The following is a 57209-nucleotide window of genomic DNA, read 5'->3' as shown; positions in this document are numbered from 1 at the left end:
CGACTTCGGGACGGGTGCTGATGGACGGACAGCCGGTCGGCGGGCCGGGGCCGGATCGGGGCATGGTCTTCCAGTCGTACAGCCTGTTCCCCTGGATGACGGTGCGGGAAAACATCTGCTTCGGGCTGCGCGAGAAGGGGATGCCGAAGGCGGAGCAGGCGGAGATTTCCGGCTATTTCCTGGAGAAAGTGGGCTTGCGGCAGTTCGCCGACCACTACCCGAAGACGCTGTCGGGCGGTATGAAGCAGCGAACCGCTCTTGCGCGGGCGCTCGCCAACGATCCCAAGGTGCTGCTGCTGGACGAGCCGTTCGGCGCGCTGGACAACCAGACGCGGGCGCTGATGCAGGAATTGCTGCTGGGCATCTGGGAAGCCGACCGCAAGACCGTGCTGTTCGTCACGCACGACATCGACGAGGCGATCTTCCTGGCCAACCGCGTCGTCGTGATGACGGCCCGGCCGGGCCGGATCAAGTGCGACGTGGCGGTAGACCTGCCGCATCCGCGGACTTACACGGTCAAGACGACGCCGGAGTTCGCCGAGTACAAGGCGCGGTTGACGGAGGAGATCCGGGTGGAGACGATACGGGCGGATTCGATGGCGGCGGAGTGAGCTTGGCGGATGGCGTTATGATCTGCCAAGCGCTTCTTCGAGCAGCGGTTGGGGGCCTGGGGCGAACGGGTTGATGATGGTAACGCCACCCAACGTCCGTCCCGCCTGTCCGTCTTCCGACAGCAGCAGGCGGCAGCCGTGACGCTTCGCGGTCGCCCAGATCATTGCATCCCAGAACGACCATCCGTGATGGGTGACCGCGTCCATGGCGTCCGTCAAACACAAGTCATCGGCGGCTACGACAGGAAGCACATCGCGCCATTGCTGGACCAGACCGGCGGCACGAGCGGGCTCGATCCGCAGCTTCGCGCTGGTGAGAGTCCGGAACAACTCGGCGAGGGACTGGAGCGTCAGCACGCAGTCCCGGCCGCGTGCACGTTGGACCAAATCTACGGCCTGACGATGCCGTTCTCCCGCATCCTTATCGACCGCATAGACAAGGATATTGGTGTCGAGCGTGAATCGCATGGAACGGTCAGCGGTCGTACAAGGAGTCACGGTCGAACTTTGCTCCACCGAGATGCACACCTTCCTCAAGCGTCGTCAGCAAGCGATTCCATGCCGCTGCTCGCGCTTCATCGGCAGGGGGGCGTCCATAAGGAACGAGCTGCGCTACGGGGGCGCCGCGCCGGGTAATAATGACAGTTTCCCCCTCGACGGCATGGCCGAGAATTGTGGAAAACTGCCGATTTGCATCGGCTGCGGAAACTGTGCGGGGCATCCTGCTCACCTCTTGTAGTGATGGCACTACTGTGGCTCTTGGTTGGATATAAATCAAGTCAAAGTAGTGCTATCACTACTTTTTTGAAACGAGTGCCGGCGGAGTGGCATTTGCCCAGTTCGCAGCACTCGGCTTATGGTAATTCAGCTTGGGTTAAAATGGAGCAATCCGGAGTGCTTAGCGTGCGATCCACCATCCGGACTTTTCCGATAATCACCGCCACACTGCTGGCCATCTCTGGTAGCGCGTACGCTCAACTCGTCGGGCATGGCGGTATGGTCAAGGGGGTTGCGGTCTCGGCCGATGGGGCGCGGGTTGCCAGTGCGGGGTTCGACTACTCGGTCATGCTTTGGGATTTCAAGGCGGTGGCGGCAGTGGCTGCCCTGCATGGGCATGAGGCGGCGGTCAATGCTGTCGCGTTCACGCCGGACGGCTTGCGCGTCGTCAGCGGTGGCGATGACGGGAAAGTGCTGCTGTGGCGGCTGGGGCAGGGGGCGCCGGAGCGGGTGATGACCGGGCATCGCGGGCGGGTCGCCGGGGTGGCCGTGGCTTCGGATGGGAGGATGGTGGCTTCGGCGGCCTGGGACCGGACGGTCCGGTTGTGGGACTTGGAGACTGGCGAGCAGGTCGCGGAACTGACGGGGCACGCCGGCAATGTCAACGCGGTGGCGTTTACGCCGGACGGCGGCCAAGTGGTCAGTTCGGGGGAGGACGGGACCGTCCGGGTCTGGGACCGGAAGGACGGGCGGGAGGTCGCGGTCCTGGGCGGCGGCGGGCTGCCGGTCAATGCGCTGGCGCTGGCTCCTGATGGCAGGCACGTTGTCACGGGCGGGATCGACGGGCGGGTACGGGTCTGGGACTTGGAAGCGGGGGCAGAGGTTTCGCCGGCGCTGGAGGGCAGCGATCCGGCGCCGGTGCTCGGCGTCGCGGTGTCACCGGATGGAAATACCGTCGCCTCGGCGGGGGTGAATGGGGCGGTGACGCTGTGGGCGCTGGAGAGCGGACGTGTGCTTCACACGCTGGCGGGACATCGCGGACCGGTCTGGGGGCTGGCGTTCACGCCCGATAGCAAGCGGCTGCTGACGGCAGGGGGAGACGGCGCTATCCGGATCTGGGATACGGCGACCGGGGCCGAGGTCCGCACCGCAGAGGCGGCGCAGGTTGCCAATGCTTCCGACATGACGAAGGGAGAGCGCGGGGCGGAGCTGTTCCGGCGTTGCGGGGCCTGCCATACGGTCACGCCGGACGGCGGCAACAAGGCGGGGCCGACGCTTTACGGGCTATTCGGGCGGAAGATCGGGACCGTGCCGGGGTATCCGTACTCGGCGGCGCTCAGGGATGGCGACATCGTCTGGACGGCGGAGACGGTCGGCGAGCTGTTCCGGCTGGGGCCTGACGTCGTCACGCCGGGGACCAAGATGCCGGTCCAGACCATCGGCAACGATGCCGAGCGGGAAGAACTGATCCGCTGGCTCCAAAAAGTAACCGCGCCCCACTGAGTGGGACGCGGCACTTGAACGAACGTCGGGTAACCCGAGCTTAGCTGGCTTCGGCCTGCTTCGAGGCGCGCTTGCGCTCGTTGGGATCGAGGTGCTTCTTGCGGAGCCGGATCGACTTCGGTGTCACTTCCAGCAGCTCGTCGTCGGCGATGTAGGACATCGCCTTTTCCAGCGTCATCACGATCGGGTTGGTCAGGCGCACCGCTTCATCCTTGCCGGCGGCGCGGATGTTGGTGAGCTGCTTGCCCTTGAGGACGTTGACTTCCAGGTCGTTGCCGCGGGTGTGCTCACCGATGATCATGCCCTGATAGACCGGCACGCCGGGATCGATCATCATCGGGCCACGGTCTTCCAGGTTCCACAGCGCGTAGGCAACCGCCATGCCGTCGCCGTTGGAGATCAGGACGCCGGTGTGACGCGAGGCGATGGCGCCCTTGTACGGGGCGTAGCCGTGGAACAGGCGGTTCATCAGGCCGGTGCCGCGCGTATCGGTCATGAACTCGCTCTGGTAGCCGATCAGGCCACGCGACGGCACATGGAACACCAGGCGCGACTTGCCGGCACCCGACGGCTTCATCTCGATCAGGTCGCCCTTACGCTCGGAGACCTTCTGGACGACGCTGCCCGAGAACTCCTCGTCGACGTCGATAACGACTTCCTCGATCGGCTCCAGGCGCTGGCCGGTGACCGGGTCGTTCTGATACAGGACGCGCGGACGGGAGATCGACAGCTCGAACCCTTCGCGGCGCATCGTCTCGATCAGGATGCCGAGCTGAAGTTCGCCACGGCCGGCGACTTCGAACGCATCGGCGCCATCGGTCTCGGAGACCTTGAGGGCGACGTTGCCTTCGACTTCGCGGAACAGCCGGTCGCGGATCATGCGGCTGGTGACCTTGTCGCCTTCGCGGCCGGCCAGCGGGCTGTCGTTGACCGAGAAGGTCATCGCCAGCGTCGGCGGATCGATCGGCTGGGCCGGCAGGGCGGTATCGACGGCGGGGTCGCAGATGGTATCGGCGACGGTTGTTTTGGTCAGGCCCGCGATGGCGACGATGTCACCGGCCTGCGCCTCGTCGACGCCGACCCGCTCCAGGCCGCGGAAGGCCAGCAGCTTGGAAATGCGGCCCGTCTCGATCACCTTGCCGTCACGCGACAGCGACTTGATCTGCATGTTGGCGCGGGCGGTGCCGGTCTCGATCCGGCCGGTCAGGATGCGGCCCAGATAAGGGTTGGCTTCCAGCGTCGTCACCAGCATCGTGAAGTTCGCGTCGTCCTTGTTGGCGGCGACCTTCGGCGGCGGTACATGGCGGCGGACCAGCTCGAACAGCGGCTTCATGTCGACGCGTTCGGCTTCCAGGCTCTCCGCCGCCCAGCCGTTGCGGCCGGAAGCGAACAGGGTCGGGAAGTCGAGCTGCTCGTCGGTCGCTTCCAGCGACGCGAACAGGTCGAACACCTCGTCATGGACTTCGTGGGCGCGGGCGTCGGGACGATCGACCTTGTTGATCACGACGATGGGACGCAGACCGAGCTTGAGCGCCTTGCCGACCACGAACTTGGTCTGGGGCAGGGGGCCTTCGGCCGCATCGACCAGCACTACGACGCCGTCGACCATGCTCAGGATACGCTCGACCTCGCCGCCGAAATCGGCGTGGCCGGGGGTGTCCACGATGTTGATGCGGGTGCCGTCCCAAAGAACCGACGTGCACTTGGCGAGGATGGTGATGCCGCGCTCACGTTCCAGGTCGTTGCTGTCCATCGCCCGTTCGGCGACCTGCTGGTTTTCGCGAAAGGAACCGGACTGGCGAAGCAGCACGTCGACCAGTGTGGTCTTGCCATGGTCGACGTGTGCGATGATAGCGATATTCCGCAGATCCATACCGAACTTCTCTGATGTCCCGGGTTGAGCCGCGGCGTACCGCGGGCAAACAAAAACGCCCGGATAAACACGTTGATGATGAATCCACGATTCATCTCAGTGCCCGGGTCATGTTGCGGCGCAGTATACAGTTTGCGCCTCAAACTACAAGTGGAACCGGTGCGACAGGAACGCCCGGCGGGTATTCCCGTCAAGCATTGCCATTGCGTTCCGATCCGCTTAGCCCAAGTGGGGAGCAGGTTTCGGGTTTTCAAGTGAATGATGGCCGAAAGCCAGGGAACGGGGGTTGCCAGGGGGAACCTCGTCCGTCACCACTACGTTTGCCACGCACTGCCCGAACGGAGAAGACCCCTGACTTCCTGCCACCGCACCAGTTCATCCCGCCCGATCCGCTCGCGCGCCCATACCCGGGCCGGTTTCCGGGGGCGTCTTCGTCTTTCCTGCGGCGTGGCGGGGCTGGCGGCGCTGCTCGCCGTCGGTGGCATGGCCGCCTTGCCGGTTTCGGCGCAGCAGACGCCGTACGAGGTCACCCTGACGGGCGTGGAGGACACCTCGCTCCGCGACCTGCTCCAGGGGACGGCCACGCTGTTCCGCCTGAACGAGCAGCCGCCGCCAAGCCCGATCGGGCTGCGCCGGCGGGCCGATGCCGACCGGGAACGCCTGCTGACGGCGCTTCGCTCGGTCGGGTTCTACGACGGCAAGGTCGAGATCGTGGTCGATACCACGGTCGAGCCGGCCAAGGTCAACGTCGCGGTGGAGACCGGGCCGGCTTATACCTTCGACCGGATCACGGTGGCGGGGGCCGGCGGCGTGGCACTGGAGGGCGCCCCGATCACGGCGGCCGACCTTGGCATCCTGGTGGGGGAAACGGCATTGGCGGCCAAGGTGGTCGATGCCGAGAGCAGAGCCACCAACCGGCTTTCCGAACGGGGCTTCGCCTTCGCCCACATCGCCGAGCGCAAGGCCGTGGTGGATCACGAGACCCGGACAATGGACGTCACCTATATCATCGATCCGGGACCGCTGACCCGGTACGGCGACGTCTCGGTCCAGGGACTGGATCAGGTGACCGAGCAACTGGTGCGCAACCGCGTCCCCTGGAAGCCGGGGGAGGAGTATCGCCCGGAAGCGATCGAGGAGGCCCGGTCGTCGATCTCCGGCCTGGGCACCTTCTCGTCGGTGCGGGTCGGGCTGGACCGGGAACCGGGACCGGACGGCGTGACGCCGGTGACCATCACGGTCGCGGAAAGGCCGCGCCGGGCGATCGGCGCCGGGTTCAGCTATTCGACCGAAGACGGGTTCGGCACCAATGTCTACTGGCTGCACCGCAACCTGTTCGGCGGCGCCGAGCAGCTCAGGGTATCGGCCACCCTGGCGCGGATCGGCGAGAACGATCCGACGGATATCGAAGCAAGACTGAATACCAATTTCCGCAAGCCGGATTTCCTGACGCTCAACCAGTCGCTGATCCTGGATGCGACCCTGCTGCGCGAGCGGCCGGACGCCTATGACCGCGACGCCATCGTGCTGTCCGCCCTGCTGGAGCGGAAGCTGACCGATGGCTTGACGGTATCGGGCGGCGTGTCGCTGGAACAGTCCAGCGTCACCGACAACCTGGGCGGCACGATCGACAGCACGCTGTTCGGCGTTCCCCTGCATGTCAGCTACGACGGCACCAACGACCTGCTGAACCCGACCAGGGGGTTCCGCACCGACCTGCTGGTGACGCCCTATAAGCAGATCGGCGGCGAGGGGTCGATCTTCTCCATCGCCCGGCTGACCAACAGCGCCTATTACGATTTTGCCGGCGACGGGCGTTTCGTGGCGGCGGGGCGGTTCTCGCTGGGCAGCGTCTTCGGGTCGAGCACGGCGGCCATTCCGGCGGACAAGCGCTTCTATGCCGGCGGCGGCGGATCGATCCGGGGTTATGGGTACCAGGACGTCGGGCCGCTGGACTCGGAAGGCGAGCCGACCGGCGGACGCAGCCTGATCGAGGTCGGGGCGGAGATGCGGGTCAAGGTGACCGACACCATCGGCATCGTGCCCTTCATCGACGGCGGCAACGTCTATGATTCACCGACGCTCGACTTTTCGGAAGAGCTGCGCTGGGGCGCCGGTATCGGCGCACGGTATTACACGGCGTTCGGACCGCTGCGGGTCGACGTTGCGGTGCCGCTGAACAAGCGGCCGACCGACTCGAGCTGGCAGCTCTATATCAGCATCGGACAAGCGTTCTAGCCGTTCCTGACGGAGGTGTTGGGCCAGCAAGTCGGAACTTTCCGGTTCTGGTATCACTCCCCCGTCTGGAGCAGCGCGCCGCGCCGGCGGGCGACGTTGAAGAAGTGCAGGAAGACGCCGGCTGCGGCCGCCATGTAGGCGATGTTGAGGCCGGTCGCCCAGGCCAGGTGGTCCCAGCGGACGGCGTCCTCGAACATCAGCGCCCGCATGCCTTCGAAGACATGGGCGGAAGGCAGCGTCCAGGCCACCGCCTGGAGCCAGCCGGGCAGCACGGATACCGGGTAGTAGACGGCGCTGACGGGGGCGAGCAGGAAGACGGCGACCCAGGCGAGGCTTTCGGCGCCCAGGCCGTGCCGCAGGATCAGGGCAACGATCAGCAGGCCCAGCCACCAGCCCATGACGATCAGGTTGCCGAAGAAGGCCGCCAGCGGTAGCCCCATGTCGAAGATCGAATAGCCGAACACGGGGATTGCCAGCAGGGCCGCCGGGATCGTCCCCATCAGCGTCCGGATCAGGCTCATCGTCATCAGCGCCGTCACCCATTCGCCGGGCCGCAGCGGGCTGACGAACAGGTGGCCCAGGTTGCGCGACCACATCTCCTCCAGGAACGATACCGACACGCCGAGCTGGCCCCGGAACAGCACGTCCCACAGCAGCACCGCCGCGATCAGCACGCCGGCAGCCTGTGCGACCCAAGTGCTGTTGGTCGCCATGAACTGGCTGATGAAGCCCCACATGATCATCTGGACGGTCGGCCAGTACGCCAGTTCCAGGATTCGCGGCCAGGAGCCGCGCAGCAGATACCAGTAGCGCAGCACCATCGCCGCGATGCGGCGTACAGACGCACCCATCGTTCTCATTCCCAGTAAATCAGTCCGCCGCGTCGGCGACGCCGCCGGTCCGGCGTTCGCGCGCGATGTCCAGGAAGACATCCTCCATCGTGTCGCGGCCGTAACGTTCCAGCAACTCGGCCGGCGTGCCGCGATCGACGATGGAGCCCTTGCGCATCATCAGGACGAGGCTGCACAGCCGCTCGACCTCCAGCATGTTGTGGGACGCCAGCAGGATCGTGGCGCCGGTTTCCCGCCGGAAGGTCTCCAGGTATGTCCGGACCCAGTCCGCCGTATCGGGGTCGAGCGAGGCGGTCGGCTCGTCCAGCAGCAGCACGTCCGGCTTGTTGAGCAGCGCCTTGGCCAAGGCGACGCGGGTCTTCTGTCCGGCCGACAGCTTGCCGACGGGCTTCTTCAGGAACTGGGCGATGTCCAACGCCTCCGCGATCTCCGCGACGCGGCGCCGGACGCCCGCCAATCCGTAGAGATGGCCGTAGACGGTCAGGTTCTCCGCCACGGTCAGCCGGTGCGGCAGGTCGACATAGGGGGACGAGAAGTTCATCCGGGTCAGGACCCGGTGCCGGTGGCGCAGCATGTCGACGCCCAGGACCTCGATCGTGCCGGAAGTCGGCAGCAGCAAGCCCAGCAGCATGGAGATGGTCGTGGTCTTGCCGGCGCCGTTGCCGCCCAGCAGTCCGACCACCGTGCCCGCGGGCACGGCGAAGCTGATGGCGTCTACGGCGGTGGTGTCGTCGAACCGCTTGGTCAGGCCTTCGACTTTAATGACAGCTTGGGACATAAGCAGGCTATATGGCAGGTCCGCCCATCCCTGACCACCCCCGGGTCCAAGCCGTCCGCATGACCGAAACAGCATACCCTCCCCACGCCACTCCCATCGCCACCGCCATCGACGGCCGGGTGACGCTGCGCACTCTGATCCTGATCCGCTGGATCGCGGTGTTCGGCCAGCTGACCGCCGTGCTGTCCGTCCATTACGGCTTTGGCTTCAAGCTGCCGCTGGGACCGGCGCTGGCCGCGATGGGCGCCTCGGTGCTGCTGAACCTCGCGGCGCAGGCCCAGCGCGGTGCGCGGCCCCGGCTGGCGGACCGCGACGCCGCGCTGTACCTGGGATACGACACGCTGCAATTGACGCTGCTGCTCTACCTGACCGGCGGGCTGCAAAATCCCTTCGCGATCCTGATCCTGGCGCCGCTGACGGTCGCCGGTACCATTTTGTCGCGGGTCAGCGTGACGGCGCTGACGGTGCTGGCGCTGTGCTGCCTGACCGGGCTGGCGCTCTGGCAGTTCCCGCTGCCCTGGGCCAACGGCGCCGTGGGCCTGCCGCCGCTCTACCTGCTCGGCATCTGGCTGGCGCTGTCGCTCTCCGCGATCTTCATCACCGCCTATGTCTGGAGCGTGGCGCAGGAGGCGCGGTCGATCTCCGACGCGCTGTCCGCCAGCCAGATGGCGCTGGAGCGTGAGCAGCGGCTGTCGGCGCTGGGCGCGCTGGCGGCGGCCGCGGCCCATGAACTCGGCACGCCGCTGGGCACCATCCATCTCGTCGCCAAGGAACTGGCGAGCGAGATCCCGCCGGACAGTCCGCTGGCCGAGGACATAGCGCTGCTGCAAAGCCAGAGTCTGCGCTGCCGCGACATCCTGGCCGAGTTGTCCCGCAAGCCGGAGGCGGAGGGCGGCGAGCCGTTCGACCGCCTGACGGTCGCGGCGTTGATCGACGCCGCCGGCGCTCCCCATCGCCTGGGTCATATACAATTCGTCCTGGAGACCGACGCGGTCGCCGGACCCGCCGTGCCGATGATCCGGCGCAGCCCTGAAATCATCCACGGGCTCGGAAACCTGATCCAGAATGCCACCCAGTTCGCCCGGTCCCGCGTGACCGTCCGTGCCCGCTGGGACCTGGAATCACTGACGATTACGGTGACCGACGACGGTCCGGGCTTCCCGCAGAGCCTGCTGCACCGGATCGGCGAGCCGTACATATCGACGCGTGTCGAGGGCGGCCGGGCGGACGGACGGGCGCATATGGGGCTCGGCATCTTCATCGCGCAGACCCTGCTGGAACGGACCGGCGCGATGGTCGGGTTCGCCAATAGTCGTAGCGGCGGGGCGCAAGTTGTCGTACGGTGGATTCCACCGATTTTCGACACGAAAGGCTGAGGACGGGAACGCAGAATGACATCCGAGATCGGTCCGACAGGCGAGCCCGCCAAACTTACATTCTCCGGCGACGCTTCCCGCAGCCTACTGGTTGTCGATGACGACCCCCCATTCCGCAACCGTCTGGCGAGAGCGATGGAGAAGCGCGGCTTCGACGTCGTCGCGGTCGACAGCGTCGCGATGGGGATAGAGGTTGCCCAGGAATCCGCCCCCGTCTTCGCCGTGGTCGATCTGAGGCTGGGCGACGGCAGCGGGCTGGACGTGGTCGCCGCCTTGCGCGATGCCCGTCCCGACAGCAGGATCGTGGTGCTGACCGGGTACGGCAACATCGCGACTGCCGTCGCGGCGGTCAAGGCCGGCGCCGTCGATTACCTGCCCAAGCCGGCCGATGCCGACGCGGTGGAAGCGGCATTGCTTGCCGACGGCCGTCCGTTGCCGCCGCCGCCGGAAAACCCGATGTCGGCCGATCGAGTCCGCTGGGAACATATTCAGCGGGTGTTCGAGCAGTGCGACCGCAACGTGTCGGAGACCGCGCGCCGCTTGAAGATGCATCGTCGGACGCTCCAGCGCATCCTGAACAAGCACGCTCCGCGCGGCTGACTTCTTCCGGGGCTGGCTACTTCAGGATATGGGAACCAATTCAGGTTGGTTCGGGTTCTTGCCGATACGCAAACGCTTGCCGGTAAGAACCCCCTGTTGGAGTCCGCCATGACCAAGGACGAGATTGTCGATACCCTGAACGACCTGATCCAGATCACCGAGGACAGTCACGAAGGGTACCGCAAATCCGCCGAAGACGCCGAGGAACAGGATCTCAAGTCCCTGTTCAACGATCTGTCGGCCCAGCGCGGCGCCATGGTCCGGGACCTCCAGAAGCACGTTGCGGAACAGGGCGGGGCGCCGGAGGCGAGCGGCACCATCCTGGGCGGGGCACACCGCTTCTTCGTCGGCCTCAAGTCGTCCGTCATGGGACGCGACCGGACGGCGATCCTCCAGGAGATCGAACGGGGCGAAAGCGAAGCCGTCCGCCGTTACGAGCAGGCGCTCGACAAGGACTTGCCGACCCATCTCGCCGGCGTGATCAGCCAGCATCTCTCCCGGCTGAAGAGCGACCGCGACCGCGTCGCGGCGCTGAGCAAGGCATCCGCCTAGGTCCGGGCGGATAGCACCGCCTGCAACCATCCGAGCGTGGCCTTGTTGGAGTCCGAATACGCTCCTCCGGAAAAAGGACCACGCCGATGGCTACCAATGCCGAAATCGCCGCCAAGCTTCTGCGGGACGCCGCGACCTTCTTCCGCCATGTCGGCGAGCAGAACGATCCGATCAAGGACCAGATGGACAGCAATGCCCAAGCCTACGACACGATCGCCGAACTGGTCGAGACCGAACCGACAGCCGAGTTCGACCTGATCGACCAGCGTTAAGGCAGGCCTACTCTTTCCGCCGCTTCTCCACCTGCGCCAGCACGGCGCGCTTTTCAGCCGGGGATTTGCCGCTCCAATCGGTGATCTCGTCGATGGTACGCAGACATCCCCGGCAAAGTTTCGATGCCGGATCGATCACGCAGACACGCGTGCAGGGGGATGGCACGGTGTTGTTCTCCAGGTGCAACGTCAAGCCGGTGACCTCTGCGCCGCGGCGATCATCCGTTCGGCCAGCGCCAACCCGCTGAGATAGGCCCCTTCCACGCGGGCGCCGTTGCACCAGTCGCCGCAAGCGCCCAATCCGCGTTCCGGATCGAATAGGCATTCCTCGTCCAGGGCATGGAGCGGCAGGGAAAAACGCCAGCGGTGGGCCGCCAGATGCTCGGTCGGGACGGCGGCTGCCGTGCCGACGAGATCGCGTAGTGCCGCAGTCAGGGCTTCGATCACGGTATCCTGCTCGTCCTCGATATGCCTCTGCGACCATTCCGGCGATGCGTGAAGCACCCAGGCCTCGCCGTCGGGCCGGCAGGGTTTGGAACTGTCGCGCGCGATCCAGGACAGCGGCGATCCAGTGACGAAGGCGCCGTCGTAGCCGAGGTCCAGCCGCCGTTCGAACCGCGCCATCACCGTCCAGCATCCCGCCATGACGGCATCGGCGGCACGGGAGGCCAAATCGGGCGCCTCCGCCAACAAGGGCACCGCCTGAGGGCTGGGCACCGCGACCGCCACCATGTCGTAACTGCCGAGGTCGCCGCCGCGCTCGTCTTCCAGGCGCCAGCGCCGTCCGTCGGGCACCACGCTCGCGACCCGGACGCCGGCCTGCGGCTCGACCACGGTCGCTAGGGCGCGGGCCGGCGCGTTCATGCCGGGCATGCCGACGAATCGCTCGCCCGGCGACTCTTCCAGCGACAACTCCCCCTCCGATCCGGTCTTCCCGATGCGGACGATGCGGCCGTTCCAGAGGGCCACGATGCCGTCATGGACCCAGGCGTCGACACGATCCCGGAATCGCTGGTCTCGCGCGGTGAAATACTGCGCGCCGTGGTCGAACCGGAGGTCGTCGGCGCGTCGTGTCGAAAGCCGTCCACCCGGCCCGCGTCCCTTGTCGAAAACGGTGACGGACCATCCCTGCCGGATCAGCCGTTCGGCGCAGATCAGTCCGGACAGGCCGGCGCCGATGACGGCCGCGCGCGGGACCGCGCGGTGGCTTGGAAACTCGATGACCGCTGGATCGTTCATACCGGAAGCCTTTGCTTGGACGGCGGTTTGGGACGGCGTTCGATGTGGTCGGTGGCCGGCATGACAATAGAACACTGCGGCCAATCATCCAGGCCCAAAGAAACCTGATGCCATCCACGGCGATGCCGGTTAGATTAATTTTCTTATAATGCTAGTTAAATGCATGGTTACGCCAGTTGGTGCCGGATCAGTGAACAGCGATGGCATGTCGAACATAAGTACGAGCGAACAACCGGACCGAAGCGGCTTTCCAGGGGTCAATTATCCGGATCGGAAATCTACGGTGCCGGCACATCGCCAGCGGGGCCGGCAACGTGGCCGCACCGGTTGGGCCCGCCATACCACGCTCGCCGTTATCATCGTCGGCCTGATCGTTTCGGTGACGATTTTCTTCGCGGTTCGCGAGCAGACCATTGCCCATCTTGCCGACAACCTGGAAGTCCAGGCTGGACGAACGACCGAAACCATCCAGCGCCGCATCCGCACCGTCGAGGACGCCGTACGGGCGGTGAGCGGGCTGTTCGGCGCTTCCGGTGCCGTTACGCCGGAGAGATTTTCGGGCTTCATCGACCATATCCTATCCGAAGGGAAGGATGTCGACCTGCTGTTCTGGGCTCCGGTCCCGGCTGGCGGGGCAGCGGCTTCCTACACTGCCGGGTCGCGGGTGATGCCGGGACAACTGGCGGCGCTCGAAAGCTCGCCCGACTTGCGTGTCCTGATCGCAGCCGCGCAGACCGGGCGCCCGCTGGCGACGGCGGTGGTCGATGGCTCGTCCCTGGGCATGGCGGATGGCCGTGTCCTTGCCGTCGCGGTTCCGACACGGCAGAGCCGGGACGGAGCGGTCACGGGCGCCGCAGTAGGTCTCGCGGCTTTCGACACGCTGTTCCGCAGGCGATCCGGGGACGTTCCCGAAGCGGCTGCATCCAGCTTGAAAATCTATGACCCGCAGGCCCCCGACATCACCCTTTACGGCCTTGGCGCCGATCCGGCGACGCAACCGACCATGCTGGCCGGCCCTGTCATCTTCCATTCCAAGCTGGCGCTGGGTGACAGGGTCTGGATCGCCCAGTTTCAGGGTACGGTACTCAAGCTGCCGCCGCTGCTCGCCTTCGCGCCGGCAGGGACCCTGTTCGGCAGCCTCATCCTGACCGCCGTGCTGGCGGCCTATCTCAACACGACCCAGCGCCGCGCGCGCGATGTCCGTGCGCTGGCGTCCAGCCTGAAGCGCGCCAATCACGAACTCCAGCGCCGGATCGACGAGCATTACCGGACTGCGGCGGCACTGGGCGACAGCGAGCGCAAGTACCGCGACATCTACGAGAACGCGGTGGAAGGCATTTTCCAGACCTCGCCCGACGGCAGGATGCTGAGCGCCAACCCGGCTCTTGCCCGCATCTACGGCTACGAAACCCCGGAAGAGGTTCTGGAGGCGCTTCAGGACGTCAGCCGGCACCTTTACGTGGATCCGTCCAGCCGCGCGGAATTCGTTCGGCTGCTGGAACAGCAGGACATCATCTACAGCTTCGAGTCCGAGATCGTCCGTAAGGACGGACGGCGGATCTGGATCGACGAGACCGCACGCGCCGTGCGCGACGGCGCCGGCCGCCTGCTTTACTACGAAGGCAAAGTCGAGGACGTCACCGAGCGCAAGGCCGCCGAAGAAACCATGCGGCAGGCCAAGGAGCAGGCCGATCTTGCCAACCGGGCCAAGACCGAGTTCCTGGCCAATATGAGCCACGAGCTGCGGACGCCGCTGAACGCCGTCATCGGCTTTTCCGAAATCATCATGGAGGAGATGTTCGGTCCCGCCGGGCGCCCGGAATACGTCGAATACGCGCACGACATCCACGACAGCGGCCGCCTGCTGCTCGAACTTATCAACGATATCCTGGACATGTCGAAGATCGAAGCCGGCAAGAAGGAGTTGCAGGACAGCGTCATCGATATCGGCAGGGTGATGATGAGCAGCGTCCGCCTCGTCCATCCCCGTGCCCAGCTTGGCAACGTGACCATCGAGGTGGACCTGCCGCCCGACCTGCCGGCTGTCCGGGCGGAGGAATTGTCGATGAAGCAGATCATCACCAACCTGCTCACCAACGCCGTCAAGTTCACGCCGGAAGGCGGCAAGGTCCTGCTCTCGGCCAGGATCGAAACCGATGGCTGGATGACGATGACCGTGGTCGACACCGGCATCGGCATAGCGCCCGAAGACATGGACAAGGCGCTGGCTCCGTTCGGCCAGATCGAAAGCTCGCTGAGCAGCAAGACGCAGGGGACGGGATTGGGACTGCCGCTGGCTCAGGCGTTGGTACAACTGCATGGCGGCACCCTGGACCTGGAAAGCTCGCCGGGCTCCGGCACCACGGCGACCATCCGCCTGCCGGCGGACCGTGTCAGCCGCAACGTGGCCTGACGGTTGGACCGCTTAAAGCTGAACCAGCCCTCTCCGGACAAAAAAAGAGGCCGCCCAAACGGGCGGCCCGAAGTCTAGGGAGGAAACGCCCAAAGAGGCGTGTGCAGCATCGCTGCTGCACTGCAACATATAATGTACGATCCAGTACAAGGCAAGTCCGAATTGCACCGAGGGTCTAGTTAATTCGTACCATGCCTTCCGGCGCAATCGATATCAGGCGGCCTTGGAGAACTGATCGTTGGCAGGCGTGCTGCCGAAAACCGGAGTAGCAGTGGCTGAAACGCCCGTGGCGCCTGAGTTTTGGCCGGATGCCTTCTCGCCGGACGACAGCCGCTTTGCGATGACCGTGCTGATGATGGTGTGGGCGACCGCGATCAGGGCGAGGATGGCGACGGCTTCGAAGGTGGTTCCTGTCAGCATGGTATCGGCTCCGGTTGAGATGTCAGCGTCTTGCGTTGCACCAAATATGCTGCGAGTGCGTGCTGATGTCAAATATTGTATGTCGTATTTTGTATACCAGATTTGGAAGCCAGCATTGCGATTTCGAGATAGCTCGCTGATGAGGTTGTAAAGTTAAAATTCAGCATGCGTTTCGGCCGCAAGACCGGCTTCGGCGTCCCAGAACATCGCCTCGATCTTATGGCCATCGGGATCGCGTACGAAGCAGCCATAATAGGCCGGACCGTAATGCGGCCTTGGCCCCGGCTTTCCCTCGTCGATGGCGCCGGCTTCCAGCGCCGCGGCGTGGAAGGCGTTGACGACCTCGGCCGAGTCGGCGAGGAAGCTGATGTGGACGCCGTTGCCGATGGTGGCGGGGTGCCCGTCGACGGGGACCTGGACCCAGAACTCCGGATATTCCTTGCCATAGGCGACGGCGCCAGGGTGTTCGGCGATGCGGCGGCAGCCAAGGGCGGGCATCACCTTGTCGTAGAAAGCGGCGGCACGGGCGAAGTCGTTCGTACCGATCGAGACATGCGACAGAATGCTCTTGTTTGTTTCGCTCATTCGAGCCTCCCTGGATTGACGTGTGGTCGGTGGACTACCCCGAAAGGGCTTGTTCCTGAATGGCATGAGATTACCATGGCGTATGCGCCAGGCTGGAGAGCGGTGATGAATGAATACGTGACGGCCATGCTCGATTTGCTGATTGGCCTAGTCTCCGAGGTTCCACTTAGTCACCGCTTGTTCAAGGGCGCTCCGGATGTTCCTCCGAAGTCCGCGAATGCCAAATGGGATTCAAACGCTCAAGGAGAGCGGATTGCCAGCATCGAGGGGCGACTTAACGAGCAATCCCGCATCCTGGAAGCCTTGATTCACACCCGATCCGTCGCCTGAAATGCCCAGTGAACCGGCAGGGCCAAGCGCCCGGATCGATGCGGCTGCGAGCAGAGTCTCGGAGCAATCCAAGCGGGTCGCCGCGATCCGGGCGGCGCTTCGCCGTATGCTTGACGATGAGTCAAAGGCCGAACAGATCGCCCGCGCTTTCAAGGGACTTCTGAAGCGCTGAAACGGCCGGTCACACCGCCCGCAGCCGCTCCAATGCCCACGACGCCGCGTCACGCACCAAATCCGACTCGTCCGCCGTCAGCCGTTCCACCACGCCGATCTGCGCCTGATCGCCGCTGTTTCCCAACGCCGTCAGAACGTTGCGGACGAAGCGGTCGCGTCCGATCCGCTTGATCGGCGAGCCGGAGAACACCTGCCGGAAGCCTGCGTCGTCCAGTTGCGCCAGATCGGCCAGCCGGGGCGCCGTCAGCTCGGCGCGGGGGAGGAACGCCGCTTCGCGGGTGCGCTTGGCGAACTTGTTCCAGGGGCAGGCGGCAAGGCAGTCGTCGCAGCCATAGATGCGGTTGCCCATCAGCGGGCGAAGGTCTTCGGGGATGGGACCCTTGTGCTCGATCGTCAGGTACGAGATGCAGCGGCGCGCATCCAGCCGGTAGGGCTCGGGGAATGCCGCCGTCGGGCAGGCGTCCTGGCAGCGGCGGCACGAGCCGCACAGGTCGGCGCCAGGGGAATCGGGCGGCAGTTCCAGGGCGGTATAGACCTCCCCCAGGAACAGCCATGAGCCATGCTCGCGCGACACCAAGTTGGTGTGCTTGCCCTGCCAGCCCAGCCCGGCCTGCTCCGCCAGAGGCTTTTCCATCACCGGGGCCGTATCGACGAAGACCTTGACGTCCGTTGCGAAACTACGGTGGACCCATTGGGCCAACTGCTTCAGCCGGCTCTTGACCACGTCGTGGTAGTCGCGGCCCCGCGCATAGACGGAGACGATGCCCCGGTCCGGATGCTCCAGCAGGCTCCTCGGGTCCTCGTGCGGCGCGTAGGACATGCCGAGCGCGATAACAGTCCGCGCCTCCGGCCAAAGCACCTGGGGATCGCCCCGGCGGTCGGCCTTTTCGAGCATCCAGCCCATGTCGCCGTGGAGGCCTTGGGCCAGGAAGTCGCCCAGCCGCTCTCTCGCCTCGTCGCCGAGGGAGGCCGGCGCGAAGCCCACGGCGTCGAAGCCGAGTGCCAGCGCCCGGTCCCGGATCTGCTCCCGCTTGTCAGCCGCGTCCACGATAAGGGGCCACCCCCTGGTCGGGTACCCAGACGCCGTCCGGCGCCGGGCCGGTCTGGTAGAACACGTCGATCGGAATGCCGCCGCGCGGATACCAGTAGCCGCCGATGCGCAGCCAGACCGGCTTCAACTCGTCCACGAGGCGCTTGGCGATGCTGACGGTGCAGGCTTCGTGGAAGGCGCCGTGGTTGCGGAACGACGTCAGGTACAGTTTCAGCGACTTGCTCTCGACCAGCCAGTCGCCGGGGACGTAGTCAATCACCAAATGCGCGAAGTCCGGCTGGCCGGTGATCGGGCAGAGCGACGTGAATTCGGGTGCGGCGAAGCGCACCAGATAGCCGGTACCCGGATGCGGGTTCGGCACCCGCTCAAGCACTGCTTCTTCGGGCGAGGCGGGTTGGGCGGTGTTGCCGCCCAGTTGGGTCAATCCGTCATAGATCGACTGGGACACTGTGGATCTCCTCATCGGCCGCTCCACCGGCCTTGGCATCGGGTTCGGTTGCGGCGGCTTCGGCTTCAGCTTCGGCGGCGGGCGTCCCGGCCAGCGGATCGGGGGTGGCGGGGATGTCGCCGAGCAGCAATTGCGCTTCCAGCTCCGCCGCGCGTTCCTCGAAGCAGCCCTGAGCGATGGCGCGGCGCAGGTCCGCCATCAGGTCCTGGTAGTAGCTCAGGTTGTGCCACGTCAGCAGCATGGGGCCGAGCATCTCGCCCGCCTTGAACAGGTGATGCAGATAGCCCCTGCTGTAGCTGCGGCAAGCCGGGCAGCCGCATTTTTCGTCCAGCGGCCGGTCGTCATGGGCGTGGCGGGCGTTGCGGATGTTCAGGACGCCGCGCCGGACGAAGGCCTGGCCGGTGCGGCCCGATCGCGTCGGCATCACGCAGTCGAACATGTCGATGCCGCGCCGGACCGCGCCGATGATGTCGCTGGGCTTGCCGACACCCATCAGGTAGCGCGGCCGGTCCTTGGGCAGCAGGGGAGTCGTCACGTCCAGCGTGTCGAACATCATCTGCTGGCCTTCGCCGACCGCCAGCCCGCCGACGGCATAGCCGTCAAAGCCGATATCGGTCAGCGCCTTGACCGACTCAGCCCGCAGATCGGCATAGACGCTGCCTTGGACGATGCCGAACAGCCCGTAGCCGGGGCGCTCGACGAAGGCATCGCGTGAGCGCTGCGCCCAGCGCATGCTCAGCTTCATGCTCTTCTCCGCGACCTCGTGGGTGGCGGGGAAGGCGGTGCATTCGTCCAGGCACATCGTCACGTTGCTGTCGAGCAGATGCTGGATCTGCATCGACCGCTCGGGCGTCAGGTGGTGGCGCTTGCCGTCCAGATGAGATTTGAAGGTGACGCCGTCCTCGCTCATCTTCCGCAGGTCGGACAGCGACATCACTTGGAACCCGCCGCTGTCGGTCAGGATCGGGCCGTGCCAGTTCATGAAGCGGTGCAGGCCGCCGAGCTGGGCGACCCGCTCGGCGGTCGGGCGCAGCATCAGGTGATAGGTATTGCCAAGGATGATCTGGGCGCCCGTGGTTTTGACCGACCCGGGCATCATGCCCTTGACGGTTCCGGCTGTTCCGACCGGCATGAAGGCCGGCGTTTCCACCGTGCCGTGGGCGGTGGTCAGCGTGCCGCGCCGCGCCATGCCGTCGGTCGCGTGCACGTCGAAACCCAAGCCCCGAAAACCTGCACCACTGAAGCCCGAACCCGTCGCCGTCATGGCGCTCTCCCGATCAATGAAGTGTCGCCATAGGAATAGAACCTGTAGCCCGACGATATGGCGTGGGCATAGGCGGCCCGCATGCGCTCCATCCCGGCGAAGGCCGAGACCAGCATGAACAGGGTCGAGCGCGGCAGGTGGAAGTTGGTCAGCAGCAGGTCCACTGCCTTGAAGCGAAAACCCGGCGTGATGAAGATGTCGGTATCGCCGCTGAACGGCCCGATCGTGCCATCGTCCGCCGCCGCCGTTTCCAGCAGGCGCAGCGACGTGGTGCCGATCGAGACGATCCTGCCGCCGGCCCGCCGCGTGTCCCGGATCGCCCGCGCGGTATCTTCGGAAATCTCGCCCCATTCCGCATGCATGCGGTGGTCGCGGATATCGTCTACCTTGACCGGCAGGAAGGTGCCGGCCCCGACATGCAGCGTCACCGGCACGCGCCGGATGCCGCGTTCATCGAGCCGGGTCAGCAGTTCCGGCGTGAAGTGGAGACCGGCCGTGGGAGCGGCGACAGCACCCTCGCGGGCGGCGAAGACGGTCTGGTAGTCGTCGGCGTCCTTGGCCGAGGCGCCGTCAGGGCGGTGGATGTACGGCGGCAGCGGCATGACGCCATGGCGGTGCAGCGCCGCCATCAGGTCGGCGCCCGCGACCGAGAAGCGGAGCGCTATGTCGCCGGTCTCCCGCTTCTCCATCACTTCGGCCGACAGGTCCGATGCGAAGACGATGGTGTCGCCGACCCGCAGCCGCTTGCCCGGCTTGGCGAAGACGTGCCAGGTATCGGCGCCCTCGCGCTTGTGGAGGGTGGCTTCCACCCTGACCTCCCCCCGCTTGCCGGTCAGGCGGGCGGGGATGACGCGGGTGTCGTTGTAGACCAGGAGGTCGCCGGGCATCAGCAGGCCGGGCAGGTCGCGGACATGGCGGTCCGCCAGGGCGCCGCACTGAACTTCCAGCAGGCGCGCGGCGTCGCGCGGCCGTGCCGGTTCATCGGCGATCAGCTCGGGCGGCAGCTCGAAATCGAAATCAGCGGTTCTCATGAGGAGCGCCGATATAGTCCATCCCGGCGCCTTGGGAAAGGCGAATGACTCAGCGCAGACGCACGGGCATGTTGCTGGTCAGCGCCAAGCTCTCCGGCGATACCGCCCCAAGGCTGCCGTTGGGCATCGGCGTCAGGATCGTGTAGTGCCGCGCCTTGCCCTGTTCGATCCGGACGGCCACGTCTTCCAGCCCATCTCCGGAAAAGCTGCCGGACGCCAGGATCGTCATCGACCAGTTGCCGTCCGGGACGGAGATCCGAAGCCGCTTCTCATCGACGGTGAAACGATTGCGCGCGAACCTCGCCCTCGGCCGGTCGGACACTGGGAACGGGCGCAGGCTGTCGTCCAGCGTCGTGGCGTCCAGCCGCTCCGCCACGGTGCGCGCCAGCTGGGACAGAGGGGCCAGATACGTCGCCGGCTCCCGCGCCTGCCGGAGCACGAACAGCAGCGGGCAATTGCCATAGGCGCTGTGCGCGTCGGTCGGATCGGCGACCAGCGAGCGAACCCCCTGGTCCAGAAGCTTGAGATAGTCGGCGCAATTGGTGACCGTCCGCGTTCCCTGCGGCGTCGTGGTGGTGAAGACGGTACGCATCTCCCTCACGGCGTCGGGGTAGTTCGCGACGGCGCCGCGCAGGTCTGGATCGAAGATCGACGTATTGGGCAACGGCACACGCGGCGGCGCCAGACTGGCGATGGCGAAGTTCACCCCGACCGCCAGGGTGAGGCCCAGCGCCGCTATTCCCGCCAGAAATGTGAAGGTCTTCCGCTCGGAGGACCCGTCAGGCGCATCCATCGATATCCCACCGCCACAGCCTCAATCAAACGGCATAATCGCACAGGAAGGCCTCATCTTGCACAAATTTTCTTCGTCCTCGATCGGATAAATCAGTGACAGTTTGATAATTGGGCGACGTGGCCGATCAATCGCCTTCGCATGCCGACGAAATAGCCGCTAGACTGTTGTCGTCTTCAAGCCGTCCTGTCCCGCTGTTCCGGAAGATCCCATGACGTTCCACTCTCTCTACCGTCACGGTTTTGCGCGGGTCGCCTCCTGCACCATGCGGTGCGGCATCGCCGACCCCGCCGCCAATGCCGAGTCCGTGCTGCGCGTCGCCAAGACCTGCGATGAGCGGTCCGCAGCCTTGGCGATCTTCCCCGAACTGGCGGTTTCCGGCTATGCGATCGACGACCTGCTGCTCCAGGACCCGCTGCTGGATGCGGTGGAGCAAGCCCTGAACGTGATCGCCGAAGGCTCGGCCAAGCTGATGCCGCTGCTTCTGGTCGGAGCGCCGCTTCGCCATGTCAGCGGCAGGATCTATAACTGCGCGGTAGCGATCCACCGGGGCCGCATCCTGGGGGCGGTGCCCAAGATCCACCTGCCGAACTACCGGGAGTTCTACGAGAAGCGTCACTTCGCCTCGGGCGCTGGGACCGAGGGCGGCGAGATCCGGATCTGCGGCCAGACCGTGCCGTTCGGTCCCGACCTGATGTTCACGGCAGAGGATCTCCCCGACTTCGTCGTCCACGCCGAAGTCTGCGAGGACTTCTGGGTGCCGATTCCGCCAAGCTCCCAGGCGGCGCTGGCCGGCGCCACCGTGCTCGCCAACCTGTCGGCCAGCAACATCACCATCGCGAAGGCCGACACCCGCCGGCTGCTGTGCAAGAGCCAGTCGGGCCGCTGCATCGCGGCGTATCTGTACTCGGCCTCCGGGGCTGGCGAGTCCACCACTGATCTGGCCTGGGACGGCCAGACCTCGATCGCCGAGAACGGCGAGATCCTGACGGAAACCGCCCGCTTCCCGGAAGGCGACCAGATCGCGGTCGCCGACATCGACTTGGACTTGCTGCGCCAGGAGCGGATGCGGATGGGCAGTTTCGACGACAACCGCCGCTGGCGGGGGGTGTCGACGGACGCCTACCGGCACGTCTCGTTCAAGCTCGATCCGCCGATGACCGATATCGGGCTGGAGCGCAAGGTCGAGCGCTTCCCCTTCGTCCCGGCCGACCCGGCGCGGCTGGAGCAGGACTGCTTCGAGGCCTACAACATCCAAGTGGCGGGACTGGTCCAGCGCCTGAGCGCCACGCATACCGAGAAGGCCGTCATCGGCGTGTCCGGCGGCCTGGATTCGACCCATGCGCTGATCGTGACGGCCCGCGCGATGGACAGGCTGGGTCTGCCGCGCACCAACATCCTGGCCTATACGATGCCGGGCTTTGCGACCAGCGACCACACCAAGGGCAACGCCGTCCGGCTGATGGAGTCGCTGGGCGTCACATGGCGCGAGCTGGATATCCGGCCCGCCGCCCGCCAGATGCTTTCCGACATGAACCACCCCTTCGGCAAGGGCGAGCCGGTCTACGACGTGACGTTCGAGAACGTTCAGGCGGGCTTGCGCACCGACTACCTGTTCCGCCTTGCCAACCAGAACGGCGGCATCGTCATCGGGACCGGCGACCTGTCGGAACTGGGACTGGGCTGGTGTACCTACGGCGTCGGCGACCAGATGGCGCACTACAATGTCAATTCCGGCGTGCCCAAGACGCTGATCCAGCACCTGATCCGCTGGGTGATCTCGTCCGGCCAGTTCGAGCGGGATGTCGGCGTGACCCTGGATGCGATCCTGGGCACAGAGATTTCACCCGAGCTGGTCCCGGTCGCCCCCGGCGAAACGCCGCAGAGCACCGAGGCCAAGGTCGGCCCCTACGAGCTTCAGGACTTCAACCTGTTCTACACGCTGCGCTACGGCTTCCGACCGTCGAAGATCGCCTTCCTGGCGCTTCACGCCTGGAGCGACACCGAGCACGGCGACTGGCCCCCCGGCTTTCCGCCGGAACGCCGGCGGGCCTACGAACTGCCGCAGATCCGCCACTGGCTCGGCCTGTTCATCGGCCGTTTCTTCGGTTTCAGCCAGTTCAAGCGCTCCGCCATGCCGAACGGCCCGAAAGTCAGCGGCGGCGGCTCCCTGTCGCCGCGCGGCGACTGGCGGGCACCGTCGGACGGGACGGCGCGGACGTGGCTGGACGAGCTGGAGCGGAACGTGCCGAAGGAGTGATACCAACGGCTTTGAAGATTGACCGGTGAGTTCCGGATTGTTGGGCCACGGCCCAACCTACAAGGGCCGGAGTCCGTAGGTTGGACCGTGGCCCAACAATCCTGCGCATGGGTCAACTTCGAATGCCGATGGTATGAGGAGTGTAGGAAAAAGCCTGTTTTGTACTCGAATGTCATCATTCGACATGACCGCCCGGCGGATGGTCATCACAGCGGTTCAGGTTTTTTCGCCGAAAAGGTCACTATCGGTCACTATGGGTCACTATCGCTGCTCCCGGCGGCGGCTGGAATAGTGACCACCGTCGGGAGGGTCAGGCGCGCTTGGCTCAGGCGAAAAGGATGGCCGTGCCGGGGCGGGTCATCATTTCCATGAGGTCGCGTTCGATGGAATGCTTGCCTTCGAGCAGACGGCGGCGCCGGCTGCCGAGGGTGTCGAGGCCGGTCCGGGCGTACCATTCCTTCTGAACGGTCCGCCGGGCTTGCCACGCTTCCATCCTGACCTTGTGCCGCCGGCGCGCCTCCTCGCACCGGTCGGGGTCGGACCCCGACACCCGGTGGAAGTACCGGATGAAGTCGTCCTCGGACGGCCGGCAGGGCATGCTTGAGGGCAGCCCGAGCGCGTCCAGTTCCGCCCGTGTCCATATTCCGGCCAGCGGGACACGCACCTGCCGTCGGAAGCGCCGGGCCGGAAGGCGGCCGGGATCGACAGAAGCGTTTCGGCATGCTCGGCTTCCACGTCGCGGAGCCGGATGCAGGTGTCGCGGTAGCGCTTCAACAGAGCCAGAAGGCTCGCTGAAACGGTGCCGGGCGGGACGGGGGAGGTCCCCGCCGCTGCCGTGGTGACGGGAAGCGCCACGGCGGCGGTGAACAAGAACCGGCGCGAAATCGCGCCGGGTATGGTAAGCCTTCGCTCAGCCATTGATGCACCTTTGTAAAGTGGAGTTGCATTGGTGGTCAGGCCGGGTCGGGGAATTCGCAGTTCCCTGCTCCGGCCGCCCGCGCGGTTGCGGAGGGCGGGACGACACTGGACTGAATACGCCAGCAGGTCAAGAAAGATGGACGTGGCGGGAGTGGGGTCTCGTTGCCGCACACGTCGGGCGCGTGGAGCGGGCGTGCTTTGGTTCTGATTCACGATGTCATAGAACCCGGCGCTTCGCCTGGGTATCGTGTATCAGATGGGCGTCAGGAATTCAATCCTTGACGGATGTTTCCCGCTGGGGGCGGAGAATTTGGCCGCTCATGCCGAGCTTCGGGGTGATGTGCATCGCAGACGCGGCTGGAAACCGCGTCCACAGTTGCCGTCGGCGACGCAAGCTCATCCTCTGGAACTCGACAGGAGACGAGCAGTTTTGATGAGCCCGCATTCGATGGCGGAGAAACGTAGACGCGGCTTCCAGCCGCGTTAACTCAGCCATCCCCCGGCTTTGAGGGAGACACCAACGTATCGCGATGGAGGGTGCGCGTATCCGCGCACAACGCGGCTGGAAGCCGCGTCTACATCGTCGACAACTCATCATCATCTCCGTGCAGAGCCGCTTGCCGTTCGAACTCGTCAAGGAGCGTTACAACGTACGCCGCACTCTCGGCATCAGAGTGTTCGGCAACGATGGCGGAGAACTTGTTGGAACCCAATTCCTGCCGTTGGTGGGAAAGCCAATGGAGATCGATGCGGACTTCAGGCTCTTTCATCTGCAAATGAAGTCCCAGGGACTGGAGGCTGAATGGAACCGCATTGCTCGCCTGCCCTCGTTCCGTGTGGAGATTTCCGATCTGACCGAGTGTCATGGCCATGCCGGCACGGTTACCGAGTTGCTCCTCGATCGCCAGTGACTGCCGGTACCAGTCCAGAGCCGCCTCGTAGTCGTCTTTGCCCTGCGCGATCATGCCAAGCTGATGATATGAGGAGGCCATGCCGGCGCGGTTACCAAGCTGCTCGTTGATTGCCAGCGCCTGCCGGTACCAGTCCAGAGCCGCCTCGCAGTCGCCTCGGACCTGCGCGATCATGCCAAGCTGGTGATATGAGGAGGCCATGTCGGCGCGGTTACCGAGCTGCTCGTTGATCGCCAGCGCCTGCCGGTACCAGTCCAGAGCCGCCTCGTAGTCGCTTTGGAGTTGCGCGACATTGCCGAGCTGGTGATATGAGGAGGCCATGCCGGCGCGGTTACCGAGCTGCTCCTTGATCGCCAGCGCCTGCCGGTACCAGTCCAGAGCCGCCTTGTAGTCGCCTCGGACCTGCACGACCGCACCCATGTTGTGATATGAGGAGGCCATGCCGGTGCGGTTACCGAGTTGCTCCTCGATCGCCAACGACTGCCGGTACCAGTCCAGAGCCGCCTCGTAGTCGCCTTGGAGTTGCGCGACCATGCCAAGCTGGTGATATGAGTAGGCCATGCCGGCGCGGTTACCGAGCTGCTCGCTGATCGCCAGCGACTGTCGGTACCAGTCCAGCGCCGCCCCGTAGTCGCCTTGGCGCTGCGCGACCATGCCCAAGTGGTGAAAGGCAGCGGCGGCCTCCTTTGAGCCGACCGGCATCCAAGAGAGCGTCTCACGAAGCAACCGGACTTCCCACTCCCAGGCGCCCCAGGTGTCAAGCTGAAGGATGACTTCACTGCTAATGGCATGCACGGCTTCGATGTCGCCCAGCTCTTGCAGATGATGGCGCGCCTCCAGGAGGTCGGCGATGTCCCGCTCACGGGACTGCGGCGTGTTGGTGACACGCCAGCGCCAATAGGCGGCGGCGGACTGGTGGGCGTCCGACCGCTCGTTGATATTCGCGCGCTTCTCCAGAGCGGCGGCTGTCCAGCGGTGTACTAGGAACATCCGCTCGTCCGTGTCGGCGAAGCAGACGGGGGCCAGCAGCGACAGGTCGAGCAGGCGCTGCTTCGCCAAAGCAAAACCTGCGGGCATCGCCACCGGCGGCTCACGCTCTACCGCAAGGTCCCGCTGGAACTGCTCCAGTTCGCCATCCGGCCAAACGACATCCGGCCAGTCGGCCGCCGGGTTCTTCTTCCGCGCCTCCTTCCAACGGTCTTCGGCCGCCTGCAATCGTGTCGCCCGTTCTGGGTCGGGTGCCCGCTCCACCGGGTCACCGACCGCCCAGACCAGTCCGAGTTCGTCAACGGCCACGCGGTAGACTGCTGCGCCGATCAGAAGCCGGCGGGCGAGCGGGTCATCGGCAAGCTGCGCCAGGAGCTGGTCCAGCAGGACGTCGTCGGCGGCGAGCATCACGGTATCCGCGAGTGCTGCGTCCAGTCCGCCGGTCGTGTCGGAATACCAGCGGGCGGGGTCGGCGATGCCTTTCGCCTTTAACTGCTTACGCAGTTTGGCCTGGACGTCCGGGAAGCGGGCCTTGCCGCCGCGCAGCAGCGCGTCGAGATATTCCAGCGCGCGGGGATGGCCGCCGACGCTCTCATAGGCGTGCCGCTGGTCGTCCGCCGACAGGGCCTTCAACCCGTCGAGTCGCCAGAACAGCTTGCGGGTTTCCGCCCAGGACAGAGGGCCGAGATGGAACTTGGTCAGCTGTTCAAGCGGGTCGTCGGGCAGTTCGAAGGTGTGGCGGCTGGTGAAGACCAGCCGGCTCAGGTGCGGCGTTTGGAGCCAGCGGGCCAGCAATTCCGCCGCTTCGTCCGGCACCGCGCGGCCGGTCAGATTGTCTTCGAAGTTGTCGAACAGGAAGGCGACCGGGAGACGGGACAGAAGGCTATTGGACAGGTAATCGAAACGGTCACGCCAGGAGTGCTGGGGATCGCGGAGAACGCCGGCAAGACGGCGCAGGGTGCCCGACTCGTTCTCTCCCTGGTCAAGGCCGATCTGGAACAGGCGCTGGCCGATGGCTCCCAGCACCCGGTCGGGGTCCGTCTCGCCCTTCAGCGAGATCAGCAGGAAACCGTCTGAGGTGGCGAGCCGGTGGAGGATGTGCGCCGCCAGCGTGCTTTTGCCGACGCCGCCGATGCCATGGATCAGCACCCCGGCGTCGTCGGGATCGCGCAGCGCCCGCAGGATCAGCCGCTGCTCGCACCGGCGGCCGACCATGTCGCCGATCCGGCGGACCACGACGCCGGGATCTAAGGTCGGGGGCGGGACTTCCTCCAGCGTCTCGGGCTTCGCGGCGGGGTCGAACAGGGCCGTGGGCGATACGGCGCAGAAGAAGGCCGCCGTCGGCCATTCCGGCGGCGGCTGGGAGGCGATGGCGGTGATCCGCTTCCGCTCGATGGTGCGGCGGGCATGGCCGAGCGCCGCCAGCGGGCGAGGGTCCTCCCAGGTGGACAGCGCCTGATAAACTTCGCCCATCAGGTCAGTGGCGTAGTGGTCGCCGACGGACGCCTGCATGGCGATGACGGCGGGCACGCCGTGTTGGACCAGCATGCGGGCAAGGCCGGGCAACTCGGCGGAGTCGGCATCGTCCTTCGGTTTGCCGTCCTGCCCGGTCGAGCAGCCGGCCAGCACGACCAGCGGGGCCGCCCGTTCGGCCGGGATCGCCTCCTCGCACAGGCGTTGCGCCGTCACCCGGTCTTCCGCGCCGTCGGGAGTTTCCAGGATCAGGGTGCCGGGCGCCGCATGGCAGGAGATGTGCAGGACGTGAAAGTGGCCGGTGGTCAGGGCGTCGTGGATGGCGGCGATGCTGCCGTGCTCCAGGATGTGGACGGCAGCGTTACCGGCCCGGTGCGGCTTGTCCGTGGCATCCAGGATGCGCTGAAGCTCCGCTTCCATGTCCAGCAACTCGCCGCGCGCGTTTTGCGCGTCCGGGCTGCCGATGGCGACCAGGATGCGCAAGGGACCGGGAATGGTGATGGCGGGGGCCGGTCCTTGCGTGTCGATCCGACGGAACAGTTCGACATGGCGATTCAGCGCCAGGACGGTGCTGCCGAGCCGCAGGGTTTCCCAGGGGAGTCCGGCCAGGGGCTCGGCGATGTCGAGGCCGAGTTGCAGGGTGCCGTTCAGCCGCTCCGCCTCGGCGATGGCCTGGATCAGCGCCGCCGTCACGGCGGGCGGCAGGAAGCTGTCGGCCAGCTTGCCGCCGATCTCATAGAGGACCGACTCCAGCCCGTCGCGGCCGGCTGAAGCGCCTGCCGCGTCGCGTTGGGGACCCCAGTGGGTCTGGGCGCGCTTCAGCCGCCACAGGAGATCGTCGAAGTCGAAACCGGCAGCTGGCGGCGGGTCGGAAATGTCGATGCCGTCGCCGGACAGGATCGTCCGCTGCGGCGTGATCGAAAGCCGGAGGGGGTTGGTGCCGGCGACCTTGTAGCCGCCGCCGGGCGGCAGGATTGCGGGAGGGCCGGGGCGCTCGCCCTTGAGGGCACGGACAAGCTTGTCGAATGCGGTCTGGTAGCCGGGACCCTCGGCGTTGCGGAAATCCGCATACAGGCGGGTCGCCAGGAGGGGCGGCATTTCCGCGTCTTTGAGCAGCACGGGAATCAGGAGCTGGCCGCGCATGATGGCGCGATCCATCAGCGCCGCGTATTCGTTCTGGACATAGGGCCGCGTCAGCGATGTCGGCGAGACGACGAGGATGCCGTTGCGGCTGTTGAGGATGCCGTGGTCGATCTTGTGGACGACCACGTCGCCGAGGCCGATGTCCCACTGGTCGTAGAAGACCTTCAGGCCCGCGCGGTGCAGGTTCTCGGCGAGGGTCTTGACCCATTCGCCATCGGCATGCGCGTAGGAGATGAAAACGTCCCGGCTGTCGCCGCTCCGTTGATCGCCGGTCAAGATCATTCCTCTCGTTATACCGTCGGATTACCCTATTCGTATGATATCAGGCTACCATAGGTAATAGTGCAATCTGCAAGCGGCATCGCGAGGGGCGGCGGCCTTCGAGGTGGTGGCTGGCGGGCGGTCGATCCAGCAGCCGCCCCGGCACCTGGACACGGTCTGCCGGAACGTTCCGAAGGGGTGAGGGGGAGTAGTGGCGGGCCGTTTTGCCACATTGAACGCATGGGTATGACTTGCAATGTTGTGCCGGCGAAGATGTAGGGATTTGGAAGTTGCTGGCAGTTCCAGGAAAACCTTAAGTTTTTCCATCGAATTTTGGATGCAACAAATACATGTGATTCGCTGGATATTCACTTGTGGGCACTCCTGTTTTGGGAGCAGACCCTTGGTAGACGGACTTTTACAGTGACGCAGTATTTTTCACGGTTCGGCCCGTTAGGCGATGCTGTCACCTTGGAGGCAGCCTGTTATGACGTTCATATACGCCCTAACAAGCGAGGACCCGAAGTCCCTTCCGTTTTCGAAATCCAGGGTGCGATTACAAATCCCATAGCCGTGCTTCAGTCCAAGAAAGATCCTGATTCATTCTTTTACATTGCGCCTGCGGGTGAATTGAAAGGACGGATGTGGTATACGCTTGTACTGGCTCGCCGCGATCGTCTTGACACCGCTTTCGTATCGACAGCCTTCAATGCGGAGCGGTATGCTGGCAAAGGCGACGTTATCTGGCCGCAGGGGAAGTAAGATGGATAATGTAAATAGCAGTTTTATCCATAAGGTTGCTGCCTGCGCCCCTTATCTGTCCCCCGTGACGTCCGCTTCCCTGGCGACGAGCTACGATGAGCATGGAGACGTGCTCTATATCGATCTTGCTCCCGGTGCGACCGCGATGAGTTCACAGTTGGACGAGGAAGAGATTTTCGTCTTCCGGCCCTCGGAGGATTCAGAGGCTGTCCGTTTTGCGGTGCCGTTTTTCCGGAGCTATTGGCGGAACAAGGGGAGTGAGTTGCTCGATCATCTCGCGCGGTATGCTCCCGGACACCAGAAAGCCATGGCATCCGGCTTGGCCGGCCTTGGAATAGCAGGCGCGTCTAAGTCGGCTGCCGCTTCGCTTTAGGCCGAGTTACTGATCAAGTCCCCAGGCGTGGTGTAGGAGCGCCTGGGGATTCGATCACATTGTATGCTAGTCAACCTCCGCCTGATGCGGTACGAAGGCCCGATTGAAGATCGTGCCTGTGTTTTGACCCGCCTGCAATTTGCCCGCCTGTAAGTTGCCCGCCTGTAAGTTGATCGAGAATTATGCTGACGGAAACTGGCGTGACCGGGGAAACCGCTATAGAACAAGGCATCGGCCCCAGTGCCCGCCTCGCCGTGCTCATAGATGCCGAGAATGTCAGCGTGGACCTTTGGCCATAGATCCACCGGCTTCTCAGGCTGCTTGGCGAACCAATCGTCATGCGTGCCTATACCTGCGCTAAACCCGGCAGATGGCAGGCGATTTCCGGGATCGAGGTCATCGATGGCGGAAAGGATGTCACGGGACCGAACGCGGCCGATTTTCTCTTGGCGTTCGATGCGGGCCGGCTGAGGGCTACCAGTGACGCCGACCAGTATGTGATCGTCAGCGGCGATGACGGATTTGCCCCATTGATCAAAGCGCTGCAACTTTCCGGTAAACCGACCAGCATCATCGTTCCAACATGCGGGTCCATCGGTGACAGAAAGTCCGTCAAGGTCGCGGATGTGACGATGCTTGTTCCTCAATACCGGATCGCCGCAGAGCCGAACAATGCTTCCCAGCCCGCCGCAGAGCCTGCTGCCCAGTCCAATGCAAAACCCTCGAACGGCGGCATTGATGATCGTAAGGACCGCCTTACGCTCAGTCAAAAGACAGCCATTCGCAACGCTGTCGAGGATCTGGGTGAATCACCGGATGGCTGGGTCTTGTTGAATGAAGTCGGGCAGGATCTTGCGGCGAAGAAGGCGGTAAAACTGCCGGGGAAATTATCTACTTCACTTGCGTCTCTCGATTTCATCGAGATTCGAGATCTTAAAACGCCACGGTGTTCTGTCCGATTGCGACGGGTTTGACGCACCCGGCCGCGCCGAGGTCTTTACCCATCGGCAAATCCTCCCGCTGCTCATCACCAGGAATCTACGTGCGTGACATCGCTGATGGCGGAGTAGCCGAGGCGACTACCGCCGCCTCATCCTTCGAAGCAAAGGCGCTTCTCGAATCGGAACATTCCGTCGTCTCCCGGCAAATCCGGCTCGGCCGGGCGGTTCGGGTCCGGGTGGCCGGCGTGGTAGTACTGCACGATATGGAAGCCGCAAACGTTGACGTAAAAGTGGATGTTGCGCTTCTCGAAGTAGGGCGTGTGGGTCGTCCAGACTATTGTGTCCGGGTAATGCGCCTCGATGGCTTTCCAAGCCCTGCGGCCGATCCCGCGGCCGAATTCGCCAACATGCACGTAAAAGAAGTCGAGGGTGTTGTGCCGCGTCTCCCTATCGATCGAGACGACGGCGCCGCCGACCCAACGCCCGTCCTCGAGGATACGGTGGACCACGGCGTTCGGCGCGGTGAACGACGCGGCCACGTCCTCGTCGGGCGGGATCGGTCCGTTGTCAACCGATCCGAACGTTTCCACCACTGCGGTCGAGAAGGCGTCCTGAAGATCCTTGCGGAAGCGCGGCAGGTCGGCCTCCGTCGCGATGTCGAGGGTGATGCGGCCGGGCGCGGGTAGGGTCGTCATAGGAAGTTGGTCACCAGATCGCCACGCCTCATGGCTCATCGCCCAAGTCCTGGATGTCCTCCAGAAAGTTCATGGTCTCCGCAGCATCGGGACATGCCGCGACTGCACGGGATTGCCGTAGCACCTCTTCCTTGAAGTCGGGGGAACGAACGTCGGGAACCCAGATCTGAATCGGCCTCAACCCCATCGCCCTGAGCTGTGCCCGATGAGTTCGAACACGGTGGCGGACTGAAGAAGACATGACAAATCTCCGAATTCTTTACATGTGGCATAGCCGCGTCAAACCGGTAAGTCTATAGGCACCCGTTCCCCGACCTTCCCAAGGGGGCGAGGGGGAAGTCCGGTTGGTGACCGGCAACCGGTTTGTCACCGGTACAATCCGATATCGTGACAATTGCAGCAGCAACAGCCATGATCCGATTACCATATCGGAATCACAGGGGACTGCCGTGAGCTTCATGATGAAAAAACGCCGAATGGCTGTTGGGGCCGTGCTGGGGGCGCTCGTACTGAGCGCCGGGGTCGCATTGGCGCAGGCGCCGGCTTTCTTCCGGATCGGCACGGGCGGTACGGCCGGGACCTACTATCCCGTGGGCGGCCTGATCGCCAACACGATTTCCGCCACCGGCGGCGGAGTGCCGGGGCTGGTGGCGACAGCGGTGTCGTCCAACGGCTCGGTCGCGAACATCAGCGCCGTCAACGGCGGCTCGCTCGAGTCGGGCTTCTCGCAGTCGGACGTGGCCTACTGGGCCTATACCGGCACCGGCCTGTTCGAGGGCAAGGGCAAAATCGAGAACCTGCGCGCTATCGCGACGCTCTATCCCGAAACGATCCATCTGGTCGCAACGAAGAATTCCGGCATCAAGTCGGTCGCCGACCTCAAGGGCAAGCGGGTTTCGCTGGATGAGCCGGGATCGGGCACGCTGGTCGATGCGCGTATCGTGCTGTCGGCCTACGGATTGACCGAGAAGGACGTCAAGGCCGAATACCTGAAGCCGGGTCCAGCGGGTGACCGCCTGCGCGACGGAGCGCTCGACGCCTATTTCTTCGTCGGCGGCTATCCGACCGGCGCGATTTCGGAACTGGCGACTTCCAGCGGTATCACGCTGGTCCCGATCGGCGGTCCGGAAGCCGAGAAGATGCTGGCCGATTACCAGTTCTTCTCCAAGGACACGGTCCCGGCCGGGACCTACAAGGACGTGCCGGAAACGCAGACGATCTCGGTCAACGCCCAGTGGGTGACCAGCGCCAAGCAGTCGGACGACCTTGTCTACAACATCGTCAAGGCGCTCTGGAGCGACAACTCCCGCACCGTCCTGGACGCCGGCCATGCCAAGGGCAAGCTGATCACCGTGCAGAACGCGACCAAGGGCATCGGCATTCCGCTGCATCCGGGTGCTGAGAAGTTCTACCGCGAGAAGGGCGTGCTTCAGTAAGGCTTCCGTTATTCCGTCATACCCGGACTTGATCTCAAAGGTGCTGACTTAGGCGCTAATTTAGGCTGTCTCTTTCGCCTTTCCGTCATACCAAGACTTGATCTTTGTATCTCCTTTCAGGAGCGCAGCGGTTGACATCCAGGCTTCAGGTTGAAGTCGTCACGTTAGCTTTCGCTGGGAGATGCCAAGATCAAGTCTTGGCATGACGGCAGAGTGGAGGAGAATACCCGCGAAGCGTTTAAGAACGTTTTGAGTCAGCGCCTAGGGACTTGATCCGGGTATGACGGCATTAAGGGAAATACTCTTTATTTGCGCCTATGCTCCCAGGAGCGGGCGTCTTCCATGATAAGAACCTGGAATGCCGATGACCGACCCATCGCGCGCAGAACCGACTCTGCCGAAATCCACCCTGGAACTCGACCCCGAGAAGGCCAAGGAACTCGAAGAGAAGTTTGACTCCGAGATCCGGTTCCGCCCGCTGGCTCCCGCCGCCGGGTGGATCGTCGGCGGCTTGCTGGTCGTGCTGTCGCTGTTCCACTACTATACGGCCGGCTTCGGCCTGCTGTCGGAGATGGTCCATCGCGGCATCCATCTGTCCTTCGTGCTGGGCCTCGTCTTCCTGGTCTTTCCCTTCACCAAGCGCGGCTATGACCAGCCGGCGCAAAGCAGTCTGCTGCGCCCGCTCGGTATCTCGCTGCTGGACTGGGCGCTGGCGATCGGCGCTGTCGTGTCGGTGCTGCACGTCCCGCTGATCCCGCTGGACGATCTGGCGTTCCGCGTCGGCAATCCGACCACATCAGATGTCGTACTCGGCGGCATCCTGATCTTCGTTCTGCTGGAGGCGACCCGGCGCTCGGTGGGATGGCCGCTGCCGGTGATCGCCTTGATCTTCATGGGCTATGCGATCTGGGGGCCCTCGATGCCGGGCATCCTGATCCATCCCGGCGCCAGCTTCCCGCAGCTTGTCGATCATCTATACCTGACGACGCAGGGGATTTATGGCATCGCTCTGGGCGTCGTCGCGACATATGTCTTTCACTTCGTGCTGTTCGGCGTCTTCGCAACGCGGATCGGGCTGGGACAGCTTTTCCTGGACTGCGCCGCCTGGGTCGCGGGACGCTTCGCCGGCGGGCCGGCCAAGGTGTCGATCTTCGGGTCGGCGCTGTTCGGTATGATCTCCGGGTCGTCGGTCGCCAATACGGTGACGGTCGGGTCCCTGACCATCCCGGCGATGATCCGGCTCGGCTACAAGCCGCACTTCGCGGCGGCGGTGGAGGCGACCGCTTCGACCGGCGGCCAGATCACGCCGCCGATCATGGGAGCCGCCGCCTTCCTGATGATCGAGTTCCTGGGGCTGCCCTATACGACGATCATCCTGGCGGCCATCGTGCCCGCCTTCATGCACTTCTTCGGCGTGCTGATGCAGGTCCATTTCGAGGCGAAGCGGACTGGATTGCGCGGATTGCGGCCGGACGAGATGCCGGATTTGAAGGCCGCCTTCAAGCGCGACTGGCCGACCGTCATCCCGCTGGTCGTCCTGATCGGCATCCTGCTGGCCGGCTACACGCCCTATATGGCGGCGTTCTGGGGCATTACGCTGTGCATCCTGGTCGGGCTGTTCAATCCCGGCAACCGGATGAGCGTCGGCCAGATCGTCGGCGACCTGCGTGACGGCGCCAAGTACGCGCTGGCGGTCGGTGCCGCCGCTGCGACGGTCGGCATCGTCGTCGGCGTGGTGACGCTGACGGGCGTCGGCTTCAAGATCTCGTTCATCGTGACCTCGACCGCCGCCGACATGGCGACCTGGGTCGGGGCCTTCCTGCCGGCGGGCTGGACGGCGCCCCAAACGCTGACGCTGCTGTTCACGCTGATCATGACCGGCATCGTTTGCATCCTGATGGGCTGCGGCATCCCGACCACGGCCAACTACATCATCATGGCGACGATCGCGGCCCCGACTCTGGGCTTGCTGGGGGTGGCGCCGATCGTGGCGCACTTCTTCGTCTTCTATTACGGCGTGCTGGCTGACATCACGCCGCCGGTGGCGCTGGCGGCCTATGCCGCCGCCGGCATGGCCGGGTCCGATCCGTTCAAGACTGGCAACACGGCGTTCCGGCTGGGACTGGGCAAGGTTCTGGTGCCGTTCGTGTTCGTCTTCTCGCCGTCGCTGCTGCTGGTGGCGCCGGGATTCACCTGGCCGGACTTCATCATCGCGTTCGTCGGCTGCATCATCGGCATCACGTGCCTGAGCGCCGCCCTGTCCGGCTATATGCTTGCCGTCGCGAAGAAGTGGGAGCGTCTGGTGCTGGGCTTCGCCGCGATCCTGCTGGTGGCGCCGGAAATCTACTCGTCGCTGCTGGGGCTGGCGCTGATCGTCCCGGTGGTGATCCGGCAATTGGCGGCCCGGAAGTCGGCGTTGTCGGCGGCCTAGATCTATCCGCAAAAGCGATGTCTGCGCAGGCCGGCGTTCCATCATCGAGGTGCGAACGCCGGCCCGAGGGGTGAGGCGTCAGATGACGCCCATCACCAGCAGCACGATTATGACGATTACAGGCACGCCCATCATCCAAAGCAATCCACCCTTAAACACGACGTCCTCCATCCGTAATTTTGAGGTAACGCGACCCCCTGTCGTTAGATAACCCTCGATAGTGGAAAAAGTTACGCGGCCTCGTCAGCTCTCGGCCTCCATCAGGGCGGCCTCCTGCCGCTCCAGCTCCTCCGCCCGCTCCGGCGTCAGGCCGAAGCGGGCCGCGACGTCGGGAGCGTAGCGCAGCATGTCCGGCCGCAGCCGGACCAGCGCCAGGTCCTTTGACTTCGCCTCCAGCATGATGTCGAACTCCAGCCCCTCCGCCGTCCGCATGAACGTGGCGAATTCGAACGGGTTGCAGAAATCGGCGTGCCCGGTCCAGACCGGGGCGACGTTGGCGAGGGTACTCTTGCGCGTCTTCTTATCGGTGCGCTTGACCTGACGCAGTTCCGTTCGCGGCGAGGAGAAGTGGATCTTGGGCCTGACGCCGTCCGGCCATGTCCGCAGGATCGTCTGCAAGGTCTCGCGCATGTCCAGGCCTTCCGGGTTCAGGCACCAGAAATGCTGGTAGTCGAAAATCAGCCGCACGCCGGTCTGTTCGTGAATCCACAGCACGTCGGCGGCGCTGAAGCGCAGATCGTCGTGTTCCAGCACCAGCCGGCGGCGGACATGTTCCGGCAGGATCTTCCAGGTCTCGACCCAGCGGGCGGCGCTGCTTTGACGGTCGCCATAGGTGCCGCCGACATGGATCACTAGGACGGCTTCCGGCCCCAGCTCCATCAGGTCAAGCATCTCCGCCTGGGACGACAGGTCCCAGATGCTCTTACGGATCAGCTCGGGGTCGGGGCTGTTGAGCACGACGAACTGCGAGGGGTGGAACGACATCCGGATATCGAGCCGCTTCGCCTTGTCGCCGATGGCCTTGAGTTCGGCAGCCGACTCCTGGACCATGCCGTGGAACTGCGGCATGTCCGGGTGCGTGGCGTAAGGGGCGAGATCCGACGACAGCCGGTACATCCGGATGTCCTGGCTGTCGAGATAGTCGAGGATGCCGTCGACATATTCCAGCGACACCTTCAGGTGCGGATCGCTGGCCCAGCGGCGGGCATCGTTGCTCTTCAGGTCCGGCTGGCCCATCACCTTGACGGCGAAACCAAGCCGCATCGGGCGGGCGTTCATCGCGTGTCTGTCCATCGGTTCGAGAGAAATACGTTCGGCATCAACAGCCGATGGCCGGTTTCATCCCTTGTCCTTGCTGTCGTCCGAGGCGTTGGCCGGATTGGCCGCAACGGCGGGGGAGGGCATGAACACCGGTTCCGGGTCCTCCTCCCCGGCGGCGGAGAGGGAGCCGTCCTCCTCCACCGCGATCTCCTCGAGCGCCTGATACCAGTGCTGCTGCTCCCGGCCCTCGGGCCGTCCCTCGCGTTCCCAGATCTCCTGAGCGCGCTGCTTTACCCGTTCCTCCCGCTCCATCGCCTTGTTCCCTTCGGCCGTGTTTGTCCTGTGCCGAAGTAACGGCTCCGGCTACTTCCGGGTTGCCGCCGCCCCAGCCGGTATTGCGGGTTCCTTGCGCGGCAGGAACTAAGTACGTTTGTAACGGTTGCCATTCGCCGCCTCGTTTTCAGCACCCCGCATCCAGCGAATGGCCTTCAGTTCATGCTTGTCTACGGCGATCAGTCCCGGACCGAAAATGCTCGCGATGTTGTCGAGCGCTTGGACGAAACGCTGCGGCGGCTTGGGCGGATGCCGGCGGGGATCGAGCGGCATGCCGTCCTAGTGGCGGCATTGATAGATGCGGGTGAGTTGACCCAGGGCGTGGCGGACGCGCAGTTCGCGGACCTGGGGCATGACGCCCGGTCGGACCTGACCGATGCGCTGATGGCGCTGCTGATCGGCATCGCGTGCTGCGTTCGCCAGTCGTGGCGCACCGGCTTCCATCAATTGGGCGGCTTGCCGGAAGCGGAACTTCGTTCCGTGGGAGCGGGGCCGCTGCCGGACGCGATCACCACCAAGACGGCGGAAGGGTTTTCGCTCTACGGCCTGTACCCGGAAACCTACCTGGAGGCCGCCGGCGCAGTGCATGCAGCGGAGCGGCCGACCCAGGTGATCGGCCTGCGCAGCGTCGGAGCGCCGTTGGCGGCCGCCGTGGCCGCCGGCTTGGGGCTTCGGAACGCCGTGACCCTGCGTCCGACCGGCCATCCGTTCAACCGGGAAATCAGGCTGTCCGATGGTCTGTCCGCCGAGATCCTGGCCGGCAAGGATGCCCGCTACGCCGTGGTGGACGAAGGTCCTGGGCTGTCCGGCAGTTCGTTCGGCGCGGTTGCGGACTTCCTGGAGGACGCCGGAGTCGCTCCCGACCGCATCCACTTCTTCCCCAGCCACGCAGGCATGCCGGGAGGCTGCTCCAGCGAGCGCCACTGGCTGCGCTGGCAGAAGGCCCACCGTCCTGTCGTGGATATCGGCGACATGCTGATCCATAAGCCGAAACGGCCCGAACACCGGCTGGAAACCTGGGCCGCCGAACTGGCCGGCCCGCCCACCGGCGACATGATGGAAATCTCCGGCGGCTGGTGGCGGGCGCTCCGCTATTCCCGGGAAGCCGAGTGGCCGCCGGTCAAGCCGCAACTGGAGCGCCGCAAGTTCCTGCTGCCTGCCGCCGGCGGTACGTGGCTGCTGAAGTTCGTCGGACTGGGCAGCATGGGGGAGCGTAAACTGTCGCGCGCCCGGTCTCTCCACGCCGCCGGCTTCACGCCGGAGGTGGCGGGCTTCCGCCATGGTTTCCTGGTCGAGCGCTGGATCGATGGCGCCGTGTCTCTTGACCAGCGGTTCGGCGAACGCGACAGGGTGGTGGAGCAGGCCGGCCGCTACCTGGGCTTCCGCGCTCGTCATTTCGAGGCAGGGGCGGGGCAGGGCGCATCGCTGACGGCGCTTGCCGAAATGGCGCGGTTCAACACGGCACAGACGTTGGGGGAGGAAGCGGCACGCGACTTGGACCGTCTGGTACAGGATGCCGGCCTGCTGGAGGACGCCGTCAGGCGAGTCGAGACCGACAACCGCCTCCACGCCTGGGAATGGCTGCATGCACCCGACGGGCGTCTGCTGAAGACCGATGCGCTCGACCATCACGCCGGCCATGACCTGATCGCCTGCCAAGACATCGCGTGGGACATCGCAGGCGCCGCCGTCGAGTTTGACCTGTCCGAGTCGGAGTGCCTGCGGCTGTGCCGGATCGTCGCTGGGCAGTCCGGACATCCCGTGAACCCCGACCTGCTGGCCCTGCTGACGCCCTGCTATCTGGCTTTCCAGATGGCCGACCATGCCATGGCCGTCAACACGGTCGCACCCGAAAGCGCGGATGCCAAGCGGCTGCGGGCGGCCACGGACCGCTACGTCAGGCGGCTGGAACGGATCATCGCCGCCGGCCGCCGCGACCGCTCGCCGATGGACACCTGCATCGCCGCGGCCTAGGTTAGTCGCGTAATCCCGACGCCATCAGGCCCGTATTCATGTCCGACGCTGAAATGAGCCGCTTCACCCGACCGCGCAAGCTGGGGGAGCGAGAGACCATCCGTTCGCTGCTGCCCTATCTTTGGCCACGGAACGAGATGGAGCTTCGTGTCCGGGTCGTCGCCGCCATCGTCTGCCTGTTCATCGCCAAGATCGCCAACGTCTACGTGCCCGTGCTCTACAAGCACGCGATCGACGCGCTGGGCACGACGGCGGGAACGATCGCGGTGCTGCCGGTCGGCATGATCCTGGCCTATGGCTTGGCCAGAGTCCTGTCGCTGGCCTTCGGCGAGTTGCGCGACGCGATTTTCGCCAAGGTGGCCCAGCGCTCGATCCGGGCGGTGGCGCTCAACGTCTTCCGGCACCTGCACGCGCTGTCGCTGCGCTTCCATCTGGAACGCCAGACCGGCGGATTGTCGCGCTCGGTCGAGCGCGGGACCAAGGCGATCCAGACGCTGCTGTCCTTCATGCTGTTCAACATCCTGCCGACGCTGCTGGAGATCCTGCTGGTCTGCGCGATCCTGTGGGGGATGTTCAACATCTGGTTCGCACTGGCGACCTTCACCACGGTCGTCCTGTATATCGCCTATACCCTGGTCATCACCGAGTGGCGGACGAAGTTCCGCCGCGAGATGAACGAGATGGACAACCAGGCCAACACCAAGGCGATCGACAGCCTGCTCAACTACGAGACCGTCAAATACTTCGGCAACGAGGAGCACGAGGCCCGGCGCTACGACAACGCCCTCAGCTTCTACGAAAAGGCGGCGGTGCGCAGCCAGACCAGCCTGTCGCTGCTGAACATCGGACAGGCCGCGATCATTTCCATCGGCCTGACCGTCGTGATGTACATGGCGGCGCGCGGCATCATGAACGGCACCATGACCATCGGCGACTTCGTGCTGGTCAACACCTACCTGCTCCAGCTTTACCAGCCGCTCAACTTCTTCGGCTTCGTCTACCGCGAGATCAAGCAGGGTCTTGCCGATATGGAGAAAATGTTCGAATTGCTGGAGATCGACCGCGAGATCGCCGACGCTCCCGGTGCCAAGGCGCTGGACGTGGCGGGCGCCACGGTGACCTTCAGGGATGTAGAGTTCGGCTACGATCCGCGCCGGCCGATCCTGAAGGGCGTGTCCTTCACGGTCCCCGCCGGGCGCACGGTCGCCATCGTCGGCCCCAGCGGGGCCGGTAAATCGACCATCAGCCGGTTGTTGTTCCGCTTCTACGATCCTAACTCGGGCGGCATCCTGATCGACGGCCAGGACATCTCGACCATCACGCAGTCGTCGCTGCGCGCCGCCATCGGTATCGTCCCGCAGGACACCGTCCTGTTCAACGACACGATCTTCTACAACATCGCCTATGGCCGTCCCGGCGCCTCGGTCGAGGAAGTCGAGCGGGCGGCGAAGCTGGCCCATATCCACGACTTCGTCCTGCGCCTGCCCGACGGCTACAAATCGATGGTCGGCGAGCGCGGCCTGAAGCTGTCGGGGGGAGAGAAGCAGCGCGTCGCCATCGCGCGCACCATCCTGAAGCAGCCCGACATCCTGCTGTTCGACGAGGCGACATCCGCGCTGGATACCCATACCGAGCGCGAGATCCAGGCGAACCTGCGGGAAGTCAGCCGGGGCCGCACGACGCTGGTGATCGCGCACCGGCTGTCCACCGTGATCGACGCTGACGAGATCATCGTCCTGGAAGACGGCAGCATTGTCGAGCGCGGACGGCACGCCGAGTTGCTGGCCCAGCGGGGCGCCTATGCCGCGATGTGGACCCGCCAGCAGGAGGCGGCCGGCGAAAAGGCGGTAGCGGATCTGCCCGTATCGTATTCGAAACCCGTTATCAGCCATGGTTGATGCCATGACCAGAGATCTTGCCGTCAAAGACGTTACCGAGCGCCTGCGGATCGCCACGTGGCCTGTCCACGAGCGGCTTCACCTGCACCCGGTCCTCCGCCCGCTGACTGCCCGCCAGCCGACCGCCGAAGGGTATCTCGGCGCGGTTCGTGCCCTGTACGGCTTCGTGGCGCCGATGGAGCAGCGGTTGGGCGAGGAGGCTGCGGGACGCGCCGCCCGCACGCCGCTTTTGCTGGCCGATATCGGAGCGTTGGATACGGCGGCAGCGGGCGTAGAACCGCCGCTGGCGGCGGACCTGCCGGAGTTGCCGACGGCGGCGGCCAGGATCGGCGCCCGCTGGGTGCTGGATGGCTCGGCCCATGGTGGCCGGGCGATGCTGCCGCATCTCCAGCGCACGCTCGCGGTCGGCCCGGACCAAGGTGCCTCGTATTTCGCCTCGGCCGGGATCGACCTGAAGGCGGAGCGGCAGTCGCTCCGCGATATGATCGAGCGTGACATCCTGACTGAAGCAGACCGCGCCGCCGCGACCGAGGCGGCAGCTGCCGCCTTCTCCGCGCTGGAACGCTGGCTGGACCATCTCGCCGCACCTTCGCCCGCACCGGCGTCTTGAGCCTCGGGCGGTCCGACTGTAGGTTCATCGCACCATGACAGTCACTCCGCACTCTGGCAGCCAACCTTCCGGCAGCCGCCGCCCCGCCGCTTCTCCCGCCGAAACCGCCGAGGCGATCCGCCGGGGTGACCGCCGCGCGCTTGCCCGCGCCATCACCCTGATCGAATCGACCCGCGCCGACCACCGTGCCATGGCGGAAGAACTGCTGGCGGAACTGCTGCCTCATACCGGCAACTCGATCCGGATCGGGATTTCCGGCGTGCCCGGCGTCGGCAAATCGACCTTCATCGAAGCCTTCGGCCTCCACGTGATCGGGCAGGGGCACAAGGTCGCGGTGCTGGCGGTCGATCCGTCTTCGCAGCGGACGGGCGGCTCGATTCTGGGCGACAAGACCCGGATGGAGGAACTGACCCGCAACACCTCGGCCTTCATCCGCCCCTCTCCCAGCGGCGGCACGCTGGGCGGCGTCGCCCGCCGCACGCGCGAGGCGATGCTGGCCTGCGAGGCGGCAGGCTATGACGTCGTGATCGTGGAAACCGTCGGCGTCGGCCAGTCGGAAACCGCCGTGTCCGACATGGTCGATCTGTTCATGCTGCTGCTGTTGCCGGGCGGCGGCGACGAGCTTCAGGGCATCAAGAAGGGCATCGTCGAACTGGCCGACCTGATCGTCGTCAACAAGGCCGACGGCGCCCTGGTCAATGCCGCCCGCCACGCCGTCGCCGAGTACCGCCACGCGCTGGCGCTGCTGCGCTCACCGTCCAAGGACTGGAAGGTTCCGGTCCTGACCTGCTCCGCCGCGACCAGGATTGGCGTTCCGGAGGTTTGGGAAACCATCGGCAAGTACCGGTCTACGCTGTCGGCGACCGGTGCGCTCGACGTTCGCCGCGCCGAACAGGCGCGGGCCTGGATGTGGAGCGAGATCGCCGAGACCCTGACCGACGCCTTCCGCCACCACCCCGCCGTTCGCGCCGACCTCGCCACCGCCGAATACGCCGTCACCCATGCCGAGACGACGCCGACGGTGGCGGCCCGAGCACTGCTGGAGAAGTTCCTGGGCCGATCCCGGTAGGGACCGGCCGCCGTCCCGTTTTCGGAATTGCTTAGACGATCGTCCGAGGGTTGACCGGCACCGACACCAGCCGCGACGTATCGGCGAAGTTCGCCACGTCGTCCAGCGCCGCCTTGCCCTCGGGCGAGCCGAAGCCCGCCTTCATGGCGTCTTCGCTGTCGAAGGTCAGTTGGGCGATGCCGTCAACCGGCAGATTGCCCTCCGCGTCCGGCTGGCCGTGAAGCTGCACATAGCCCTTCAGCCCTGGAATCTTCGCCGCGATCGGGCCGTGAACGTCATGCCAATAGGTCTGATATTCCTGGGTCGAGGTTCCGGGCTTCCGGTACAGCAGCAGCGCCAAAGTGAACATGCGTCGATCCTCCCGATTTGGTTTTTGTTGGAACCACGGTGACCGCCCTCCGAAATCCTGTCAACTTGAACTAAAGCAGCATCGCCACTGTCGTTGATGGTCGTCAGGCTCTCACCAAACCTCAGTCCGCAGCGCCCCCGGCATATGCCGGTTGCCGCTGGCTTCGAAATGCGGCAGCCCCTTGCGCTCGCCGGCCTCGTAGTCGGCGAGAGCGGCCATCGCCCACTTTGACAGCATCAGGATGGCGCCCAAGTTGACCAGTGCCATCAGACCCATCGCAACGTCGGCCATCGCCCAGACCGTCGGAAGTTCCCCGACCGAACCGCCGAACACCGCCAGCACCGCGACGATCCGGAAGACGTTCAGCACCTTCACCCTGGCACCGAGGAAGGTCATGTTGCCGTCGGCGTAGGCGTAGTTGCCGATGATCGAGGAGAAGGCGAAGAGGAAGATCACGCAGGTCATGAACAGCCCGCCCACGGCACCGAACTCCGACGCGATCACCGACTGGGTCAGGCTGGCGCCCGCCATCTCGGTGGCTCCGGTCGGGTCGTACTGGTCGGATAGCAGGATGATGAAGGCCGTGGCCGAGCAGATCACGATGGTATCGACGAAGACGCCCAGCGCCTGGATGAAGCCCTGGGTCGCCGGGTGGATCGTCGTCGCCGTCGCCGCCATGTTGGGGGCGCTGCCCATGCCCGCCTCGTTGGAGAACAATCCCCGCTTGGCCCCGTTCAGCAGCGCCGCCGACAGCCCGCCGAAGGCGCCGGCCGCCGCCTGATCCAGGCCGAAGGCGGAACGGATGATCAGCATGAAGACGTCGGGTATCCGGTCGATGTGGATCGCCACGATCACCAGCGCCAGCAAGATGTACATCGCCGCCATGATCGGCATCATCCATTCCGCCACCCGCGCTACCGAACGGATGCCGCCGAAGAAGATCGGCGCGCAGATCAGCGCCAGCACGATGCCGGTGACGAAGGTCGGAACGCCGAAGCTCTCGCCCAGCACGTCGGCGATGGTATTGGCCTGGACCGCGTTGAAGGCCAGCCCGAAGGTGAAGATCAGCAGCACCGCGAACACGATGCCCCAGCCGCGCGAGCCCAGCCCGCGCTGGATGTAGTAGGCCGGCCCGCCCCGGAACGTGCCGTCCGGCTGCGGCACCTTATACAACTGCGCTAAGGTCGCTTCGACGAAGGCCGTCGCCATGCCGACCAGGGCCACGCACCACATCCAGAACACGGCACCCGGCCCGCCGAGCGTCAGCGCTATGGCGACGCCCGCGATGTTGCCGGTACCGACCCGGCTCGCCATGCTGACGCAGAAGGCCTGGAAAGGAGAGATGCCGCCTCCTTCGCAGTGCCGCGATCCCGCCATCACCCCGAACAGATGGGGAAATCGCCTGAACTGAACGAACTTCGTCCTGATCGTGAAATAGATGCCCGTGCCGATCAGCACATAGATCAGCAGATACTCCCAAATTACCGTGTTTAAAAAACTCAATACGCTATCGAGGATTTCCATAGAGCACCTTTCGCGGCTTTGGCGGGGGCTTGTTCTTGTGGAGAGAACACATCAATGGGCAAAAGGTTGTATGTCTGCCCGCATAGGCCAACCACCCCCTTTTTGCGATTCCCCCGCGTGTTGTTCTTGCCGTCCGGTCGCTTGCTCGGGCACAAATCTGATGATCAGCCGGCACTGCATTGGGGGACGAAGGATAATGGCGTTGAAGACAGTTTTGCTCGGATCGGCGATCGCCGCTTTTCTGGGCGCGTTCACCGCGACCGCCGCCGGTGCGGCCGGCGCGGATTACCAGCTCCGCATCCTCCATGTGAACGACGTTCATGCCCGCTACGACCAGATCACGGCGACCGGCGGATTCTGCACGCCCAAGGACGAGGCCGAGAAGAAGTGCATCGGCGGTGCTGCGCGGCTCCAGACCAAGCTGAAGGAACTGCGCGGCGACAACGCGCTGTTCCTGGATGCCGGCGACCAGTTCCAGGGCACGCTGTTCTACACCCAGTACAAGCACGGCGCCGTCCAGACAGTGCTGGGCATGCTGAACCCCGATGCGCAGACGCTCGGCAACCATGAGTTCGACGACGGTCCCGCCGGGCTTCGCCCCTATTTGGATGCCGTGTCGTGGCCGGTGCTGAGCGCCAACACAGACACGTCGCGCGAGCCGCGCCTGAAGGACCGCTACAAGCCCTATACCATCGTCGTGAAGAACGGCCAGCGGATCGGCATCGTCGGCTTGACCACCGCCGACACGCCGATCACGTCCAGCCCCGGCCCCACGGTCGCCTTCCGCAGCGAGGCGCAGGCGCTGACCCGGGCTGTCGCCGCGCTGAGGGCGCGCAATGTCGATAAGATCGTGGCCTTGACCCATATCGGCTATTCGGAAGACCAGGCGCTGGCCGCCCAGATCGATGGCGTGGACGTCTATGTCGGCGGCCACAGCCACACCTTCCTGGAAACCGGCAACGACAAGGCCGCCGGGCCTTACCCGACCGTCGTCAAGACGCCGTCCGGCGCTCCGGCGCTGGTCGTCCAGGCCGGTTCCTACGGGACCCACCTGGGCATGCTGGACGTGACGTTCGACTCCGCCGGCGTCGTGACGGCGTGGGAGGGCAAGCCGGTCGCCTTGTCGAACGACGTGGCGCTGGACGCCGCGGTCGCCGACAAGGTCTCCCAACTCAACGTGCCGCTGGCGCAGCTTCGCCGCCAGCCGGTCGGGGAGGCCAGGGTCGAGCTGGTCGGGACCAGCGACGCCTGCCGGTTCGGCGAATGCAACCTCGGCAACCTGATCGCCGACGCCATGCTGTGGGCGACCAGGGGACAGGGGACGCAGATCTCGATCCAGAACGGCGGCGGCATCCGGTCCGGCATCCCGGCGGGGCGGGTGAGCATGGGCAACGTGATCGAGGTGCTGCCCTTCTCCAATACCCTCGCGACCTTCGACGTGACGGGCGCCGACCTGCTGGCGAGCCTGGAAAGCGGCGTCAGCCGCGCACACGACAAGACCACGTCCGGCACTGGCCGTTTCCCCCAGGTGGCGGGATTGCGCTATGCCTTCGATCCGGCCAAACCGGAGGGGGCGCGGATTTCGTCGGTCGAAATCCGCGATGCCGGCGGCGCCTACCGCCCGGTCGATCCGTCCGCCACCTACAAGGCCGTCACCAACAACTTCGTCCGGACCGGCGGCGATGGCTACGGCCTGTTCGCCAAGGCGAAGAACGCCTACGACTACGGCCCCAACCTGGAAACCGTGGTGTCGGAATACATCAGGACGACCGGGCCGGTAGCTCCGGCGGTCGAGGGACGCATCCGGCGCGTCCAGTAGCGCCGGGCATCCAGGACAGGCCGCTCAGTCCGACGCCTCCGCCAGCAGCTTTTCCACCGCCATGCTGAGCTGGCGCGAGGTGATCGGCTTGTGGGCTATGCTGAAACCGTGCGCCGCCGCGTCCACGGCGCATTCCGGCCCGGTCTCGCCGGTCAGGATGACGCCGGGGATGTTGCTTTCGAACAGCTCGCGTATCCTGACGATCGCCTCCGTGCCGACCCGGCCGCCGCGCAGGCGATAGTCCGCGACGATGATGTCGGGCTTGCGGTGTCCCGTCCGCAGGCGCTCCAGGGCCTGGTCGGTCGATCCCGCAGCCAGGACGTCGTATCCCCAGTCACGCAGGATGCTCTGCAACCCCATCAGGACGATCGCGTCGTCGTCCACCAGCACGGCGTAGCGGCCGTCGGCGGGGCTAATGACCGGCTCCACTTCCGGCATCGGTTCGGGAACCGCCACGGCGGTCCCGGCCGGGACCTCGATGCTGAAGATCGAGCCGCGCCCCAACGCTGACAGCACTTCCACCCGGCAGCCGAGCAGTCTGGCAAGACGCTGGACGATGGCGAGGCCCAGCCCCATGCCCTTGTTGCGGTCGCGTTCGGGGTTGCCGACCTGATGGAACTCCCGCCAGATGTCGTCCATCTGTTCCGGCGGGATGCCGATGCCGGTGTCCTGCACGTCGATCCTGACCCGGTCGCCGGCCTGCCGGCATTCCACCCGGACGGCACCCGTGGCGGTGTACTGGATCGCATTCTCGATCAGGTTGCCGACGATCCGGCCGAGCAGGGTCCGGTCGGTCCGAACCGCCAGATCCTGGTGGTGGATCGAGAACGCCAGTCCCTTGGCCGACGCAACTCGGCCATAGGCGGCCTCGATCTGGCCGAACATCCCGCTCAGCGCGAAGTCTTCCACGGTCGGGGTCACCGATTTGGCGTCGAGCTTCGATATGTCGAGCAGCGCATCGAGCAACTGCTTCAGGGCGTCCAGTCCGCGCCGCAGGTGCAGCAGTTTCTCCGAGCCGTCCTTATCGGTTATGTGCTGCTCCAGCCCGTCGGCGAACAGGAAGAGCGACTGCATCGGCTGCCGCAGGTCGTGGCTGGCGGCGGCCAGGAACCGGCTTTTCGCCAGATCGGCCTGCTCGGCTTCGCGCTTCGCCCGTTCGGCGTCGTCGCGCGCCGCCTGCAATGTTTCCTGGTACAGTATTTTGTCGTGGATATCGACCGTGGTGCCGAACCATTTCACCACCTGACCGGTCTCGTCCAGCATTGGCAGACCCCGCGCCAGATGCCAGCGGTACATCCCGTCGGCCCGCCGCAGCCTGAACTCGCATTCGTAAGGGGTGCTGTCGGCCAGAGCCTTGCGCCAGGCGTCGAGTGTCGATCGTGCGTCCGCCGGATGGACCACCTCCTTCCAGTTGACGTTCCATCCCTGTGCGATGCCGTCGGCTTCGATGTCTTTGGCTGGTGAGGCGGCGACATAGGCCGCCAGCCGGGCATTGGCATAGTCGAGGGTGCCGTCGGGCTTGGCCGTCCAGACGATCTCCGGAACGCTTTCCGCGAGGAACCGGTAGCGCGATTCGCTTTCCGCCAGGGCGTCGCGCGCCTGCCGCCGCTCCGTGACGTCCTGGAAATAGACCGCGAGGCCGCCGTCGCCCGACGGAAACGCCCGGACGTAGAACCAGGCGTTCAGGGCCGGATAGAACTCCTCGAACTCGGCCGGGACCCGCTCCGTCGCCACGCGGTGGTACTGGCTCCAGAACGACGTGGTGACAACCTCGGGCAGCAGGTCCAAGAGAATGCGACCGGAGACGTCGGCTCCGCGGGCGATCACGGACCGGGCGCGCTGGTTGATGAAGACGATCCGCCAGTCCCGGTCCACTTCGAACACACCGTCCGTCGTGCTCTCCAGGATCGCAGCGGTCCGTTCCTGTGCCGCCTGGGCCAGTTCCAACTGGAGCAGCCGCCGCTCGGCGACCTGACGTTTCATCAGGGTCCGCGCCAGCAGCCAGCCGATACTGAGCGCCAGCGCGACCGCCAAGGTGCCGCCGCCGGTGACCGCCACCAGCGTCCGTCTCGCCGGCGCTTCCACCAGTTCGCCCGGCATGCCCAGGGTGACCGTCCATCCCGTCATGGTGGACACGGCGGACGACACGAACAGGTTCTCGTTCTTCAGGTTCGTCGCGAAGAAGTGCAGTTGTCCACTGCGAAGCCCGTCCAGCAGCGTCCGGTCGGGTTCTCCCCCGATGCCGGGATCGTAGCGGTCTTCCGACAGCGTGCGGGCGATCAGCCGTTGGGCGTTATCCAGCACGGCGATGCGCCAGCCCGGCGTCATGCCCTGATCGCGCAGCGCCTGGTTGATCGCCCAGGCGCTGACATAGGCGGTCAGGACATGCTCGATCCCGTAGGGTCCCTGGACAGGCACGCTGACCGCGACCACGGGCTCCTGGCCGGAATTTCGATCGGCCAGTATCCCGCTGACCCGGAAATCGCCGAAGCGGAAGACTTCGTCGGTCTGCTCGTCGATCGATCGAGGGATTTGGAACCCGCGCCGGGTCCGCACGATCCGGTCGCCGCGCCACGTGAGCTGCAACGCCAGCCATTCCGGACGCTGCTCCAGGATGCGGTCCGCCTGTCCGGTGAACTCCTCCCGCCATTCGACGATCGGCAAGCCGGTGACGACCAGCGTTTCCAGGGCGATCCTGACCGTCGTGATCCGTTCGTCCACCGTGTTCAGGGCGGTTTCAGCGGTCTGCCGGACCACGGCTTCCCATGAGCGTGTCTGCTGCCGGTCGAACAGAACCACCATGACGGCGGCGAAGATGACGATCGGAAGCGCTGCGGCCAACAGCAGGTAGACAAGTCTGATCCGCATTATTCACCAGGAGACCTTGGGCTAGGAGACTCTGGCCCGGAAGACCGTTGCATGGATGGCATCATACATCTGCGCGGTGGTTTCCGTATCATTGCAGGGCATATCTTTGTAGTTTGGTCATCCTTAAATTGCAGGAGATTAACCATGATCGGACGGTGCCGGGTCAAGGAACTCTTGAGAACCGGCGTCGTCATGCTGAATCCCGTCAAGTTGCTTGCCTTGGCCATGGCGGTTCCCTTCCTGCTCTGCGCCGCCGTGAACCCCGTTGCCCGCGCTGCGGCACCCGAATCCGCGCTGCAACGGATACTGAGGACGGGGACGGTGCGGATCGGCTTCGCGGCTGAAGCGCCGTACGCCTATCTAGAGCCGGGGGGCCGCGTTACCGGGGAAGGACCGGAAGTCGCCCGCAAGGTCTTCGCGCGCATGGGAGTCAACAACGTGCAGATGGTCGAGAGCGAGTTCGGCATGCTGATCCATGACTTGAAGGCCGGGCGCTTCGACGTGATCGCGACCGGAATGTATATCCTGCCCGACCGGTGCCGCCAGATCGCCTTTTCCGAGCCGACCTACCGGGCGGTCAACCAGTTGGGACAGGGCCTGGCGGTCAGGGCTGGCAACCCCCGCAATCTCCATGCCTACGGTGACATCGCGATCGACCGCACGATCCGACTGGGCGTCGTAGCCGGTACGATCGAGCACAGGTACGCCCGTGCGGCCGGTATCAGGGACGAACAGATCGTGCTGTTTCCCAATGCCGTTTCGGCCGGCCGCAGCCTGAGGGCCGGCAGGATCGACGCCTATGCCGCCACCGCCAAGGCCGTGGAAGCCCTGGTCGAGCGTTACCCGCGAGGATTGGAGCGGGCAAAACCGTTCTACAGCCGAATCCCGGCTGCCGGTCCCGAGACGGTCCACTACGGCGCATCCGGCTTCCGCTTTCAGGATGCCGACTTGCTGGCCGCCTTCAACAAGCATCTCCTCGAGTTCCGGGGCACGGTGGAACACTTGGCCCTGGTCTCCAAGTTCGGCGTTACGAAGGACGAGTTGCCCGACCTCACGACGGCGGAAATCTGCCGGCGCCGTGGATAGGTGCCAGGGCCTGGAGCCGCCGTCGAAGGATGAGAACCGGTGAGGCGCGGAAACGACAGGGCCGGGGATTTCCGCCCGTCAGGGAACAAACCAGTCCGCTCCACCTTCGTTCAGGGTACCCGAAGCGGTGGGAAGGCCGGTGCACAATTCGGTGGTCAGGGCGCTCGGCTCCCGGCTGCCGGCCCGATTTCGGACGGAGTGGAATGACGGCGGCAACCAGGCAAGACAAGTCCGGCGGACGGGACGAAGCTGGAAAAGCGTTGCAAGGCAACGGTTTGGAGTTGCGCACCGGCAATGACGGCGCCTTGGTCCTTGGGCTGTCCGGACACTGGCGGATTGGACAGGGACTGGCATCCGCTTCCGAGATCGAAGCGCTGCTCGACGGCGAGCGGCGCATCCGCACCGTCCGGGCCGAAGACCACGGCCTGGTGGGCTGGGACAGCTCGCTGGTCAGCTATCTGCTCAAGGTCAGCGATCTCTGCCTTGCCCGGAACCTGGAATTCGACACCGGGAGCCTGCCCGCGGGCGTGCCCCGCCTGCTGAAGCTTGCCCGTGCGGTTCCGGTCAAGGCCGATGCGGCGCGCGGAGACGGCGACGAATCCCTGCCGGTCCGTGTCGGCCGCTCCGTGCTGGAGGGCTGGCGCGGCCTGGATCAGGCGATCGCTTTTTTAGGCGAGATCGTGCTGGCGCTGGGACGGCTGACGATCGGCCGGGCAAGGTTCCGCCGGGTCGACTTCCTCCAGGCGCTCCAGGACGCGGGTGCGGCTTCCCTGCCCATCGTCACCATCGTCTCGCTGCTGATCGGGTTGACCGTCGCCTTCGTCGGTGCGATCCAGCTCCGGCAGTTCGGCGCCGATATCTACGTCGCCAATCTGGTCGGGCTCGCCATGACGCGGGAGATGGCGGCGCTGATGACCGGCATCGTCCTGGCCGGCCGGATCGGCGCCGCCTATGCCGCCCAGCTCGGCACGATGCAGGGCAACGAGGAGATCGACGCCCTGTCCACCATCGGCATTTCGCCGATCGACTTCCTGGTGCTGCCGCGCGTCCTGGCCTTGGCGCTGATGATGCCGCTGCTGTTCGTCTATTCGTGCTTCCTGGGAATACTGGGCGGCTACATCGTCGGGACCACCATGCTGGGTCTGTCGGGTTCCGCCTATATCACCCAGACCGAGAACGGCGTCCACATGATCCATTTCTGGGTCGGTTTCAGCAAGAGCGTGGTGTTCGGAATGCTGGTGGCTTTTGCCGGGACCTTGCGCGGCATGCAGGCGGGCCGCAGCGCGCAGGCGGTCGGCTTGGCCGCGACCTCGGCCGTCGTGACCTCCATCGTGCTCATCATCGTGGTCGATGCGATCTTTGCCGTCATGACCAACCTGCTGGGCATCTGACGATGGCATCATCGGAGACAGCCGAGCCCAGGATCGCGGTGGACGGATTGACCATGGCCTTCGGCGGTTTCGTCGTGCAGCGCGATATCGGCTTCAAAGTTCCCGCCGGCGACATCTTCGTCATCATGGGAGCGAGCGGCTGCGGCAAGAGCACCCTGCTGAAGCACATGATCGGGCTGATCGAGCCGGCGGCCGGCGATATCCTCTATGACGGCAAGAGCTTCACCGGTGCTCCGCCCGGGGAACGCGCCGTCATGAGTCGCCGCTTCGGCGTGCTGTTCCAGAGCGGCGCGCTGTGGAGTTCGATGACGCTTGCCGAGAACGTGTCGGTGCCGCTGTCCCAGTACACCGACCTGAAACCGGCCGAAATCGCCGAACTGGTCTCGCTGAAGCTGGCGCTGGTCGGGCTTGGCGGGTTCGAGGATTTCTACCCGTCCGAGATCAGCGGCGGCATGCGGAAGCGGGCCGGGCTGGCGCGGGCGATTGCGCTCGACCCCGACATCCTGTTCTTCGACGAGCCGTCGGCCGGCCTGGACCCGCTCAGCTCGCGCCGGCTGGACGACCTGATCCTGGAACTGCGCGACAGCCTGGGTGCTACGGTCGTGATCGTCAGTCACGAGCTGGCCAGCATCTTCGCGATTGCCGACAATTCCGTCTTCCTCGACGCCGAAAGCCGCACCGCCATAGACGGCGGCGATCCGAAGGAATTGCGCGACCATAGTCCGCACGCCGGGGTCCGCGATTTCCTCAGCCGCGGCGAAGGGCGGAATCCGGGACCATGAGGAACTGGTGATGAGGACAGGTCTATGAGGAATGGATCATGAGGAACAAGCCGAACCCTCGTATCATCGGGTTGTTCGTGATCGGCGCCGTAGCGTTATTCGCAACGGTGCTGGTGGCGCTGGGGGGAGGATTCTTCTCCCGCGAGTTGCCGCCGGCCGTGGTCTTCTTCGACGGGTCGGTCAACGGGCTTTATGTCGGGGCGCCGGTGAACTTCCGGGGCGTCCGGGTCGGATCCGTCACGCGCGTCGATCTGGTGATCGACAGCAAGGACCTGACGGCGCGCATTCCCACATATATCCGCTTCGATCCGGAACGGACCAAATGGGCCGGGACGCCGGAAGGCCGGGCGCCCGACATCACATACAGGGACATGGTCGACCGCGGCCTGCGCGCCCAGCTCGTCTACCAGAGCTACGTCACGCAGCAATTGATGGTCGAACTGGACTTCCTGCCCAGTTCGCCGCCCATCCTGGTCGGCGGCGATCCCAACGTGGAGGAGATCCCGGCGATCCCCTCGACCCTGGACGTCGTCCGCCGCAACCTCGAGAACCTGCCGATCCAGGACATGGTCGGCAAGGCCATGAACACACTGAACAATGTGGACCGTCTGCTGGCCTCGCCCGAACTGCCGCAGGCGCTGACCGCGCTGGCTGCCGGCATGCGCGAGTTCGAGACGACCATGACGGCGGCCCGCACCACCTTCACGACTGGGTCGGAGACGCTTACGCAGGTCCAGGGCGAACTGCGGACCACCATGGCGGAACTCCAGAGCCTGATCGGCACCGCCAACCGGGAGGCGGGACCCTTGATCGCATCGCTTCGCACGACCGCCGGCAGCGTCGAGCAGGCGGTCGGGCAGGCCAACGCGGTGCTGGGCAACGCCAACGACCTCGTTTCCCGCAACGCGCCGATCCGCTCGGACTTGGAGGCCTCGATGCGCAACCTGTCGCTGGCGTCGCGCTCGCTCCGCAGTTTCGCCGAGACCTTGGAACGCAATCCCAACGCCTTGCTGCTGGGGAGATGAGTTAGATGGCCAAGTTCACGTGGGGTTTGCTTCTGGTAATCCCGCTGGTTGCCGGATGCGCCGAAACCCGGCCGCCGCCCAACCTCCATGTGCTGAGTTCATTGCCGCGCGACGCTGCTTCCGGTCCGGGATCGCCCGCCGCCGCGCGCGGTCCTGTCGTCGGAGTCGAGCAGGCCAATATTCCGGAATACCTGGACCGACCGGAAATCGTCGTCCGCACCAGCGCCAATACGCTGGAACTGACCCAGGGCGACCGCTGGGGCCAGCGGCTTCAGGGCGACGTCACACGGGTCGTCGCCGACAACCTGCGCGGACTGCTGCCGAGCGACAACGTCTTCGTCCTGCCGCTGCGCCGGCGCGAAATGGTGGCGATGACGGTCGGGGTCGATATCACGTCGTTCGAGCGCGATGCATCCGGCAACGCCGTGCTGAACGCCTACTGGACGGTCCTGGACGGACAGACCGAGGCGGTGCGGGCGGGGGCTCGCGCGCGCTATGTCGAGCCGGTCGAGGGAGAGGGCGCGGATGCTACGGTAGCGGCGATGACCCGTACCCTGGCTTCCCTCAGCCGCGACATCGCCGCCGGCATCAAGCGGGCGGGGTCGCGGAAGTAGGGCGGCCAGGAAGGGGCCGGGCAGGTTGCCTCACTCCGCCGCTTCCTCCGAGATGCCGGCCATCATCAGGCCCAGCCGGCGTTCGGTCGCCTGACCGGCGGGGATCTCGCCGACGAGGTGGCCGTCGAACATGACGAGGATGCGGTCGCTCAGCGCCAGAATTTCGTCCAACTCCACCGATACCAGCAGGATCGCCTTGCCGGCATCGCGCAACTCCACCAGGCGGCGGTGGATGAACTCGATGGCGCCGATATCGACGCCGCGCGTCGGCTGGCCGATCAGAAGGACGTCGGGGTTCCGCTCGATCTCGCGGGCCAGCACGATCTTCTGCTGGTTGCCGCCGGAGAAGTTGGCGGCGGGCAGGTCCGGCAGGGGCGGGCGAACGTCGTAGCTTTTCATCTGCGCCCGGCAGCGGTTCAGCATCGCGCCGTGGTCCATCAGGATGCGGCCGTTGTAGCGGGAGTCGTCCTGGTAGCCCAATACCGCGCACTCGCTGGCGGAAAACGAGGTGACGAGGCCGACCTTCTGGCGGTCCTCCGGCACATGGGCGATGCCGGCGCGGCGCAGGTCGCGCGGGTTGTAGATGGACCTGCCGCTGATCTTCTCGCCATGGACGCGGACCGATCCGCCCGCGATGGGGAGGATGCCGGCCAGCGCTTCAAGCAATTCCGACTGGCCGTTGCCGGAAACGCCGGCGATGCCGACGATCTCGCCCTCCCGGACGTTCAGGCTGACTTCCTTGACGCGCAGGACGCCGGTGGGGTCCACGACCTTCAGCGCCCGCACGTCGAGCACGACGGCGCCCGGCTCCGCCGGCTTCTTGTCCACCCGCAGCAGCACCTTGCGCCCGACCATCAGTTCGGCAAGCTGTTCGCGGCTGGTGGACGCCGTCTCGACGTTGGCAACCACTTCGCCCCTGCGCATCACGGTGACCGTATCGGTCAGGTCCATGATCTCGCGCAGCTTGTGGGTGATGATGACGATCGTCTTGCCCTGGTTGCGCAGCGCCCGGAGGATGCGAAACAGGTGGTCGGCCTCCTGCGGGGTCAGGACGCCGGTCGGTTCGTCCAGGATCAGGATATCGGCGCCGCGATAGAGCGCCTTGAGGATTTCGACGCGCTGCTGAAGGCCGACGGGCAGGTCGCCGACGACGGCATCGACATCGACGTCCAGCGCGTATTCATGCTCCAGCCGTTCCAGTTCCTTGCGGGCGCGGCCGAGGCCTGGGGCCAGGGTGGCGCCGCCCTCCGCCCCGAGCAGGACGTTTTCGACCACCGTGAAAGTGTCCACCAGCATGAAGTGCTGGTGGACCATGCCGATGCCGACAGCGATGGCGTCGCGCGGCGACCGGATGTCGGTGATCCGGCCATCGACTTCCACGGTGCCGCCGTCGGCGCGCAGATAGCCGTAGACGATGCTCATGATCGTCGATTTGCCGGCGCCGTTCTCGCCGATCACACCATGGATGCTGCCCCGGCGGACGGTCAGGGAGACATCCTTGTTGGCGTGGTTGGCGCCGAACCACTTGTTGACGCCGGTAAGCCTCAGGGCGGGCGGATGGCTCCCGGCCGGCTCGGTGTCCAAGCCGCCTTGCGCGATGCTGTCGGTCATTCCACCCGCTCCCGGTTCACTGCTTGCCAGTTTACTGCTTATAGGGCTGGACCTGGAGTTCGCCCGCGACGATCTTGGCCTTGGCGGCTTCGACCTTTTGCTTCATGTCGTCGGTGACCAGCGACTTGTTGTCGTCGTCGAGCGAGTAGCCGACGCCGTCTTCCTTGAGGCCGAGGACGCGGGAGCCGGCCTGCCAGGAGCCTTCCTTGGCCGACTTCATGCAGTTGTAGACCGCGACGTCGACCCGCTTGATCATGGAGGTCAGGACCGAGCCGGGATGCAGGTGGTTCTGGTTGCTGTCGACGCCGATCGACAGCTTCTTGGCGTCGGCCACCGCCTGGAGGACGCCGATGCCGGTGCCGCCGGCCGCCGCGTAGATCACGTCGGCGCCCCGGTCCATCTGACTCTTCGCCAGTTCGCCGCCACGGGTCGGGTCGCGCCATGCGGCCGGCGTCGTGCCGGTCATGTTCTGGAAGATCTCGGCCTGCGGGTTGGCATGCTTGACGCCCTGCTGGTAGCCGGTCGCGAAGTTGCGGATCAGCGGGATGTCCATGCCGCCGACGAAGCCGACCTTGCCTGTTTTGGACGCCAGAGCCGCCATCATGCCGACCAGGAACGATCCTTCGTGCTCCTTGAAGGTGATGGACTGGACGTTGGGCCGTTCCACGACGCTGTCGATGATGCAGAACTTGGTGTCGGCGAATTCCTGCGAGACCTTTTCCATGGCGCTCGCCTGGGCGAAGCCGACGCCGACGACGACGTTGGCGCCGCGCCGGGCCATGGTGCGGAGCGCCTGCTCGCGCTGGGCTTCCTGAGTGACTTCGAACTCGCGGTACTCGATCCCGCTTTCCTTCTTGAAGCGCTCGGCGCCGGCATAGGCCGCTTCATTGAAGGACTTGTCGAACTTGCCGCCCATGTCGAAGACGATGGCGGGCTGGAAGCTCTGGGCCTGGGCGGTACCAACGGCAGCGCCGCCGGCCATGGCGGCGGTGACGGTACAGACCGTGATGGACAAGGCGTGAAGCAAGCTTTTCATCGTTTCCCATCCGCTCCCTTGATTCTTCGCGCAATTTCATCGCGCAGTCCAAACACGCGCAATCCAAACATAGCGTCGGATTTCAAAAGGTTACAGGGGGAACATGGTTTCTGGGTGTCGGGAATCGTCATCCTTTCGTCATTCGCTTCACAGTCGGATTGTCACCTTCGTGCTCTAATTCTGTTGTCAGATACGTGAGCATTCCATTCCGGCTGAGAGGGGTTCCATGTCCGTTCACCTTGCCGAAGGC

At 65.2% G+C, this 57209-nt stretch carries 51 protein-coding genes (2 of these 51 running past the window's edge); 25 read left to right on the top strand and 26 right to left on the bottom strand.

All coding sequences use genetic code 11. The features are described from left to right. Positions 1-611, top strand: the 3' portion of a protein-coding gene (locus tag N826_RS21845) for an ABC transporter ATP-binding protein (protein WP_044432362.1). 184 nt of this gene lie to the left of the window's left edge; the window shows 611 of its 795 coding nt (coding positions 185-795); its start codon lies beyond the left edge, outside the window; the stop codon is at positions 609-611. A 15-nt stretch (positions 612-626) separates the two neighbouring features. Here N826_RS21845 and N826_RS21840 read toward each other — a convergent pair whose 3' ends face one another. Beyond that, complete coding sequence (locus tag N826_RS21840; protein WP_044432298.1) at positions 627-1079, bottom strand: PIN domain-containing protein; 453 nt, start codon at positions 1077-1079, stop codon at positions 627-629. Between the two features lie 7 nt (positions 1080-1086). Beyond that, positions 1087-1332, bottom strand: a complete 246-nt coding sequence (locus tag N826_RS41845; protein ID WP_084721011.1) for a type II toxin-antitoxin system Phd/YefM family antitoxin — start codon at positions 1330-1332, stop codon at positions 1087-1089. Positions 1333-1352: 20 nt separating this feature from the next. Between N826_RS41845 and N826_RS21835 the strand changes: the two genes are divergently transcribed. Further along, entirely contained in the window at positions 1353-2831 is a 1479-nt protein-coding gene (locus tag N826_RS21835; RefSeq protein ID WP_425600604.1) for a c-type cytochrome, read from the top strand. Positions 2832-2871: 40 nt separating this feature from the next. Here N826_RS21835 and typA read toward each other — a convergent pair whose 3' ends face one another. After that, on the bottom strand, positions 2872-4704 hold the full coding sequence (gene typA / locus N826_RS21830) for a translational GTPase TypA (protein ID WP_044432296.1): 1833 nt from the start codon (positions 4702-4704) through the stop codon (positions 2872-2874). Positions 4705-4962: 258 nt separating this feature from the next. On the opposite strand from typA, the gene N826_RS21825 reads away from it, so the two are divergent. Then, the gene (locus tag N826_RS21825; protein WP_244619517.1) at positions 4963-6942 is read left to right on the top strand and encodes an autotransporter assembly complex protein TamA; all 1980 of its coding nucleotides are present in this window, start codon (positions 4963-4965) and stop codon (positions 6940-6942) included. Between the two features lie 53 nt (positions 6943-6995). Here N826_RS21825 and N826_RS21820 read toward each other — a convergent pair whose 3' ends face one another. Next, positions 6996-7793 carry an ABC transporter permease gene (locus N826_RS21820; RefSeq protein WP_147040443.1) on the bottom strand — a complete coding sequence of 266 codons (798 nt, stop codon included), beginning with the start codon at positions 7791-7793 and terminating at the stop codon, positions 6996-6998. Between the two features lie 19 nt (positions 7794-7812). Beyond that, positions 7813-8571 carry an ABC transporter ATP-binding protein gene (locus N826_RS21815; protein ID WP_044432293.1) on the bottom strand — a complete coding sequence of 253 codons (759 nt, stop codon included), beginning with the start codon at positions 8569-8571 and terminating at the stop codon, positions 7813-7815. A 59-nt stretch (positions 8572-8630) separates the two neighbouring features. Between N826_RS21815 and N826_RS21810 the strand changes: the two genes are divergently transcribed. From N826_RS21810 to N826_RS21795, 4 genes are all read left to right on the top strand, one after another. Beyond that, on the top strand, positions 8631-9947 hold the full coding sequence (locus N826_RS21810) for an ActS/PrrB/RegB family redox-sensitive histidine kinase (RefSeq protein WP_052831759.1): 1317 nt from the start codon (positions 8631-8633) through the stop codon (positions 9945-9947). Positions 9948-9962: 15 nt separating this feature from the next. Then, positions 9963-10547, top strand: a complete 585-nt coding sequence (locus N826_RS21805) for an ActR/PrrA/RegA family redox response regulator transcription factor (RefSeq protein WP_044432291.1) — start codon at positions 9963-9965, stop codon at positions 10545-10547. Positions 10548-10655: 108 nt separating this feature from the next. Continuing rightward, a complete protein-coding gene (locus N826_RS21800) occupies positions 10656-11099 on the top strand; it encodes a ferritin-like domain-containing protein (RefSeq protein ID WP_044432290.1) in 444 nt (147 codons plus the stop codon). An 86-nt stretch (positions 11100-11185) separates the two neighbouring features. Next, complete coding sequence (locus tag N826_RS21795; protein ID WP_044432289.1) at positions 11186-11371, top strand: hypothetical protein; 186 nt, start codon at positions 11186-11188, stop codon at positions 11369-11371. 7 nt (positions 11372-11378) lie between these two features. Here the strand turns inward: N826_RS21795 and N826_RS44270 are convergent, their stop codons facing one another. Beyond that, positions 11379-11564 (bottom strand): DUF1289 domain-containing protein, encoded by a 186-nt coding sequence (locus N826_RS44270; protein ID WP_044432288.1) that lies wholly within the window; start codon positions 11562-11564, stop codon positions 11379-11381. After that, positions 11561-12610, bottom strand: coding sequence for an NAD(P)/FAD-dependent oxidoreductase (locus tag N826_RS21785; protein WP_044432287.1), 1050 nt, complete (start codon positions 12608-12610; stop codon positions 11561-11563). Before N826_RS21785 ends, N826_RS44270 begins: the two co-directional genes overlap by 4 nt. 283 nt (positions 12611-12893) lie before the next feature. Here N826_RS21785 and N826_RS41840 point away from each other — a divergent pair, with 283 nt between their 5' ends. Continuing rightward, complete coding sequence (locus tag N826_RS41840; RefSeq protein WP_052831754.1) at positions 12894-15023, top strand: sensor histidine kinase; 2130 nt, start codon at positions 12894-12896, stop codon at positions 15021-15023. Positions 15024-15236: 213 nt separating this feature from the next. Here the strand turns inward: N826_RS41840 and N826_RS21775 are convergent, their stop codons facing one another. Together N826_RS21775 and N826_RS21770 are read right to left on the bottom strand one after the other, a co-directional pair. Next, positions 15237-15443, bottom strand: coding sequence for a hypothetical protein (locus N826_RS21775; protein WP_044432285.1), 207 nt, complete (start codon positions 15441-15443; stop codon positions 15237-15239). Positions 15444-15596: 153 nt separating this feature from the next. After that, a complete protein-coding gene (locus N826_RS21770; RefSeq protein WP_044432283.1) occupies positions 15597-16028 on the bottom strand; it encodes a VOC family protein in 432 nt (143 codons plus the stop codon). 105 nt (positions 16029-16133) lie between these two features. Between N826_RS21770 and N826_RS21765 the strand changes: the two genes are divergently transcribed. Then, positions 16134-16358 carry a hypothetical protein gene (locus N826_RS21765; protein WP_044432280.1) on the top strand — a complete coding sequence of 75 codons (225 nt, stop codon included), beginning with the start codon at positions 16134-16136 and terminating at the stop codon, positions 16356-16358. 181 nt (positions 16359-16539) lie between these two features. On the opposite strand, the gene queG is transcribed toward N826_RS21765, so the two are convergent. Genes queG through N826_RS21740 form a run of 5 tightly spaced genes read right to left on the bottom strand, consistent with a single transcriptional unit; the run spans position 16540 to position 21119 of the window. Next, positions 16540-17580: a tRNA epoxyqueuosine(34) reductase QueG gene (gene queG, locus N826_RS21760; RefSeq protein WP_044432278.1), complete on the bottom strand. Its 1041-nt coding sequence runs from the start codon at positions 17578-17580 to the stop codon at positions 16540-16542. Further along, a complete protein-coding gene (gene queF / locus N826_RS21755) occupies positions 17567-18046 on the bottom strand; it encodes a preQ(1) synthase (RefSeq protein WP_044432276.1) in 480 nt (159 codons plus the stop codon). Before queF ends, queG begins: the two co-directional genes overlap by 14 nt. Next, the gene (gene tgt / locus N826_RS21750) at positions 18012-19295 is read right to left on the bottom strand and encodes a tRNA guanosine(34) transglycosylase Tgt (RefSeq protein ID WP_084721007.1); all 1284 of its coding nucleotides are present in this window, start codon (positions 19293-19295) and stop codon (positions 18012-18014) included. The genes queF and tgt overlap by 35 nt, the downstream gene beginning before the upstream one ends. Continuing rightward, a complete protein-coding gene (queA, locus tag N826_RS21745; protein ID WP_044432275.1) occupies positions 19292-20326 on the bottom strand; it encodes a tRNA preQ1(34) S-adenosylmethionine ribosyltransferase-isomerase QueA in 1035 nt (344 codons plus the stop codon). The genes tgt and queA overlap by 4 nt, the downstream gene beginning before the upstream one ends. Before the next feature lie 49 nt (positions 20327-20375). Next, positions 20376-21119 (bottom strand): hypothetical protein, encoded by a 744-nt coding sequence (locus N826_RS21740; RefSeq protein ID WP_044432274.1) that lies wholly within the window; start codon positions 21117-21119, stop codon positions 20376-20378. A 211-nt stretch (positions 21120-21330) separates the two neighbouring features. Between N826_RS21740 and N826_RS21735 the strand changes: the two genes are divergently transcribed. Continuing rightward, positions 21331-23379, top strand: a complete 2049-nt coding sequence (locus tag N826_RS21735) for an NAD(+) synthase (protein WP_044432272.1) — start codon at positions 21331-21333, stop codon at positions 23377-23379. Positions 23380-23704: 325 nt separating this feature from the next. Here N826_RS21735 and N826_RS21730 read toward each other — a convergent pair whose 3' ends face one another. Next, on the bottom strand, positions 23705-24043 hold the full coding sequence (locus N826_RS21730) for a hypothetical protein (protein WP_147040447.1): 339 nt from the start codon (positions 24041-24043) through the stop codon (positions 23705-23707). Between the two features lie 829 nt (positions 24044-24872). Further along, the gene (locus N826_RS40365; protein ID WP_169789395.1) at positions 24873-29087 is read right to left on the bottom strand and encodes a tetratricopeptide repeat protein; all 4215 of its coding nucleotides are present in this window, start codon (positions 29085-29087) and stop codon (positions 24873-24875) included. A 748-nt stretch (positions 29088-29835) separates the two neighbouring features. Here N826_RS40365 and N826_RS21720 point away from each other — a divergent pair. Both N826_RS21720 and N826_RS21715 read left to right on the top strand, forming a co-directional pair. Further along, a complete protein-coding gene (locus N826_RS21720) occupies positions 29836-30207 on the top strand; it encodes a hypothetical protein (RefSeq protein WP_044432268.1) in 372 nt (123 codons plus the stop codon). 299 nt (positions 30208-30506) lie between these two features. Continuing rightward, positions 30507-31181 (top strand): NYN domain-containing protein, encoded by a 675-nt coding sequence (locus N826_RS21715; protein WP_345769882.1) that lies wholly within the window; start codon positions 30507-30509, stop codon positions 31179-31181. Between the two features lie 116 nt (positions 31182-31297). On the opposite strand, the gene N826_RS21710 is transcribed toward N826_RS21715, so the two are convergent. Continuing rightward, the gene (locus tag N826_RS21710; protein ID WP_044432265.1) at positions 31298-31843 is read right to left on the bottom strand and encodes a GNAT family N-acetyltransferase; all 546 of its coding nucleotides are present in this window, start codon (positions 31841-31843) and stop codon (positions 31298-31300) included. Positions 31844-31871: 28 nt separating this feature from the next. Continuing rightward, complete coding sequence (locus N826_RS21705) at positions 31872-32084, bottom strand: antitoxin MazE family protein (protein WP_044432262.1); 213 nt, start codon at positions 32082-32084, stop codon at positions 31872-31874. 217 nt (positions 32085-32301) lie between these two features. Here N826_RS21705 and N826_RS21700 point away from each other — a divergent pair, with 217 nt between their 5' ends. Further along, a complete protein-coding gene (locus N826_RS21700; protein WP_282183077.1) occupies positions 32302-33279 on the top strand; it encodes a TAXI family TRAP transporter solute-binding subunit in 978 nt (325 codons plus the stop codon). Positions 33280-33643: 364 nt separating this feature from the next. After that, positions 33644-35710 (top strand): TRAP transporter permease, encoded by a 2067-nt coding sequence (locus N826_RS21695; RefSeq protein WP_044432355.1) that lies wholly within the window; start codon positions 33644-33646, stop codon positions 35708-35710. 243 nt (positions 35711-35953) lie between these two features. On the opposite strand, the gene uvsE is transcribed toward N826_RS21695, so the two are convergent. The 3 genes from uvsE to N826_RS43240 all read right to left on the bottom strand — a co-directional run bounded on the left by uvsE (position 35954) and on the right by N826_RS43240 (position 37576). Further along, positions 35954-36988, bottom strand: coding sequence for a UV DNA damage repair endonuclease UvsE (uvsE, locus tag N826_RS21690; protein WP_044432261.1), 1035 nt, complete (start codon positions 36986-36988; stop codon positions 35954-35956). A gap of 60 nt (positions 36989-37048) precedes the next feature. Next, positions 37049-37282 carry a DUF2934 domain-containing protein gene (locus N826_RS21685; protein ID WP_044432259.1) on the bottom strand — a complete coding sequence of 78 codons (234 nt, stop codon included), beginning with the start codon at positions 37280-37282 and terminating at the stop codon, positions 37049-37051. A gap of 108 nt (positions 37283-37390) precedes the next feature. Beyond that, positions 37391-37576, bottom strand: a complete 186-nt coding sequence (locus N826_RS43240) for a hypothetical protein (RefSeq protein WP_147040449.1) — start codon at positions 37574-37576, stop codon at positions 37391-37393. Between N826_RS43240 and N826_RS21680 the strand changes: the two genes are divergently transcribed. Genes N826_RS21680 through meaB form a run of 4 tightly spaced genes read left to right on the top strand, consistent with a single transcriptional unit; the run spans position 37553 to position 42854 of the window. Beyond that, positions 37553-39277, top strand: a complete 1725-nt coding sequence (locus N826_RS21680; RefSeq protein ID WP_147040451.1) for a protein kinase family protein — start codon at positions 37553-37555, stop codon at positions 39275-39277. The two genes, N826_RS43240 and N826_RS21680, sit on opposite strands and share 24 nt — an antisense overlap. Positions 39278-39315: 38 nt before the next feature. Further along, positions 39316-41175: an ABCB family ABC transporter ATP-binding protein/permease gene (locus N826_RS21675; RefSeq protein ID WP_084721005.1), complete on the top strand. Its 1860-nt coding sequence runs from the start codon at positions 39316-39318 to the stop codon at positions 41173-41175. Between the two features lie 4 nt (positions 41176-41179). Then, positions 41180-41785, top strand: coding sequence for a biliverdin-producing heme oxygenase (locus N826_RS21670; protein WP_044432352.1), 606 nt, complete (start codon positions 41180-41182; stop codon positions 41783-41785). 34 nt (positions 41786-41819) lie between these two features. Beyond that, complete coding sequence (gene meaB, locus N826_RS21665) at positions 41820-42854, top strand: methylmalonyl Co-A mutase-associated GTPase MeaB (protein WP_084721003.1); 1035 nt, start codon at positions 41820-41822, stop codon at positions 42852-42854. Between the two features lie 31 nt (positions 42855-42885). Here the strand turns inward: meaB and N826_RS21660 are convergent, their stop codons facing one another. Both N826_RS21660 and N826_RS21655 read right to left on the bottom strand, forming a co-directional pair. Continuing rightward, on the bottom strand, positions 42886-43203 hold the full coding sequence (locus N826_RS21660; RefSeq protein ID WP_044432255.1) for an EthD family reductase: 318 nt from the start codon (positions 43201-43203) through the stop codon (positions 42886-42888). 111 nt (positions 43204-43314) lie between these two features. Then, positions 43315-44727, bottom strand: a complete 1413-nt coding sequence (locus N826_RS21655) for an alanine/glycine:cation symporter family protein (RefSeq protein ID WP_044432253.1) — start codon at positions 44725-44727, stop codon at positions 43315-43317. 202 nt (positions 44728-44929) lie between these two features. Here N826_RS21655 and N826_RS21650 point away from each other — a divergent pair, with 202 nt between their 5' ends. Then, on the top strand, positions 44930-46546 hold the full coding sequence (locus tag N826_RS21650) for a bifunctional metallophosphatase/5'-nucleotidase (protein ID WP_169789394.1): 1617 nt from the start codon (positions 44930-44932) through the stop codon (positions 46544-46546). 24 nt (positions 46547-46570) lie between these two features. Here N826_RS21650 and N826_RS41835 read toward each other — a convergent pair whose 3' ends face one another. Next, positions 46571-49414: a hybrid sensor histidine kinase/response regulator gene (locus tag N826_RS41835; RefSeq protein WP_084720999.1), complete on the bottom strand. Its 2844-nt coding sequence runs from the start codon at positions 49412-49414 to the stop codon at positions 46571-46573. 144 nt (positions 49415-49558) lie between these two features. Here N826_RS41835 and ehuB point away from each other — a divergent pair, with 144 nt between their 5' ends. The 5 genes from ehuB (at position 49559) to N826_RS21620 (ending at position 54312) form a co-directional block, all read left to right on the top strand. Then, positions 49559-50500 carry an ectoine/hydroxyectoine ABC transporter substrate-binding protein EhuB gene (gene ehuB, locus N826_RS21640; RefSeq protein WP_052831749.1) on the top strand — a complete coding sequence of 314 codons (942 nt, stop codon included), beginning with the start codon at positions 49559-49561 and terminating at the stop codon, positions 50498-50500. A 203-nt stretch (positions 50501-50703) separates the two neighbouring features. Next, the gene (locus tag N826_RS21635) at positions 50704-51891 is read left to right on the top strand and encodes an MlaE family ABC transporter permease (protein WP_084720995.1); all 1188 of its coding nucleotides are present in this window, start codon (positions 50704-50706) and stop codon (positions 51889-51891) included. A gap of 2 nt (positions 51892-51893) precedes the next feature. Then, positions 51894-52673, top strand: a complete 780-nt coding sequence (locus N826_RS21630; protein WP_044432246.1) for an ABC transporter ATP-binding protein — start codon at positions 51894-51896, stop codon at positions 52671-52673. A 38-nt stretch (positions 52674-52711) separates the two neighbouring features. Beyond that, positions 52712-53698, top strand: coding sequence for an MlaD family protein (locus N826_RS21625; protein ID WP_044432244.1), 987 nt, complete (start codon positions 52712-52714; stop codon positions 53696-53698). A gap of 5 nt (positions 53699-53703) precedes the next feature. Beyond that, on the top strand, positions 53704-54312 hold the full coding sequence (locus N826_RS21620) for a PqiC family protein (protein ID WP_044432242.1): 609 nt from the start codon (positions 53704-53706) through the stop codon (positions 54310-54312). 30 nt (positions 54313-54342) lie between these two features. Here the strand turns inward: N826_RS21620 and N826_RS21615 are convergent, their stop codons facing one another. Beyond that, complete coding sequence (locus tag N826_RS21615) at positions 54343-55923, bottom strand: ABC transporter ATP-binding protein (RefSeq protein WP_044432240.1); 1581 nt, start codon at positions 55921-55923, stop codon at positions 54343-54345. A gap of 31 nt (positions 55924-55954) precedes the next feature. Then, complete coding sequence (locus N826_RS21610; RefSeq protein WP_044432238.1) at positions 55955-56959, bottom strand: BMP family lipoprotein; 1005 nt, start codon at positions 56957-56959, stop codon at positions 55955-55957. Between the two features lie 226 nt (positions 56960-57185). On the opposite strand from N826_RS21610, the gene trhA reads away from it, so the two are divergent. After that, positions 57186-57209: the 5' end (the start) of a PAQR family membrane homeostasis protein TrhA gene (gene trhA, locus N826_RS21605; RefSeq protein WP_044432237.1), read on the top strand. The gene runs 675 nt beyond the window's last position; the window shows 24 of its 699 coding nt (coding positions 1-24); its start codon is at positions 57186-57188; the stop codon falls past the right edge of the window.

This window comes from Skermanella aerolata KACC 11604 (genome assembly GCF_000936425.1).
GTDB classification, from domain to species: Bacteria; Pseudomonadota; Alphaproteobacteria; order Azospirillales; family Azospirillaceae; genus Skermanella; species Skermanella aerolata.
This window is presented reverse-complemented; position numbering and strand designations above follow the sequence as displayed.

Bases quoted from the DNA above. Each gene is read 5' to 3' on its own strand.
- N826_RS21720 (WP_044432268.1), top strand. From the start codon at position 29,836: ATGGATAATGTAAATAGCAGTTTTATCCATAAGGTTGCTGCCTGCGCC.
- N826_RS21795 (WP_044432289.1), top strand. From the start codon at position 11,186: ATGGCTACCAATGCCGAAATCGCCGCCAAGCTTCTGCGGGACGCCGCG.
- N826_RS21820 (WP_147040443.1), bottom strand. From the start codon at position 7,793: ATGGGTGCGTCTGTACGCCGCATCGCGGCGATGGTGCTGCGCTACTGG.
- N826_RS21620 (WP_044432242.1), top strand. From the start codon at position 53,704: ATGGCCAAGTTCACGTGGGGTTTGCTTCTGGTAATCCCGCTGGTTGCC.
- N826_RS21735 (WP_044432272.1), top strand. From the start codon at position 21,331: ATGACGTTCCACTCTCTCTACCGTCACGGTTTTGCGCGGGTCGCCTCC.
- N826_RS43240 (WP_147040449.1), bottom strand. From the start codon at position 37,576: ATGCCGCTCGATCCCCGCCGGCATCCGCCCAAGCCGCCGCAGCGTTTC.
- N826_RS21635 (WP_084720995.1), top strand. From the start codon at position 50,704: ATGACGGCGGCAACCAGGCAAGACAAGTCCGGCGGACGGGACGAAGCT.
- meaB (WP_084721003.1), top strand. From the start codon at position 41,820: ATGACAGTCACTCCGCACTCTGGCAGCCAACCTTCCGGCAGCCGCCGC.
- N826_RS21800 (WP_044432290.1), top strand. From the start codon at position 10,656: ATGACCAAGGACGAGATTGTCGATACCCTGAACGACCTGATCCAGATC.
- N826_RS21670 (WP_044432352.1), top strand. From the start codon at position 41,180: ATGACCAGAGATCTTGCCGTCAAAGACGTTACCGAGCGCCTGCGGATC.
- N826_RS21765 (WP_044432280.1), top strand. From the start codon at position 16,134: ATGAATGAATACGTGACGGCCATGCTCGATTTGCTGATTGGCCTAGTC.
- N826_RS21630 (WP_044432246.1), top strand. From the start codon at position 51,894: ATGGCATCATCGGAGACAGCCGAGCCCAGGATCGCGGTGGACGGATTG.
- N826_RS41835 (WP_084720999.1), bottom strand. From the start codon at position 49,414: ATGCGGATCAGACTTGTCTACCTGCTGTTGGCCGCAGCGCTTCCGATC.
- N826_RS21615 (WP_044432240.1), bottom strand. From the start codon at position 55,923: ATGACCGACAGCATCGCGCAAGGCGGCTTGGACACCGAGCCGGCCGGG.
- N826_RS21675 (WP_084721005.1), top strand. From the start codon at position 39,316: ATGTCCGACGCTGAAATGAGCCGCTTCACCCGACCGCGCAAGCTGGGG.
- N826_RS21655 (WP_044432253.1), bottom strand. From the start codon at position 44,727: ATGGAAATCCTCGATAGCGTATTGAGTTTTTTAAACACGGTAATTTGG.
- tgt (WP_084721007.1), bottom strand. From the start codon at position 19,295: ATGACGGCGACGGGTTCGGGCTTCAGTGGTGCAGGTTTTCGGGGCTTG.
- N826_RS21785 (WP_044432287.1), bottom strand. From the start codon at position 12,610: ATGAACGATCCAGCGGTCATCGAGTTTCCAAGCCACCGCGCGGTCCCG.
- N826_RS21840 (WP_044432298.1), bottom strand. From the start codon at position 1,079: ATGCGATTCACGCTCGACACCAATATCCTTGTCTATGCGGTCGATAAG.
- N826_RS21770 (WP_044432283.1), bottom strand. From the start codon at position 16,028: ATGAGCGAAACAAACAAGAGCATTCTGTCGCATGTCTCGATCGGTACG.
- uvsE (WP_044432261.1), bottom strand. From the start codon at position 36,988: ATGAACGCCCGCCCGATGCGGCTTGGTTTCGCCGTCAAGGTGATGGGC.
- queF (WP_044432276.1), bottom strand. From the start codon at position 18,046: ATGAGGAGATCCACAGTGTCCCAGTCGATCTATGACGGATTGACCCAA.
- N826_RS21610 (WP_044432238.1), bottom strand. From the start codon at position 56,959: ATGAAAAGCTTGCTTCACGCCTTGTCCATCACGGTCTGTACCGTCACC.
- N826_RS21710 (WP_044432265.1), bottom strand. From the start codon at position 31,843: ATGACGACCCTACCCGCGCCCGGCCGCATCACCCTCGACATCGCGACG.
- N826_RS21625 (WP_044432244.1), top strand. From the start codon at position 52,712: ATGAGGAACAAGCCGAACCCTCGTATCATCGGGTTGTTCGTGATCGGC.
- N826_RS21815 (WP_044432293.1), bottom strand. From the start codon at position 8,571: ATGTCCCAAGCTGTCATTAAAGTCGAAGGCCTGACCAAGCGGTTCGAC.
- N826_RS21775 (WP_044432285.1), bottom strand. From the start codon at position 15,443: ATGCTGACAGGAACCACCTTCGAAGCCGTCGCCATCCTCGCCCTGATC.
- N826_RS21705 (WP_044432262.1), bottom strand. From the start codon at position 32,084: ATGTCTTCTTCAGTCCGCCACCGTGTTCGAACTCATCGGGCACAGCTC.
- N826_RS21825 (WP_244619517.1), top strand. From the start codon at position 4,963: ATGATGGCCGAAAGCCAGGGAACGGGGGTTGCCAGGGGGAACCTCGTC.
- queA (WP_044432275.1), bottom strand. From the start codon at position 20,326: ATGAGAACCGCTGATTTCGATTTCGAGCTGCCGCCCGAGCTGATCGCC.
- N826_RS21685 (WP_044432259.1), bottom strand. From the start codon at position 37,282: ATGGAGCGGGAGGAACGGGTAAAGCAGCGCGCTCAGGAGATCTGGGAA.
- typA (WP_044432296.1), bottom strand. From the start codon at position 4,704: ATGGATCTGCGGAATATCGCTATCATCGCACACGTCGACCATGGCAAG.
- N826_RS21660 (WP_044432255.1), bottom strand. From the start codon at position 43,203: ATGTTCACTTTGGCGCTGCTGCTGTACCGGAAGCCCGGAACCTCGACC.
- N826_RS41845 (WP_084721011.1), bottom strand. From the start codon at position 1,332: ATGCCCCGCACAGTTTCCGCAGCCGATGCAAATCGGCAGTTTTCCACA.
- ehuB (WP_052831749.1), top strand. From the start codon at position 49,559: ATGATCGGACGGTGCCGGGTCAAGGAACTCTTGAGAACCGGCGTCGTC.
- N826_RS21810 (WP_052831759.1), top strand. From the start codon at position 8,631: ATGACCGAAACAGCATACCCTCCCCACGCCACTCCCATCGCCACCGCC.
- N826_RS21700 (WP_282183077.1), top strand. From the start codon at position 32,302: ATGATGAAAAAACGCCGAATGGCTGTTGGGGCCGTGCTGGGGGCGCTC.
- N826_RS21695 (WP_044432355.1), top strand. From the start codon at position 33,644: ATGACCGACCCATCGCGCGCAGAACCGACTCTGCCGAAATCCACCCTG.
- N826_RS21740 (WP_044432274.1), bottom strand. From the start codon at position 21,119: ATGGATGCGCCTGACGGGTCCTCCGAGCGGAAGACCTTCACATTTCTG.
- N826_RS21680 (WP_147040451.1), top strand. From the start codon at position 37,553: ATGCCGGCGGGGATCGAGCGGCATGCCGTCCTAGTGGCGGCATTGATA.
- N826_RS21805 (WP_044432291.1), top strand. From the start codon at position 9,963: ATGACATCCGAGATCGGTCCGACAGGCGAGCCCGCCAAACTTACATTC.
- N826_RS21835 (WP_425600604.1), top strand. From the start codon at position 1,353: ATGGCACTACTGTGGCTCTTGGTTGGATATAAATCAAGTCAAAGTAGT.